Source organism: Microvirga sp. GN3 (assembly GCF_055792825.1).
In genome coordinates, this window is the sequence record NZ_JBVVAK010000070.1 from 1 (window position 1) to 43,409 (window position 43,409).

The following is a 43,409-nucleotide window of genomic DNA, read 5'->3' on the forward strand; positions in this document are numbered from 1 at the left end:
TGACTATTCTGTATTGCTCGACGGATTGCCTCTGTCGTCGTGGCGCTGCCGTGTAGAACCTGCCCCATAGTGCTTCCTTCCACTCATGCGAAAAGATTGCACCATCAAAGTCCGGGATTAAACAGCTAGCATCCCAGACGTGCCCACCACGAGCGAGGTCGGCCTGCCTGGCGTCGAATTCTCGGTTTGGCACGGGCTCTTTGTTCCAAAGGGAACACCACCGGCTGTCATTGACCGGCTAAATGACGCATTGCGCAAGAGCCTGGACGAGGAATCTGTCATTCAAAGCTTCAAACAACTGGGCGCCGATGTCGTTCCAGCCGCCGAACGTACACCTGAAGCATTGGGCCAGACCCTTGTAAGCGATATCGACCGCCTGAGTGAGATTGCCCGACGTGCAGGCATGAAGGCCGAGCCGCCGAAGTAAAGCAAACAGCTAACGAACCATTTACTTGGCCTGACGAGACGGGTTTCTACAGTCCACCTCATGTCCAAGGCGTTTGCCTTTGAATCGATTGGTCCTACGTTATGAACCGCCTCAAACGGCCAGGTTTTCCCTTAAACCGCACTACACTCCGCCCGTGAGGCAAGGTGAGCTCCAAGACCTGCCAACATAGAATGCAAGGAACGACCGCTCCGGATCAGGCCGACCTGGGTGTCGAGGCAGAGCGGTCGGTCGCCAGCGCTTCCAATCCCTTCGCTATAGACGCGAGAGTTTCTCGAAGCCACAGTATGGACTGGTTGCCCTCATGCCTCCTGTGCCAATAAATCGACCATTCGAACGGATCTGACGCGAATGGAAGTTCCCGGATTGTCAGCGTGCTGCGTGCGAGTGCGGTTGCCAAACGTCGTGGCATGACCGAAATGAGATCTGATCGCTTGAGGACATGGGGTACGAGCAACCAATGCGGCACGTTGAGGGCGACCCGACGCGCGAGCCCCTGCCGGGCTAGGACATCATCCACGAACCGAAGGTCCGTCGGCGACATCGACACCTTCAAATGCTTCGCTGCCAGAAATTCGGACAGTGATAAAGTTTCAGACCCTAACGGGTGCCCTTCTCTCATTACGCAGACCATCTGATCATCCATAAGTGCCTGCGACTTGATAGAATTTGCATGGGAAAGCCCCATGCTGACCGCAATGTCAACCTCGTCCTTCTCTATGGCCTCGACCGTACGGTTGGGAGGTAGGTGCACGATATCGAACTCGAGCCCAGGAGCCTCTCTCTTAATCCTGTCGAACAGGGGCGGAAGTAGGAGCAGCCCCAAAAGGTCGGACAACCTCAATGTGAATGTCCGGGACGACGTCGCTGGGTCGAAGACCGGCTCGCTATCCAGCACCCTCTCGATCTGACGAAGCACCTGTCGGACCGGCTCGGCTAGTTCCAGCGCGCGAGGGGTCGCCTGCATCCCGATCGCCGTGCGCACGAGCAGATCATCCTTGAAGATATGCCGGAGGCGGGCAAGAGCGTTACTCATTGCTGGTTGGCTGAGACCCACCTTATCGGCAGCACGAGTGACATGCAGTTCCGTCAAGAGCGCATTCAGCGCTACAAGGAGGTTGAGATCGACAGCCCTGAGATTCATGAACAGCTTACCGGATGATGGCCTAGCATACATTCACGCCACGAATGTGGACAGAACAATTATCCATTGGGCGATTAATGCTCAATCCGCTTTTATGGCGATCGAGCGGGCGCGTTTCCGCAGATGAGGACAATCAAAATGGCGGATCTCGAGAATCTTAAGAATAGAATCAAAGTCTGCATGTTCGACCAGTACGGCACGGTCGTCGACATGCAGGGAGGGCTAACGAAAATTGCCACGCCATATCTTGAGGGCAAGGGCTGGAAGGGCAATCCGAACTCCTTCGTGACTTGGTGGCGCCGCACTCACTTCGAGAATTCGATGATTGACGCCCTGCTTCACAAGGAGCACACGCCGTATCGCGAGATCGGCTTCCGGGCGGTCTCGTACGTGCTCGACCGCTGCAAGATTTCCTATACGGATGACGAAGTCCGCGGCCTTGTATCCGAAATTGAGAAGCTGGAATGCTTCCCCGAGGTGCCAGCAGCACTGGCGAAGCTGCAAACCAAGTATCAGCTCGTAGTACTCTCGAACGGCGACCCCGACATGCTCGAGACGGCGAAGGAATATCACAAGGTGCCGTTCGACCGCGTGATCTCAGTCAAGGAGGCCAACTCCTTCAAACCGCACGTCGCGACGTATACTAAGGCGGCGGAATTGCTCGGCCTCCGCATGGACGAGGTGCTCTTCGTCGCCAACCATGCCTTCGACGTGATCGGCGCAAAGGCCGCCGGCATGAGAACCGCCATGATCAACCGTCGCAATCGCCCGTTCGAGCGCACTCCGTACCAACCCGACATCACGGTGCCGACTATGACGGACCTCGCCAATGCAATGGTCTGATGGACTACCACTCGAAGGCGTGAAGGTCCTCGATCTTTGCCGTGTCGTCTCGGGGCCATTCGCGACGATGCAATTGGGAGACCTGGGCGCCGACGTGCTCAAGGTCGAGGAACCGGCGCAAGGAGACGAGGCACGGACCTATGGACCGCCCTTTGTCGGCGGCGAGAGCGCCTACTTCCTTTCTGTGAACCGGAATAAGCGCAGCTGCGCCGTGGATCTCAAGTCTGCGGCGGGCAAGGAACTTGTACTGCGGTTGGCGTCAGTCGCCGATGTCATCATCGAAAACTTCCGTCCCGGCACGATGGAACGCCTGGGGCTCGGGTTCGAGAAGCTTCGAGAAGTCAATGAACGCCTCCTGTACTGTGGCATCTCCGGTTTCGGCCGCTCTGGGCCGGAGGCCCCCCGACCAGGTTACGATCTCATCCTGCAGGGAGAGTCCGGGGTCATGGACATCACGGGCGAGGCAGACGGTCCGCCGACTAAGGTCGGCACCTCGATCGCTGATTTGGTGACCGGCTTGTACGCCACACAGGCCGTGTTGGCGGCCTTGGCCCAGCGGCAGCGCACGGGCAAGGGAGGTCGCGTCGATGTCTCCATGCTCGACTCCATGGCTTCGCTGCTTACGTTCAACGCGGGAATGTATTTCGCCTCTGGGAAGAGTCCGAAACGGCGAGGTAATGCGCACCCGACCATCAGCCCCTATGAGACATTCCGGTCGTCCGATGGCTGGTTTAACCTGGGCGTCGCCAATGATCGCTTCTGGGTGTCGTTCTGTAAAGTAATCGAGCGACCTGATCTCCTTGATGAACCCCGCTTCGCGCGTGCTTCTGATCGAGCGGCACTCAAAAGCGAACTCAAGGCGATTTTGGAGCCGATTTTCGTGGAGAAGCCGAGGGACCACTGGACGTCACTCTTTTCTGGCGCCGGGATTCCTTGCGGTGCGATCAAATCGGTCGGGGAAGTTTGCGAAGCTGAGCAGCTTGCACTGCGAGGCGTCTCCCGATCGACCGAGCATCCTTCCGCCGGAACGCTGCGTTACCTAGCGAGCGCGATCCGCTTCGACGATCGGCCGCCACCGGATGCAAGGCGCCCCCCACTCTTGGGCGAACACACCCAAGAGATCCTCGTTGAGTGGCTTTCTGCGAGCCAAGACGAAGTGGCCGAGCTCGCCGGGCGCGGAGCTTTCGGCCCGGCCCATGCCAGACCCACGGAGAGCGTGTGATGGAAGACCTGCACGCCCGAAGAGCCAGCTTAGGGGCGAAGATGCTCGACAGAGCGAGTGCCGAACAACGGCAGGAATTCAACTCATTCTTTCTGTCGCGCCTGCTCGGCTTCGAAGTATCTTACCCCGGCAACGAATGCATCGTTGAGTTCGAGGCGATCCCGACGCTTTTCAACCCGCAGGGAACCTTACACGGAGGCGTTTTGGCGACTGCTATGGATATCTCAATGGGCCACCTCCTTCACCATCGCGCGAGCGCAGGAGCCACACTGGAAATGAAAGTCCAGTACATCGCTCCGATCAAGGCGGGCAGGGTGGTCTGCCGAGCCTCGTTTCTGCGCCAGGGCCGCGGCATTTCCTATTTGCAATCGCATGCATACAGAGAGGACGGTGAACTCGCGGCCCACGCCACTGCGACATGGAAGCTTCTGAAGCCAGAGACATAGCTGCAGCTAGGAGAACGCACATGAAGGCCGTCTATTTCCTCGGCGACCGCAAGATTGACATCCGTGACGTCCCTGACCCGACACCTGGTCCAGGTGAGGTGATATTGGAGATCAAGGCCTCCGGCATGTGCGGAACCGATCTGAAATATTACCGAGCAAAGGACGGAGCGGGATCGATTGGCCTGGGGAAACAGGTGAACATGCCCATCATTGCTGGTCATGAGCCCTGTGGCATCGTTTGCGAAATCGGCGCCGGCGTGTCGGGACCACTGGCCCGCATCGGGCGCCGCGTCATGAATCATCACTACTCAGGCTGCGGATGCTGCCGGCAATGTCGTAGTGGCTGGACGCAAATGTGCGATGATGGCTCCACGACCTTCGGTGCCAACGGTGACGGCGCCCACGCCAAATACATGAAGGTCCCAGCCGACTCGTTGGTCGCCCTACCCGACAATCTCTCGTTTCAGGCCGGTGCGGCGATTTCATGCGGAACCGGAACAGCATGGGGAGGCTTAGAGCGTGTGAGCATCCGCGGCGATGACACCATTGCTATTTTCGGGCAAGGACCGGTCGGCCTCAGCGGAACACAGCTCGCCTCGGCCATGGGCGCACGTGTCATCGCGCTCGACGTCGATGAGAGTCGTTTACAACGCGCCAAGGAGTTCGGAGCAGATCTGGTCATCAATCCCAACGTCGAAGACGCCGGCAACGCGATTTTGGACGCAACGCACGGCCGAGGCGTCGAGTGTTCCATGGATTGCACGGGATCGCCTCAGGCGCGCTCGGCAGCTGTGCGCTGTGCGGGAAAGTGGGGGCGGGTTGTTTTCCTGGGCGAGGGCGGCGACGTTACCATTGATGTCAGCAATCACATGAACCGGAAGCAACTCTCCATATTCGGGAGCTGGACGTTCAGTAAAAATGGCCAAGAAGCTTGTGCGCGATTTGTATCTGAACGAAGAATCGACGTCGATCACTTGTTCACTCATTCTTGGGGTCTCGAAGAGGCAGAGGAGGCCTACAGATTGTTTGACACGCAAACCACGGGGAAGGGATATCTGATCCCAGGTTAGCATCGTAGATGGCAAAACTGGCGAAAAACGGCAGACGTAATATTCTCCTACATGTGCCTCGGCACGATAGCCTCGTGTCTTATCATCAGTGCTTTCTAGGGCGCTGGAACAAACTGGTCGGAGCAGCGAGGAACCAACCGGATGCGGCTCTCAGATCTTGAGTTCGCTGAAGCATGGAGCAATGCTCAAGTAAGTGCATTCCAGCATGCGATTCAATGGGCTGCCTGCAGAATCGTATACCGAGAGTGGAATCCCGATGGCCGAACGGCTCTGGTTCTGGTTCATGGTGGCTCAGGCAGCTGGCTCCATTGGCTGCCTGTTATTGCACCACTATCATCTCGATGCAGGGTTATCGCGGTCGATCTGCCTGGATTCGGTGATTCTCAGCCATCAGGCTGTTTGAGCTTTGAACATGTTGCAAAAGGGCTTGCAATTGTCCTAGAACATATCGCCGCTCCCAAAATTAATATCGTCGGGTTCTCCTTTGGAGCTGTCGTGGCAGCCACAACATTAGAGAACCTCAAACGTCCATACCGACTACATGTAATGGCGCCGGCAGGCTTTGGCCAATCGGAAATTGCTAAACACAAGTTCGTCCCATGGAAGAGCGAGCTGAGTCCGAGTGAACGGCTTTCTGCTCATAAGCGAAACCTGATTACAGGAATGCTTGCAGACGCTCGCCACGCCACGCCCCATGTAGTCCAAGCCTATGCTCAAGCAGTGGAAGCCACTGGTTTCGACAGTCGATCTGCCTCATTTTCGAAACGGTTTGAGAATGCGCTATCCAAAGTCAATCTTGGTTCCGTGCTTTGGAGCGGAACTGATGCATTCATGACGCAAGACCTAACTCGGCGCATCGATCTGGTGCGCAGAGCCCATCCCACGGTCCCCCAATTTGTAATCCCCAACTGCGGCCACTGGATACAGCTGGAGGCACCAGATTGTGCCGCGAGCTGGTTACTTTCACATGTATGAGGAACGGGTTCGGTCGATATCTGGGTGGCGATATCCAGCTGGCCGCCTCACTCCCGCCAACTCGTAGGCCTTCGATGCACACTTTCCGCACGATCACGTCGCTGAACCAATGCCTTCGCGGCTATCGCACCTCGAATCTTCGGGTCGACTCCGGGCATAATATGAGCTTTCTGCAGGAGGGCGGATTCCGCCACTCGCCGACCGCCCTATCCAAGCAGCCCGAGGCGCGTCGGCACCTGTCTGCTCCGCTTACTGATGATGGTGACTTGTTCACCTATTGCGAGCGACGAATCGGAATAACTGCATGACGATTCAGAATTCGGCACGTCGCCAATTTGGCCCTAAGATAGAGTAGGACCATTTAGCATGGGTCAAAGTCCATATAGGGGAGTACATCCATCCCATGAAGGCCGTTTATTTTCTCGGTGACCGTAAAATCGAAGTTCGAGACGTCCCGGATCCGACACCAGGCTATGGGGAAGTGGTGATCGAAATCATGGCTTCGGGGATGTGCGGCAGTGACATTAAGTACTATCGCGCGAAAGACGGCGCCGCCTCGATAGGTTTTGCATCGGCATCCAGCGACCCGATTATTGCGGGGCATGAGCCTTGCGGGGTCGTTTGTGAGGCTGGCCCAGGGGTAAGCTCTTCTCTTGCTCGCATCGGCCGTCGCGTCATGAATCATCACTACGCTGGCTGTGGTTGTTGCCAATCGTGCCGGACGGGTTGGACGCAGATGTGCGACGACGGCTCAATCACCTTTGGTGTTAACGGAAACGGTGCACATGCAAAATACATGAAAGTTCCGGTGGACACGCTGCTAGCGCTGCCCGACGATCTCTCGTTTCAAGCCGGCGCGGCGATATCCTGTGGAGTGGGAACGGCTTGGGCAGCCTTAAATCGCGTCGCGCTTCGAGGTGATGATACCGTTGCGATCTTCGGTCAGGGGCCTGTGGGGCTTAGTACCACACAGTTGGCAGTGGCTTTTGGGGCCCGCGTTATTGCGCTCGACATGGATGAGAACCGTCTACGGCAGGCCCGGGAACTGGGTGCCGACGCGACGATTAATGTTAAGTCGCAAGACGCGGTCTCGGCAATCATGGATGCAACAAACGGTCGTGGAGCTGAATGTGCAATCGAATGTGCCGCCACGGCAGCAGCACGATCAGCGGCCGTTCGCTCCGTCGGCAAGTGGGGCCGTGTCGTCTTCTTGGGCGAAGGGGGAGACGTGACTATCGACGTTAGCAATGAAATGAACCGAAAGCAGGTAACTCTGTACGGCAATTGGACTTTGAGTAAGAGCCAACAAGCGGATTGCGCAAGGTTTGTGTCCGAACGCAAGATTGACGTTGATCGGCTCTTTACTCACTCGTGGCCGCTTGAGGATGCGATCGCTGCGTACGAACTGTTCGATACCCAGACAACGGGGAAAGGTTTTCTTGTCCCTAGTTAAATCTTAGCGGATGCTGGAGTCTGCACTGGTCACCGGCCTGACTGCACAGGGTGCGTGGACCGTGTTGACCCTTGATCGAAAAGAAAGGCTTTGAGGCAGGAAGTCCTATGCTGCTCGACGCCGCGCGGTCTACTCTTCGCGGCTTACACAGTTCCTCATCCACCAATACTGGTTCTCGTATCGGGGTCAGAACAAGAGCTGTTCCTGTTGACGCGATTAGATAGAACGGGTCGACGACCTTTCCGATAAGGCCTGCGAATTGACCTCTCAACGCGAAGCAAGAGGATACCCACGTCAGTCGGGTACCCGTTTGAAACTATTGCATTAATCGTAAGCGTGGCGTCATGGCCGCCTACCGAAGCGGCGATCAGGATGAGATAAGTGTCCACGAAGATTGAAGCGGACACTTAGGCGGCCTGCATGTCAGAGACGGAGCCTCGTCGTCGACGCAGTTGGACAACGGAGGAGAAGGGGCGACTTGTTGAGGAGGCCAGGCTCCTGGGAAACGCTGTCGCGGAGGTCGCCCGTCGGCGCGGCGTCAACAACAATCAGCTTTTCGGTTGGATCCGGGCGGCTGAAGCGGGCGAACTGGGACCTCGTCCGGCTTCTCTGGTGCTTCTCCCGGAGGCTTCGTCACACAATGAATTCATCCCGATCGGGGTATTCGGGACGTGCGACGACGAAGGGCCCGCGATCACGATGCCAGTGGCTCACTCGCCAAGCGCCAATCTAGTGGAGAGTTCGGCACAGCCGAGAGCCGAGAGGCCGACCAGAACGCCGACGCTGGAGGAGCGGCCTGGCGTGATCGAAATCGACCTGCCAAACGGTGCGCGTGTTCGGGTGGACGCCTTTGTCAACGAGCGGGCGCTGCGGCGGGTTCTGGCGGCCCTCGGTGCGAAGTCGTGATCCAGATCGCTGCGGGAACGAAGGTGTATCTGGCCTGCCAGCCGGTCGACATGCGCCGTGGATTCGACGGCCTGTCCGCGGAGGTCGTCAACAGGATGAACGCCGATCCCTATTCCGGCCATCTGTTCCTCTTCCGCGGGAAAAGAGGCGACTATTTGAAAGCTCTCTACTGGGATGGAACCGGGATGTGCCTTTTTGCCAAGCGATTGGAACATGGCAAGTTCGTCTGGCCGTCGCTCGTCGATGGCGTGCTGCAAATGTCGGCGGCACAACTTGCTCTTCTCATCGAAGGGATGGATTGGCGACGGACGCTGATGCCCGAGCGCCTGCCGAAGCCGACAATGGCCTGATAACATACTGTTTTTGCAGATAAAAACGTAGCTGCATCGGGTCGCTTGTGCTAGAGAAACATATGTCTCTTGCTGCTCCCGATGTGCTGGCCGAACTGGAGGAGTTGCGCGCTTTGACCGCGCAGTTGCAGGCGGAGCTTTATGCCAAGAACCTCTATATCGAGAAGCTGAAGGCGCAGCTCGCGAGCCTGAAGCGCGCCCGCTTCGGCCGCTCCTCGGAGAAACTCGACCATCTCATCGAGCAACTGGAACTGGCGATTGCCGATCTGGAGGAGAGCGAGGCCCACACCGACATTGAGCGGACGGCAGCGCGGCCCATTGCATCCTCACCATCGGCTGGTGCAACGGCAAAACCGTCTCTGGGCCGCAAGCCATTACCGGCCCATCTGCCGTGTGAGACGATCGTGCACGAGCCGGATTGCACCTGCCCGAATTGCGGCGGGAGCGTCTTCAGCACGATCGGCACGGATGAACGTGAGGTGCTGGAATATGTGCCTTCGCACTTCAAGCGGGTCGTCCACCTTCGTCCGAAGTTGAGCTGCCGCGCGTGCGAGACGATCGTTCAGGCGCCGATGCCATCGCTGCCGATCGAGCGCGGCCGACCCGGTCCCAGCCTTCTGGCCCATGTTCTGGTCTCCAAGTATTGCGATCATCTTCCCCTGCATCGCCAGAGTGATATCTATGCTCGCGAAGGCGTCGATCTCGATCGCTCGACGCTAGCCGGCTGGGTCGGGGCCATGGCAGCGCTGCTTCAGGTCTTGAGTGACAGGATCGGAACCCATGCCCGTGCCGGCGAAACGGTGCATGCTGACGATACCCCCGTTCCGGTCCTCGACCCTGGACGCGGCAAGACCAAGACCGGCAGGCTTTGGACGGTTGTGCGCGATGAACGTCCATGGGGATCGGCCGTACCGCCCGCGGCGTTCTATGCCTACTCTCCGGATCGCAAAGGGGAGCGTGCCCAGCACCTGTTGTCGCAATGCCGGGGCTTCTTGCATGCCGATGCCTATGCCGGCTTCGACAAGCTCTATGCTGGCAATCCACTCACCGGCAAGACGCGCCTGATCCAGGTGGCCTGTTGGGCCCACGCCCGCCGCGATCTCTATAACGAGTTCCTGCGCAATCGCTCGCCTTCGGCGGAAAGGGCATTGGACCTCATCTCCGACCTGTTTGCGGTCGAAGCCGGGATCAACGGTTTGGACCCGGAAACGCGGCTCGCTGCACGCCTGGCCAGGTCGGTCCCTCTTCTGGAGATCCTGAAGAGCCATCTCGACACGACGCTCGCGCGCATCAGCGGCAAAAGCGAATTGGCCAAGGCGATCCGCTATATGACCTCCCGCTGGAGGGCGCTGACGGTTTACGCCACTGACGGGCGGCTTGAGATGAGCAACAATGCCGCTGAGCGGGCCATCAGACCTTTGGCCCTGGGCCGGAAAAATTATCTCTTCAGCGGTTCCGATGCCGGTGGCGATCGCGCAGCGGTCATCTACACCATCGTCGAAACCTGCAAAATGAACGGGATCAACCCACAAGCCTATCTCGCCGACGTCATCGAGCGCATCGCTGATCATCCGGCCAACAGGGTCGACGAACTGCTTCCATGGAATTGGACGCCACGGTCTTAGTGTCCACTTGACCACTGGTGGACACTATCCGGTCCCAGCCCGCGGCCATCACGCCACGCTTTCGGATCCTCCTGGACAATGCCGTCTTCAAGAAGTTCGGCGGGCGCGGCGCGCTCGAATGGGATCTGTTCCGGTGGGGCGGCACCGCGCTCGATACCAATGACCGCATCCTCTATGATCTCGCCACAGGCACGTTGTCGTACGATGCTGATGGGAGTGGTGCTGGCGCGGCGGTGAAGTTTGCTAGGATCGATCCGTGGCTATGGCTTACTCACGATAGCTTCAGGATCGTCTAAGATCCCGATTATTTAATGGTACGAGCAGCTGAACTGCGTCGTACGAGACCAAAGGGACGGTCGTTGGTAGTCCCTTCTTATTCTTTGCGCATTTGGGGTCAGAACAAGAGCTGTGCTCAATGACACGTTTAGTGCGAACGCATCGGCAACCTTCCTGACGCGGCTTAAGGATTGATCCGCAACGAGGCCGGAGATGATACTCGCGTCGATCTGGTACCGGCTTGAAACTGTTGCGCTTACTGCTTTGTCGAACCTATCCGGGCAGCGCCACTCTCTCACAGACGATATTTTGGAGAGCAGTCCCCTTCGCTATCAGTACTTCTGCCCTGGATAATGGCTCAGACCCCTAGATCCGACCTGTATTCAGCCATCGAGGAGGCCTCTCAGTCGACTGAGGAGCTCATGTTCTTGCTACGTACTACGTTACCGTGTCATTGGGAACTCTTCTTGCGCTGACCCCAGTCTTCGCTTGGCACGCCATGCCATGTGGCGTCGGAATGTGAGAATTAGCTGCATTGCGCCTCAAGCAATAAGGGGATTTCATAATTTCCATTCCACCCCCACTTTAGGCTTTTCCAATCAATTGCAACAAGAAATCGAAGAGCTCCGGCACCTTCGGCACTGACAAAACTAAGCCGATGACGAACCCGTATCGCCGACCAAACCGGAAAAGCTTTCTGCGGAAGCGCGTAATGTAAGATCCCTGAAGATGAAGCTTAAGGGCTTCTTCCATCGCATCAGCAAACTTATTGGTCCGCTTCATGCGGAAGCATGCATATACGCTTTGGGTAGGTTCCAGAACATTTCTAAGGATCTTCACAGGCGCAGTTCTCCATTAAGGGACGAATCAAACGCCGCGTGGGATTTCTTATGTGCCCCCTGGCCGGTGTACTAATCAAGAGCAAGGGCCTGTGGGATTCACCGACCTAGGCGACCACCCGCGCTATCCACAGAGGGCTGTGGACATCTTTCGCTGCTCAGCCTCCTCACCGGCGCATACAATTCCCAAACATGAACATGGAAGTCGTCGATACGGACTAGAGGAACTGCCTTACGAAAAAGACCCCAGCCGAGAGGGTAAGGGCTCTCTGCCGGGGTCTACTCCATGCATTGGGGGCTATGGAGATTGTTTGGGCTGATAGGCAACGCGCCCGTTGGATGCATCTTGAAACGGCCAAGCTTAACAATTCGTGCACGGATCACGGAGCCGAACTGGCCGCAGTAGGAAGGGTCAGGAGAGATGCTGAGCGAAATGCTTGTTCATCTCGAACATGCTGACCTTGCTCTTACCCCCGAATACGGCCTGAAGCTTCTCATCCGCCAGGATCTCGCGCTTGTTCTCAGGGTTCTGCAAATTGTTGGACTTGATATAATCCCACACCTTGCTCACCACCTCAGTGCGGGGCAGGGGGGACGAGCCAACGACCGCGGCCAGTTCATTCGAAGGCTGCAGCGGCTTCATCAGCGCCGGGTTCGGCTTTTTGTCTGCCATAATGAAACTCCTTTATTATGCCGGTCTGCCGTCTGCAGCGGCAAGGTGGCGGGACCATGGCGAACAAAGGCCTAACGGTCTCTTAATCCCAATATCGCCCTCCAAAAGCATCGTAAATCATGTTCCCTTTGAAGAGGGTACGGACCTGTCAGCCGAGATTGATCCTAATCGGATCGTCACCATCCCCGCCGTTTGCCCTGTGGCTTCGACATCATCTGCCGCATCGCTTCTTCGGCCCGTGCTCTTGCCTCTGCGTCATGGCTGAGATTGCGCACTTCTGACGGTTCTTCTTGCTGCTGCATCCCATTCTTGCGTGCCCGCCACTGCTTCGCCTGAGCGGCAGCGCTGGCCGCATTTGCTAGGGTCAAGACCTATAAACTGAGCGAAGAGTAAGATGATGGCTCGGAGCCTATCACAACACTTGTGACGGCAGTTTGCGTGTGCCAGCATAGCTTCATGACAAGGCTCAGCATCGACCGAATCAAAGAAGCCGTTCACAAAATCGACGGCGTTTTTCAGAACACGCCTCAGTATTGTTGCCCGCATCTCAGCAGAGCTTTGGGATGCCGCATCATATTGAAGGTCGAGACATTGAATCCTGTACGGAGTTTCAAAGGGCGCGGAACAGAAGCAGTGCTGGCCAATCTGGAAGAGACCGGTGGTCAAAAAATTGTGGTATGTGCAAGCGCCGGAAATCTTGGCCAAGCACTCGCGTACTGCGGAAACAACAGAGGCTTCGGAGTTACCGTAACAGCGTCATCCGCTGCCAATCCCTTAAAGATTGAACGTATGAAAGCACTGGGCGCAACAGTTGTTTTGGTAGAAGGGCAAATCGAAGAAGCACTTGAAGCCGCGATTGCACATTCCCAAAAAACCGGCGCATTCCTTGTCGAAGATAGTAAAAACATCGACACCTGCGAAGGCGCGGGGACAATTGGTCTGGAACTCGCCAAACTACCGTTTTCGTTGGATTCCGTTCTAATCTCACTTGGTGCTGGGGCGATGGCGACGGGTATTGGTTTTGCGTTGAAAGCTTATAGCCCGGACACCAAGGTTTTGTCTGTTCAGCCTGAAAATGCGCCCGCATTAACCCGGTCATACCTTGCCGGTGAAGTTGTCGAATCCGGGCCGCCCAACACAATCGCCGACGGCGTAGCTGGGAGGTACACCATCCCCGATGTTTTGGCAGATATGCTGGAAATTGTGGACGATGCCCTTTTGGTCGAGGAAGACAGTATCGTTGAGGGTATGAAGCTACTCTATAAGCACTCCGGCTTGATCGTTGAACCTGCCGCCGCGTTGGGTGTTGCCAGCATTCTTGAGAACCCGGACCGCTTTCGCGGGCAAACCGTCGCGACAGTTTTGTGCGGAAGCAATGTAGCACCTAAGGACTTCGAATATTGGGTGAGACTTTGAAACCATGAACGAAGAATCTGCAATTGGAAGGGAGGCCCCAGTTAAATTGGGCCGCTCTTAAAGCCAAGGTCGGCTTCGTCTGAGTAGCGGACTTGGCGAAGCTGGATTTCATTTGACGTAGCCCTGTGATTCAAATGCGGCAGGAGGACACCTGCTGATGTCTGATCAATTCTGGCTCACCAAGACTCAATTCGAGCGCATGGAACCCTATTTCCCGCTTTCACGCGGCGTTCCGCGCGTGGACGACCGACGTGTAGTCAGCCGCTTTGTTGCAGGGATGCGATTTGACAGCCAAACTGGAAGGCATAGGAGGGCTTCGCCCTCCTGATCTCGGATTTCTACCGTGCCCTTTAAGGCCAATGCCGCTCGCCGTCATCGCATCCCGAAGCAGCGGCACCGGGTGACGAACTGGGCCGAATACGACGCCGCATTGCGCCAGCGCGGAAGTCTCACCGTCTGGTTATCTGACGAGGCGATTGCCGCTTGGCGGGCCGAACCTCGTACAACGCGAGGCGGTCAATCCCACTATTCGGCTTTGGCAATCAGGACGGCGTTGACATTGCGGGCGGTGTTCCGGCTGGCTCTGCGTCAGACGGAGGGGCTGATCGGCTCAATCCTGAGGCTCCTCGGCCTGGATCTGGCGGTGCCGGATCACTCGACCCTGAGCCGACGCGCTGAAACCCTAGAGATCCCAAAGCCATATCCGAGCTCCAGAGGACCTGTTGACCTGCTGGTCGACAGTACCGGCCTGCGGCTTTGCGGTCCCGGCGAGTGGCTGGTCGAGAAGCACGGCACCCGGAGACGTCGGTCCTGGCGCAAGCTGCACATCGGTGTCGATGCCGAGACCGGACAGATCCTCGCCTCAGAGCTGACGACCAGCGATGTCGATGATGGCTCACAGGTTGAGCCGTTGCTCGACCAGATCACAGGTCCACTCGCCTCGTTCATCGGTGACGGGGCTTACGATCAGGCCGGCATCTACGATACCGTCGGCAAGTGCCATCCTGATGCTCATGTGATCGTGCCACCCCGATCAACGGCAGTGCTGAGCGAAATGGCAGAGAGCACTCCGACCCAGCGCGATCGGCATCTCCACAGCATTGCCGAGCATGGACGCATGGGCTGGCAGAAGCGGTCCGGGTACACTCGCCGGGCTCTGGTGGAGTCGTCCATCAGCCGCTTCAAACGAGTGATCGGTGACGCGCTGCGCTCGCGGACTGACCGGCGTCGTGCGACTGAGATTGCGATCGCTGTCAGGGCCTTGAACCGCATGCTCGAGCTTGGACGCCCGAAGTCTATCCGCACTGCTTAACCAAAGATACAGATGGGCTCAGTCCGTTCACCAGCCGATCCGTGCAACACGGCCAGGGAGCTCGTATGCGTAGGAACCTTGGCGTTCGGTCAGAACCGTTCGTGCGGCTCGATGATGAAAATGGCCTCCGGCATCTCGTGAGAGTGGGCCACGTCAACTCGCTGTCCGATACGGACCCGCTCCAGAACGAGACTTTCGTAAAGCTCGGGTCTCAGATCATCCGCGTTCCGGGGCCGCTCGACACAGTTGCCCTGCGAGTGCTGAGCGAGGGGGAGGACGACTGATGCCTCCGTTCCTTCGTCACTGCTGGGTGCGTCCTTGCGGAACGTTCGACCCGAATTCTGCGGATGAGCCAAGTGGATCGTCGCGAGAACGCAGGCACGCTTCTGGCTATTTTGTGGGTGCAAGGCGCAATGACGTATCAGATCGTGAGCGTCTGGTTTGACTATGGTGCCATCGATGCCTGCCTCTTCCGCAAAGCCCGCCGGAGCTGCACTGCGAACCTTCTTTCGCATCGCAGAGGCCTGGGACCTCACGTCCGAGGAACAGATCGCTATTCTTGGCATCCCTGAGCCTGCAATTTTCTTCCACTGGCGCAAGGAGCCGGACAAAGCCTCTCTCCCGGCAGATGTGCTTGAACGTCTTTCTCATGTTTTTGCGATCTACCGCAGTCTGCAGCTCCTCTTGCCTGACGAACGCGCAGCGGATGCGTGGATTAAGAAGCCGAATGCAGCATCCCTGTTTGGCGGGCGTTCGGCACTCGACATTGTGCTTTGTAGCGGTGCTGCAGATCTCACGTTGGTCCGAAGATATCTTGACGGGCAGCAAGGATTGGCCCTCGGGGGTGAGGACTGATGTTTCTACCAAAATGAAATGCGGGTGCAGAGGACGGCCGTCGAGATTTAGCGGGCACTGACCAGGTCACCAGTGCAATCGTCAGAGGATAGAAAATGGACATACCCACACGTCTCGAAGCCAATGCAATCATCGATCGTCTCGTCGCGGATGGTCAGACATTCTCTCGAGAAGACGCACGGCGCCTAATCGATTTGATTCCGGTCACAGCCAACTCACGCTTCTCGTTCAAGGGCTCGTTCAAAGGTCCTGGCTCCGGCATCAAAGGGCACGCGGCAGGTGTTGGAGACATAGAGATGAAAGGAGAGACGAGAGAAAAGCAGGTTTCGTTGAACACTCCGACCTCGCACAAGATCGGTGGCTACATAGTGATCCACACGCCCGGGCATATCGCGATTGATCTGATGTGGAGCGATACGAAAGGAGACAAGACCGGTCAGAGCTGCTCCCTGATATATGACCTAGGTACGAAGGAGCCTAAGGAGATGCATATCGCTCAGCAGAAGACCCTTGCAATATTCTTTCTCAGCTTCGCCTATATCTCGTATGTACCTTGGAAACGTCCTGCCGCAGGGTAGATCTGAATTGGTCTTCGTCAGTTCAGGGAAACACTAACGGGAAGTAGGCATGTAGGTATTATGACTGCGGTCCGTCTCATCGATCTACCTCTTGAGCCGCAATAATAGTACGCTCTCCTAAGAGCCATTGGATGGGCGCGGATCGCGTTGTGTATGCGATTCAAGGATCAGGCTGTAGCGCGTGCGCACCATTTACCAATCGATGGACGGACGGGCCGCGAATTGCTCAATCAAGCTTCTCGTGAGCGAACCATTCGTTTCTGCGTCACGACAACACTACCGATGGTGGGTAGCTATCCTATGCGAGCGTCCTCACTGACTGTAGACGCCGCCAAAGGATGCCTCACGCCTTCCGCTAACCGTTTGTCACATCTGCGCTTGCTGTTCGAGTTTGCCTCAGAGTTTTCCTGAAAGAACCCATTGGTCTGCCTCACCCTTAAAAGTGCGAATTCGTTGGTCCGGTTGGGAGGGCGAAGCGGACGTTTCGAGCAGCCCTGTTTTCTTCTGGAGTTGACCCGAAGCGGTCCTCTGCCTGTCGTCAAACTGATAGGCGCCATCCCTTGAGGGTTCGGCTGGCCAGCAGTGCCGGCCAGCGCTCTTGGTCAGCGCACCAATTCGATCTCGCCCGGACGCCAAGCCTTAGTGAAGAAGGGCTCAAGCGGGCTGTAGAGGCGCAGGATCGTGAACCAGCCCTTGCTAGGCATGGTCTGGATCCAGTTGCCCCGCGTCACCCCCTCAGGCTGCCGCGGACCGAAGTAGACTGTCGTCGAGCCGTCGGCATTCGGTTCGGCGGCGGGTGAGGGATAGCTCTGGCTGCCGGCGCGCGGATAGCGCTGCGGCGTGTCAAGCATCGACCGCGTCATGTTATCGTACACGGTGAACGACCAGAAGTTTGCCTCCGGAATGTCCTTGGGCAGGGTCACCTTGTAAGTCTTGGCACCATCGAAGTGGTTCTTGTCGGCGTCCAACATCGCCAACAGATATTGCGAGCCGATGCCGGGCAGGCGCATGGCCATAGCGGGCGTGATGCCGGTGACGCCGTAGAAGAAGTTCGTCCGCGCATCCATCGTCCGATAGCCGGTGGCCGGGTAGGGCTTGGCACCCGCAGGCGTGATCACTGGGATCGGAGTCTCGAACTCGTAGCCGGTCTCGAACAGGTAGTTGAACCACGCCGAATTTGGATAATAGAACCAGCCCGGATCGCGCGGACTCATGAACAGGCTGCGTGAGGTCGCGTTGGCCACGGCGAGCGCTTCGGTCATGATCTTCTTCATGCGCTCGTCGGGCGCAAAGGGCTTGCCCTTGACAATGCCGATCGCGGCGATCGACCCCATGAGCTCGGGGTCGAGCGAAGTGGCGGGCTCGCGTTGCACCACCTCGTTCAGCATCTCGAAGAAGGTCCAGTCATTCGGCGGAATGGTGTTCATCACCTTGCCGCTGCCTTCATGGAACACGGTCGGTGGCGGCGGCGTGACCCGTCCGAGTTTGGCATTGCCGGCCAGGAACTCGGCGATCGGCGTGCCGACCCCGCCAGGCTCATAAGGGTAGACCTTGGTGAACTTGCGGATGGTCTCGGCCACTGGCTTGGGATCACTATGGTTTTCCAGAAACGACCTACCAAACCACAGGATCGTGTTCGTCCTGGCGCGCGCGACGAAGAACCCGCCCTCGGGCAGCGGACCGCTGTAATCCGGCGGCACGATCAGATACTTGCCGCCCACGCCGCGGTCAGGGCCGGGCAGTCCGAGGTCGACGACCCAGCGGAACCAGGCGTCCTGCACGACGCCGAGGAATTCGGGTGGCGTTTCCAGCACCATCGGCCCCTTGGTCAGATCGAGGGCGCCCATGACGTAGATCGTGTCGGCATTGGCGGTCAGGAACAGCGACTTGGCGTCCATCAGCTCGGAGAAGACGAGGACCTCATTGTCCTTGACCCCGATGCTCTGCATGCCGTTGCGCAGGGCGTGGATGCTGACGCCCCGCATGTTGTCCATGAACGCGCGAAACGCGTACGTGAAGTCGAGGTTGTCGTAGAGCTTGTCCAGGGTTGCCTTGCTCGGCACGCCGTCCCTGAACTCAAGCGTGCCGAGGCGCGTCTCGACTTTGTCCGGTGTGGTGATCGCCGGAGGGATTGCGGGGGGCGTCTGGGCTGTGGCTTCAATCTTACCGACGAAGAGGCCGGCGGTCGCGAGGACCAGCGCCAGGCCGGAAATGCTGCGATGCTTCATGGTTCGTCCCTTGGTAGGTCTCGAAGACTTGATCGAGATGACGGCAATGCGCTTGCCTTTGGGACCCCCGCGCCCTGTCCCAGTCTAGCACGGCCCGGCCGAGTTAAGCTGGGCCTTATGAAGCGTCGGGTTGACCCTTTGGAACTATTCTGCTCAGCGACATCGGCTTCAGGCGGAGTATTCGTGTTGGTGACTTCCTGACCGTCCACTCCCGACGAAGGCGGTCCGGGGCACAAGACGCGAATGGCCGCTCCTGGCACGTTCCTGAAGTACGCCGAGTGTCCGCAATGGGCCTGAGACCGGACAAAGCTACATTGACCGACAAAAGAAAAGGCCGCCCGGATGGGCGGCCTCTTGTTTCAGTCAGGTCCCCGAGCGTTCGCTCCGATTGCAGAGGAACCTCGTCTCACATTTCAGTGGGTGAGGCAGGCTGATGCGAGCTTTGAGGAAGCACTTTGCCGAATTGTGGCTATCCTATGCGAGCGTCCACATGTAGACGCAGCCAAAGGATGCCGCAGGTCCTCCGGTAAGGGTTTGTACGGCCGGCGCTCTATTTTCGAGTTTGCCTCAGCCTCTCGCCGAAATACGCCATCAGTCTGCCCCACCGTCGAGAGTGCTCAGTCAGCTCGAATTTTGTGGAGGGCTGATTATGAGACGAGGCTAGGAGCTAGAATAAGCGAGGCCCGGAGCGCCAGCTCTTGAGGAAGGCGCGGCGATGGTGAGGTTTCACTATCGCACTCAGGGCTGACATCACGCGCAAATAAGCCGCGATGATCTTCGGGTCAGACACGTGGCCGGACATCCACCCCGCTAGTCACGACATAGCGCGCCATCGGTTGACGCAGGAAATCGTGGGGGAAGCCAAGCTCGATGGCACTGACGGCATTCAGGCGCTCGATTTGGGCCTCGTTGAAGCTGACCTCAAGGCTTCCGAGGTTGTCCTCCAACTGGGCAATGGTGCGCACTCCCAGAATCGGCGCGGTCACCGCGGGATTGAGCAGTGTCCAGGCCAGCGCGACCTGGGCTCGCGTGCGGTCCATCTGCTCTGCGATCTCGCCGACCACATCGGCGATGTTCAAGGCCCGCTCCGTGAGCGAACCATTCGCCGCGGCGACGTTGCGTCGGGTGCCGACCGGGTCGCTGGAGACCGCAGCCCCGAGATCCGCACGGCTGTACTTGCCGGTGAGGACCCCGCTGGCGAGAGGCGACCACGGGAGCACCCCCAGTCCGAGTTCCACGGCCATTGGAATCAGGTCACGCTCACCGGTGCGTTCGACGAGGCTGTATTCGATCTGCAGGGCAGCGAGCGGCGACCAGCCGCGAAGGTCCGCCATGGTCTGCAACCGAGCTGCCTGCCAAGCCGGAATATCCGAGACACCCAGATAGAGCACCTTGCCCTGCCGCACGAGATCGTCCATCGCCCGGAGCACTTCCTCGACGGAAGTCGTGAAATCCCAGGCATGCAGGTAAAGCAGATCAAGGTAGTCAGTCTTGAGCCGCTTCAGACTGGTCTCAACGGATTGCACCATGCTCTTGCGGTGATTGCCGCCCGAGTTCGGGTCGCCTGGCCGGGTCGCTGCCGTGTATTTGGTGGCCAGCACCAGGCTGTCCCGCTTTCCGGCCGCGAACCGCCCCAGCAGCTGTTCGGAAGAACCGTTGGTGTACTGGTTGGCGGTGTCGATGAAGTTGCCGCCCCGGTCGACATACATGTCGAAGATGCGGCGAGCTTCGGTCTCATCGGCGCCCCAGCCCCAGTCGGTTCCAAAGGTCATCGTGCCGAGAGCTAACGGTGAGACACGCAGGCCCGAGCGGCCGAGCAGGCGATAGGATTGGAGGGTCAGAGGCTGGTTCATGCGGAACTCCATTCAGCAAAGCCCGCGATGGCGGCGGGTCTGCCCTGTAAGATGCCCTCTGGCAGAATTTAGATAATCCGGCATTATCTACGCAGGTTATTAAGCCAAAGAGGGATAATGCGGGCGTCCGACTTTGCTAGCCTCAATGCCTTTGCGGCCGTCGTGGAGCACAAGAGCTTTGTGCGGGCAGCGGCACATCTGGGGATTACCCCATCGGCTTTGAGCCAAACCATCCGTCAGCTGGAGGAGCGCATGGGGGTGCGTCTCCTGAACCGGACCACCCGCAGTGTGGCTCCGACAGCAGCAGGGGCGCGGCTCCACTCCCGCCTGGCACCGGCCATGGAAGAGCTCGATGATGCGGTGGCTGAGGCAGTCGCAACCAGCAACCGCCCTGCTGGGGTGCTGCGCATCAATGTGCCACGCGTGGCAGCCGTGAGCCTGATCGCGCCGCGCCTCGGCCGGTTTCACCGCAAGAATCCGGAGATCGTGCTGGACCTGGTGGTTCAGGATTCCCTGGCTGACATCGTGAGCGGTCGCTTCGACGCGGGTATCCGCATTGGCGAGTACCTCGAGAAGGACATGATCGCCGTGCGTCTCACGCCTGACATGGAGATGCTGGCGGTGGCCTCGCCTGACTATCTTGCCCGCCACGGCATTCCGCAGACACCAGCCGATCTTCATCGTCACAGCTGCCTCAACTGGCGCTGGCCGACCGATGGCAGCCTGTATCGCTGGGAGTTCGAGCATAAGGGCACGGAGTTCGAAGTCGCCGTTGAGGGGCCCCTGATTGCTACGGACCCGGAACTGGTGCTTCAGGGTGCCCTCCAAGGCATGGGCATCGCCTATGTGTTCGATGAGCGCATGTATGACTGGATTGCCGAAGGGCGACTGGTTCGGGTGCTCCAGCCCTATTCCCCGACTTTCCCAGGTTTACGCCTCTACTACCCGAACCGCCGCCATGTCTCACCGGCGCTGCGGGCGTTCATTGATTGTCTGCTGGGTCGCGACTGAGAGGCTGCGTTCAACCAGCGACTGAATACAGGTGATTATACCCCTTGTCTTTGGCTCGCACCTCCAGTGGCCGCCCTCAGAACGTCCAGGCGGTTGTGCCTTGACCGCATATGGGCTGCTAGCGGTTTACAGAACTTGTCCAGCCTCTCGCTTTATTGCAGGGAAGTTGGCCCACCGGTGACAGAGCCAATGTTGGCCATCTGCACCCGAAAGCAAAAGCCCGCCTCCGGGGGTGAGGCAGGCTGATGCGAGCTTTGAGGAAGCACTTTGCCGAATTAGGGCTATCCTATGCGAGCGTCCTCACCACAGCAGCTGTAGACGCCGCCAAAGGATGCCTCACGGCTTCCGCTAACCGCTTGTCGCGTATGCACTTGTTTTTCGAGTTTGCCTCAGACTTTTCCTGAAACGACCCACTGGTCCGCCTCACCCTCAAAAGTGCGGATTTGTTAGTCTGGTTGGGAAAGAAGAGCGGACGTTCACATGCTTCCCCTCTACGTCGCTAGTTGACCCCAGTGCAGACTTTCGGGGCGAACGTCCGGTGGCTCTAGGCGTTGCAACACCAAACACAGAAAGCCAATCAGGCCAGCTCCGACAATCAGCAAAGGTGATCAGTCACATTCCGTTGCTGAATTAGTTTTCAGCCGGCTTGGCTGGTAGGAAATGGTTGAATCCGCTCCGTCTTTGGAACCTGCCATGCCCCGCTTTCCGTATGAGACTGTAGACGTCTTCACCGATCGCCCCTTCGGTGGAAATCCGCTGGCTGTCTTTACCGATGCGCGCGGGCTTTCCGACGCACAGATGCAGGCGCTCGCGGCGGAGATGAACTACAGCGAGACAACGTTCGTCCTGCCAGCAGACGATCTGGCCAATGACGCCCGCGTGCGCATCTTCCATCGCACGGCCGAGATGCCCTTTGCCGGCCATCCCAATGTCGGCACGGCTTGTGTGCTGGCGCGCCATGGCCGGGACCGCGACGGTGTGCTGCGGTTCGAGCAGAAGGCTGGCCTCGTCGAGATCGCTGTGGAGCGCGATGCGATCGGAGCGGTGACAGGGGCAGTTATTGCGGCGCCGCAGGCCTTGTCCCTCGGTATGGAGTTGCCGATCGACGGGATCGCCGCCTGCGCTGGGCTTTCCGTCCCTGATATTGTCACAGCAGCCCACAAGCCGGTGCAAGCCTCGGTCGGCGTCCAGTTCGTGCTGACGCAGGTCGAGCCGGAAGCTCTTGCCAGAGCGACGCCCGATCTCACCGCTTTTCGTAAGCTCGTGCGGCTGCATGGCGAATTGGCTGGACGCTTGTCGCTGTTCCTCTATGCGCGTGACGGCGACACAATCCGAGCACGGATGTTCGCACCGCTCGCAGGCACCTGGGAAGACCCGGCGACGGGTAGCGCCAGCGCCACGCTCGGCGCTCTGCTGCTCTCGCTCGATGGTGGAGACAAGGCCGCCTTCACCATCACACAGGGCGTCGAGATGGGCCGGCCGAGCTTGCTCAACGTGACGTCGTGGTGCACCGAGGATGGCTATCACTCGCGTGTCGGCGGCAGTTGCAGCCCGATGTTCCGGGGTGAAGCGCTGCTTTAGACGACCGAGTGCGCGAGGAGCGTCTTTCCGGGACATAAAATGGAACCCGGGAAGAGCCTCTCCTGGCGTGGGGCTGACCTTAGTCTTACTTCCGCACTGCTTGGATGAGCGGACTTTCGTTCGAACCCGTGCTCCTACCGAGTTTGACCCATTGCAGACTCTAGGAAGTCGGACATTGGGTGCTCAGGTCATAGGCATTCGTGGTATGATGCGCTCGGCTGCGGGGTGATCTCGAACGGGAGGCTCTCATGTACGCCGTAATCCGCAAGTTCAACAAAATGCGCTCGGTCGAGGAGGTCGCCCGGCGAGCCGAGGCCGGCCTCGCGCCGATCCTGCGGCAATCGCCCGGGTTCCGGGGCTACTACGTCATCAACGGCGGCAACGACGTCGGCGTGTCGATCACCCTGTTTGACACGCAGGATGCGGTGCGGGAGGCGCATCAGCGCGCCATGGCCTGGATCAAGGACAATCTCAGCGACTCATATGAAGGTGAGCCGGAAGTAACCATGGGCGAGGTCGTCGTGAGCGTTCCGGGCCAAGGGGCAATGGCCGCCTGACACCTTACATCAGGCCTTCCTCAACCAGCGGGCCGGTCGTCCGGCTCGCTTTCCCGCAGGAGACCCCGCCAGGAGCGCCAGTGGCCAGCAACAGTTGCAATACCGTCGTCATCGGGGGCGGCCAGGCCGGGCTCGCCGTGAGCTATCACCTGGGCCAACACGGTTGCGAGCACATCATCCTTGAACGACACCGGGTCGCGGAACGATGGCGGAGCCAAAGGTGGGACACCTTGGCCTTCCAGTTCCCGAACTGGACCCTGCGACTGCCAGGCTATGTCTACCAAGGACCGGACCCGGACGGGTTTGCGCCCCGCGATGAGGTTGTTCGCTTCATCGAGGACTATGCCGCCTTTATCCAGGCGCCCTTGCGCTGCGGGACCTCTGTGACTGCCCTCGGACAGCGACCGGGATCGGCTCGCTTCCTGATCAAGACAGAGGATGGAACCATCGAGGCCTCCAACGTGGTGGTCGCGACCGGTCCCTATCAGTGTCCCGCATCCCAAAGGCGCTTGCAGCCGCCATAGAGATCGTCTTCCAGCTCCACTCCAGCCGATACCGCAATCCAGCCGACCTGCCGCCGGAAGCAGTCCTCATTGTTGGTTCCGGGGCATCAGGATGCCAGATCGCGGAAGATCTCCTGCCGAGTGGCCGCCGGGTCTACCTCGCCGCTGGCGCTCATCGCCCGGTGCCGCGCTGCTACCGCGGCCGCGACTTTGCGTACTGGGAATTCGCGCTCGGGGAGTTCGACCGCACCGTCGAGCATCGCCCGCCCGAGCGGGTCTCACCGCTCTTGACTGGGGTTAATGGAGGCCATGACCTGAACCTGCGCCGCCTGGCCCAAGCTGGGGTAGTTCTCCTCGGCCATGTGATCAACGGCGAGGACGGCAAGCTGTGCTTGGCCGCGGATCTTGGTGCAACCCTGCTGCGTGGCGACAAGTGGTACACCCAGTTCACGAATGCCGTGGATGAGCATGTCCGGCAGAACGGGCTCGATGCGCCCGAGGACGAGGACACGCAGGTGAGGCTGCCGGATCCACGGGAGGTCTCCGCTCCGATCCTGGAACTGGACCTGAGGGCTGCCGGGATCACATCGGTGATTTGGGCCAGCGGCTTTCGGTATGACTTCGGCTGGGTTCAGTTGCCGGTCTTTTCAACAGGGGGCGCCGGGCAAGCCTCGGCACCAACCCACGAGCGAGGGATCACGCAGGTCCCGGGGCTTTACTTCGTTGGCTTGCCGTGGCTGTCGAAACGCAAGTCGTCCCTGCTGGCCGGGGTCGGCGAGGACGCTGCATTCCTTGCAGGTCATATCCAGTCCAGAGGTTAGCCTTTGGTCAGGCAAAAATCTCTGATCCACACTGCTCCGGTGTCTAAAGCGGCAACGGCCGCTGCTGGCACTAGGCGGAAGGAGGCCGGGTACCCGCTCGTCTGAGGTGAGCCGGTGGTTACACAGTCGCGCTTAGGGCAGTCGATGAGCCCATTGCAAACCACCCGGTGGTTCGCCAGGTGCGAGGATGACGCCGAATGCGGCTGGCCCTGCGTTCCGTTGTGTCGGGTCCTGCGAAAATGAAGGCTTTGCTTTCCGCGTTCGTGGTCGCTGCTCGCGTGGTAGTTTACCTTTAGGAGCTGCCAAAATGCGCTTCGGAAGAATTGCAGCGAATGTGATGGCCTTGTTGTTCTGCTTGGCCGTGTGCGCGTTCTTGGCCGTGCTGACGGTCGCTGTCGGCTCCCTCGCGGTTCTTATCACTGGTCTGGTCGTCTTAGTGATCTCCTATACCGTCGAGATGGAGGACGGCTCGGCAATTGGGCACCCCCAGACGCCCGAGCTCTTTGCGATGCAGCAGCAGCGACGGGATCAGCCCAGGAGCCCGGAAGAACGGGCTGCTCGTCGAGCCGAACGCGGTGAGAGACTAAGAATACTCAAAGTCACCAAGTGGATCGGTGCCGCACTTGTCACCATAGGCGCACTCGGCTTTTTCCTGGTCCAACTGTGACCACACCAGCTCACTCACCGGCGCGAACTTGGCTTGTCATGTCCGCTGTTCAAGACGGGGGACTTGGTGATCCGCCCCCAAATCCCATGATCGGCAAGAGCTGACCGCCCTTGAACCGATCTGCGCGCTCGCGTTCCTTCGCCTCGATCTGTTGGGCCGTCGGCTCGCAGACGCCCTCGCACTCCTTGAACGTGACCGCCACCTTATCCAGCGCCACCTTGTCCGGACTCTCCGGTGGGCCAAGCACAGGCTCGTGACCCCGGAAGATGCTTAAGAACGGCAAACCGGAGATGCGGTGCCAGAGCCTCTGGATCGGTGCGCCCATGGCAATCTCCTCTCATCCAAGAGCATGCTCTCAGTTACATGATAGCACGATTTCACTGAATTCCATAAAGGGACTCCCGCACAATTCGCGGATGATTGGCTCAAGCGCCCGAAACCTGCGGCGGCTGCACTTGCTTGACTCCTAACGAAACTTTGACGGTCAGCACCCACTAAGCTGCTCTCTTGTTGTGGGACCTTGAGTTCCTTTGCGGGGCTCGCCCCATCCTGCTGGAGATCTCGCATGATTACGTTCTACTACAACCTGGCCCCGAACCCGATGAAGGTTGCCCTCTGCCTGGAGGAGATGGGCTTGCCGTACGAGCTGAAGCCGGTGGACACCCGTAAGGGCGAGCAACATCACCCAGACTACCTGACGGTCAACCCCAACGCGAAAGTGCCGGCCATCGTTGACCAAGACACTGGTGCAACCGTCTTCGACTCGAATGCTATTCTGCTCTACCTTACTGAGAAGACCGGACGGTTCCTGCCTCCCAAGGATCCGGTTGAGCGTGGTGAACTCCTGTCATGGCTCATGTTCGTGGCAACAGGCGTCGGCCCTTTCTCAGGGCAGGCTGTTCACTTCAAGCGAGATGCACCAGAACCAAAAGAGTATGCTGTCAATCGGTATCTGTTCGAGGCACGACGCCACTACGGCATTCTCGATGCCCGCCTTGCGGAGCGCCCCTACATGCTCGGCGGGATCTACACGATTGTCGATATGGCTGTCTGGGGCTGGGTGCGGATGGTGCCATTCATCCTAGGTGAGGACGCTTGGACGATGCTCCCGAACCTGAAGCGGCTCCTTGACGAAATCAGCGCCCGCCCGGCGGCTCAGGCCGCAATTGCGCTCAAGAATCAGCATGCTTTCAAGACTGAAATGGATGAGGAAGCTCGCAGGCACCTGTTCCGGCATGTCCCTCCCCAGTGGAACTGACATCTCGCCCGGGGTAAGCAAGGGGCTATTCACTTCTGTCTTCCACCTCAATAGCGGGCTAGGTCATCCGAACGCGGGCTCTCCTGTGGCATGGGCAGATGCTGGATTGAAAGCGCTTGAGTTGCTGGGCAATGGCCCAACCTGAGTTCGTCCCCATCTTGGGCGACCCAACCGCCGACCATATCGGCGCGGTCTGACCGTCATCCTTACCTGCCGCATGAAGGGCTGCGTTCGTCCCCGCCCGAGCACGATCTGCAGTGGCGCCGCTCCAGTATGGTCGATGCGTTCCTGCCCGTTCTTGGCCGTTGACGAGGGCGCCTGCGACAAGCTTCTGCCTTGTGTCTCTCCGGCAGGAAGGACAGCTCCTGGCACGAGGCGGACCTTGTCCGGATTTCCGCATTGGCGGCGTGAGCCGACCTTCATAGGCATGAGCTCAATAGGTTTCAGTCCTCGATCCATAATGGATTGGACTTGCCCCTCACCGCCGCGGGCGGCCTTGCAGTCTGACGCTCTCAAGTACAGCAACGCGCCCGGCCGCGCCGCAGTAGAAGGCTCGGAGGACAACCTGGTTACCTTCCTTCAGGAGGGATTGGAGGCCCTGTAGGATCACACCTTGCGCGCTCGGGATGGCTTTGTTGATCTGTTCTTCATCGATGTTAATGAGCTCGCGAGACCCGTCGTTCGTCTCTATGATGACGTTCAAGAGGGCCATGCCGTTCGACGCGAAGTTCCGCTTGACGACGCGTCCTTGGGTGTTGCCCGGGAGGCATCCCTCACCGTCGCTAAGTCGCGAGAGGCTGACCACTCTGTCACCCTGCTGTTGGATGCGCGGGCCAGGTCCGGCATACTGAGCTGGGGCGGCCGTCGCGGCAAGGGAAAGGAGGCCTGCGACCGGGAGGCGGAAACTGCGGATCATGGAGGTTCCTTGCCATTGTGGGGACTTCCCTCCTACCGCCAGATCCGGAGGATGAGCAACAAGTCTTCTGGTAAGGTCAGCCCCGCAGTTCGCCCAACCAGCGGCTCTCATTGCTGGCCGACGGCTTTTTAGGACTTTGCCTTGCCGCGTGTCGTCGTCTTCCTTGGCGTGGTTACTCGCCGTGACGCGTGGATTGCCAGAACGCTCGTGACGAATCGGATCCCGTTATTCCGGCTGCTCACGGCGCATGCAAGGAACTGCGCTGCGAAGACCGCTCCCCCGCACAGGGCCGTGATCTTGTTTGCGCCGAAGGCCCACAGAAGGGGAGGCGTGAAGACGGTGAGCAGCAGAGACATCGCCGCCGCGTCGCGGAATAACAGGAACTGTTTCTGGACCTCGACGATCTTCCCCTCGTTCTCGACCATCTTATAAAGCCGATACCACTTCGCATTTTGCTCGGCCGGGTCTGTTGGGAACGCACCAACGTTCTTCTTCAACGTTGCCATGTCGACCCGTGGGTCCGCCGGACCATGTCTGGTGAAGGCTTCAGATCCGGGCAGGGGATTCTCGAGCTTCCAGAACACCAGGATCGCCTTAAGGTTCACGGGGATCACGTTCGAGAGTAGCAGAACGACGAAAGGTAGGACTGGGGCTATCGCCAAACGCAGGGCGGCCATCCTAGAAAGCGTCAGATCTTGGAGAAGCTCTGGGACGACCACAGTCAGCACGAGGCCCATATCAAGCAGGGCCAGCATGACAAGCCACGTCAAGTTACGGCTTTTCATCAGATCTGCCGTGAGTGGTTTCATGCGGCATACTCGGTATCGATGGCAAAGTCCCCGTTATCAAAAACGTCGAACGAAATTGTTCCGTCGCGGCGCGTCGTGAGGACATGCCGGATCTTTCCCGTTGTCCTGACGATGACCCCGTTTCCAGCAATCACGTCGCGGTAGTCCGGAACCGTCAGCTGGGTCTGGTGCTCGATGGGCTTATCCGAGATGACGACACATTGCGGTTGGCAGTAGTCGAAGACCTCGGGGCAGAAGCCATTCTCGCGCCCATGGTGGGAGGCCACCAGCACGTTCACCCCGATGAGCTCCGCTTGAAAATCCGGTCTCCGAAGCAGGGCCCGCCAGCCGTCCTTCTCCAAGTCGCCTGGGAAGAGGATGCAGAAACCGCAATACTTCACGAAAACGACTTGGGACAGGTTGTTCGTATCGGTGAACCAGGGATAGCTGTTCCAGAAGCATTTCACCGTGATGCCGTTCATGTACTGGTCAAACGGCTCGGTGGCTGGTTGGTCGAAGGTGTCGCAGGCGTCGGCATACCACGCAGCATCCTGGCTGAGCGGCCCTCCCAGCATCTTGATCGCGCGAAGCTGGTTTCCCGTATAACTTGGGTTCCTACTCAGGACCCTTATCCCGATCCCGGCATCCTCAAGGCCCTTGAGGTCGCTCATGTGGTCCTGATCGGCATTGGTGATGAAGAGGTAGTCTACGATCGTCCGGCGAAGTCTGTTCCGGAGGTAGAAACTCGGGTTCCAATCACTAGCACTTCCGGAATCGATCATGGCTAGTCGGCCGCCGACTTCCCCCTGTGGGGTGTGGGTGACGTGTTGGATCATCGCGCACGCGCCGTGTTCTACGTCCCATAGGACGACACGCATAAGTCCCGACACCGTCAGCTCCCGCCATCCCCGACGCCGAATATAGGTAGCAAACAACCCTGCTGCCAGACCGGATCGGGCAAAAGGGCGGGAAGGTCGTTTTATGGCACGTTCCTGAAGTACGCCGAGTGTCCGCAACGGGCCTGAGACCCGACAAAGCTCCATGGACCGACACAAGAAAAGGCCGCCCGGTTGGGCGGCCTCTCGGTTCGATCAGATTGGCGAGCTTCCTATAGGATTGCAGACGAGCTTCCTCTCACGTTTCAGAGGGTGAGGCGGACCGATGCGCGCACTGAGTAAGCACTTTGCCGAATTAGGGCTATCCTATGCGAGCGTCCACATCCACACACATGTAGACGCCGCCAAAGGATGCCTCACGCCTTTCGCTAACTGCTTGCAACATATGCCTTTGCTTTTCGAGTTTGCCTCAGCTTTTTGCTGAAAGGGACCATTAATCCGCCTCACCCTCAAAAGTGCGGATTTGTTAGCCTGGTTGGGAGGTTAGAGCGGATGTTCGGAGCAGCCCTGTTTTCTTCTGTGATTGAGCCTCAACGGACCTTTAGCACTGGCAGGCTGAGGGCGCCTCTTTCGTCGAGGGCTCCCGGTAGGCTCGGTCAGTTGCGCATCTATTCTTGAATCCAGATTACCGTGTGCTAAGGCCGGAAACAGTGCTCGAGAGAATGACGGTAATGCTCGACAAGCGCCACCCCTGGCGCCCACTGCGCGTTTGGTCTGCAGCCAATCCGTAGTTCAGTCAGCGATTTTGCGAGAAATCATACGGCTGTGGCGGCGGCGGTTGGGGGCTGGGCATTAACTCGACCGTGACCTTAGCGGCTCCGCCGTTATTTCGATAAAAACATGTGACGAGCGGCCCGAATGGCACCGCCGTCATGGCGTCATTCAGGTAGAGAAAGAGCTCACCGCTCGCAGTCGCTTGGAACTGAGACACAAAGCTCTTTCGTATGCCCTTGCGGGCTTGAATCTCCTGGACTTGGGCGCCGTCCAAACCGGATGGTCCTCCGCAGATTGAGAACGCGCCCTCCTGTGAGATTTCAGCGTCGTCGGCCAGTTCCGGGGCCGTTGCGCCATCGCTCGCCTGCAGCGCCCACTCCACATTGCCCCTGTGACCGATCCGGGCAATGGGCTGGAACCAGTCGGCCGTCCACCAGCGGCGGAGCGGCAGCCCGAGAAGATAGAGCGGGGAGGTATCGCGGAAGCCCATGATATCTACGACCTTCCGACCGTCGAGATACGGTTCGGACATCTCGACCCAGACCGTGTAGAGGCGTCCTTTGTCGACGTAGATGCCGGTGCCCCAGCAAGGATTGCTGGTGTGGAAACCCTCCGCCAAGTTCGCGACGCCGTCCTTGGGCTGGCGCAGCAGGTTCTTCTCCGCGGTTTCCTTGCACACGCCGCCTGCGCCGGATCGATAATTGAGCACGGCCCGGCCCACGAGGGCCGCGGCCAATCCCACGATGACGACGAGCGTGGCTCCTGGCAGAACGTAGCGCGACGCCATCGTGTACAGGAAAGCGGCCACGCGCGATTGCCTCAGGCGTCGCGCCACAGTGACGAGAAAACCCGGCTCTTCCGGCTTGGGCTCGCGGGCCTGCAGGGACGCCTTTCCATCGGGGCGTTTTTCGAAGAACCAGACGCAACGTGCATTGTCGGCGATGCGATCGCGCAGGCGGCCGTTCACGCGATAAAGGCCGAGCACCGCAATGATGATCGCAAGCGATATCACCGGTTGGGTCACAAGGGCTCCAACCCAGCCTTTCGCGTAGCTCGGAACCAGGCCGCCGAACGTCGTGGACAGATCGGTCAGGTTCGAACTGAGACCATCGCGGGCATCGTCCAGTCTTCTCTGCGCCCATGCCGCGAGGTCCTCACGCCCGACTGCCGATGCGAGGCTGCGCACAACGGCATCGAGAGCATCGCTTAACAACGACGCGGTGACCGGAAGACCGATGAGGACGAGTGTTGCGGCGAGCAGAGCAAAATAGGCGACCCTGCGCCACCAGATCATGTCGCGCGTTAGGGCGACGAAGGCTTCATTCGGTTCGTTCAGTCGCTGAACGGCGTCGATCGCCGGCATCGCATCAGCCGGATGCTGGAGCGCCAAGGAGGAGTGCTTTCGATAGTCTTCGGCGTCGAACCCCGAAATCTGGTGCCGGATGCCATCCGGCATCAGGACATAGGCGCTCTTGGGGAGAGTCAAGGGCGCATAATGCTCGGTGCCGTACACCATCTTTTCGGCGACCGAGTGGTGGATCACCGGCGGGCCGCCGCTTTCTGCCCCCGATGCGATCGGCCTTGGATCATAGCGGTAGAGGACGGCAAGTCCTTGCCGCGAGTCATGGATCGGCGCGAGCGGCGAGGCCTGTTTGCGGAAGGCGTCGAGGGCACCGGGCAGAAGACGCAAACCGCCTTCCGGTCCCGGGGCAGTCGCGGCGATCTCTTCGATCATCCACGTCAGCGGCACATACGACAGCGCATCCTCAGGGTATCCGCCGCCGATATCCGAGTGAACGCCCGCAAACCAGACCTCCTTGATGCGGGCGTTGGCTGCCCAAGGGCCCTCATGCGTCGTATCGAAACGCAGCGGATGAAACGTCGTGCGCTCGTCATCGAGGGCGAGAGCGTGCCGCGCGAAATCCACCTTGTCGCTGAGGACACGATTGCGGAACGATATCGGCCAGATGGCCTTGTCGATCGCCGTCCTCATCTCCTCGATCGGGACGCCATAGGCTTCGACCGTATCAAAGAGGCCGGCGAACCTGATGCGTACGTTCCGTCTCAAAGGGTCTATGGCGGCGCGAACGGCTGCATAGCTCCGCTGCCGGAGAAGGCGACGATAGATCGCCAGAACGGCGTCGCGGATGGCGCGGGTGATCGGGATGGTCGGGAAACTGTTGCGCCAGGTCACCTTTTCGGCGCGATACGCTCGCCAGGCCGCCTTGGCATTGCGCCTCATCTCGGCGCGCGAGACCTGAGCGCCGTCGATTTCGGTTGGGAGGAGACCTTGGCTCGCAATCAGGCCGATCAGCGTGCGGATCGTGAAAGCCCCACGGCTGAATCCGAACATGTAGATGTCGACGCCTGGCCGCCAGTTCCAACACAGGAAGCGATACAGCTTGCGAACGTTGGAGGGCACACCAATACCGGTTGCGGCATCGAACATGGCAAAGGGTCTGAAGCCGGCCGTCCCCACCCCCTGGATGTACACTGCGACTTGGTCCGGACCCTTGAGATCGAGCGCGGTGTAGAGCCGCCAGATGTTCGATTCCCGGTTCCTGAAGGCGTTGCCCGTGCCGTCCGCGAAGATGGCGATCTTCCTAATCTGATCACGCCTGTCCATGAGCAATCTCAGCGCAGCTTCTCAAGGCAATCCAGGGGCGGCGGTTCAGGAATGGCTAATCATAGCTGGTCCATCGCAAGGAAAGACTTCCAGATTGCCCTCGCAGCGTCAATCATACCGTTGAGCTGTCAAGGATCCTGGGATTGCGAATGTCTCATCCTGGCACTTCCCGGACCAAAGAGCTTGGTCCGCTTTGGCGGTTAAGAGCTGACGTTCATGGAGAGGCCGGTGGAGTGCGCCCCTTGAGGTGGACAGATCTGGACTGAGGAGTTGACCGGGTCTGCCGGGCTTTCGGAGACTGAAGCCCATGGTGAAAAACCGCACCCACAGCATCGACTTCAAACGGCAGGTTGCGCAGAATTACCTCGCCGGCGAGCCCCTGCACAGCCTGGCCAAGCGCCATGACCTGTCGCGCAACCTGATCCGGATCTGGGTCCGGAAGTACGAGGCCGGCGCCCTCGACGAGGACACGGCCGCAGCCGCATTGCTCCAGGAGTACGAGGCGCGGATTGCCGCCCTCGAGCGGCTGGTTGGCAAACAGGCTCTCGAACTCGAGTTTCTAAAGGGGGCTCTGAAGCACGCACCCCGGCAGAGAAGCGCGCCTACATCCGCCATCATCGGCCCGGTGGTCTCTCCGTCTCAGAAGGATGCCGACTGATGGGCCTGCCCCGCTCCACCTATTACGATGAGCCGACGGCTCCTGCCGACGACACCGCCATTGTCGAGGCGATCGCCGCCATCTGCGACGAGTTCGAAAGTTATGGCTACCGGCGCGTGGGCGCGGCCCTGCGGCAGGCCGGTATGGTTGTGAACCACAAGAAGATCCGCCGCCTGATGCGCGAGCATGATCTGCAGCCGCGCATGCGCCGCCGCTTCGTTGCCACGACGGACAGCAATCATGACGGCCCGATCTTCCCGAACCGGGCAGCCGATCGGGTGGTAGACGGCCCCAATCAGCTCTGGGTGGCGGACATCACCTATGTCGCCATCACGGCAGGTTTTGTCTATGTGGCGATCATTCTCGATGCCTGGTCGCGCCGGGTCGTGGGCTATGCGCTCAGCCGGTCGATCGACGCCCGCCTCACGGTGGCAGCGCTCAAAGCCGCCATCGCCGAGCGACACCCTCCGCCTGGATGCATCCATCACTCCGACAGGGGCTCGCAATATGCGGCCGAGATCTATCGCGAGATCCTGGATGGCGCCGGTCTGGTCGGCTCGATGGGCCGGCGCGGCAATCCGTACGACAACGCCAAGGCGGAGAGCTTCATGAAGACGCTCAAGGTGGAGGCGGTCTACCCAATGGCCTACGAGACCCTTGAGGATGTCGCCGAGGACCTTCCGCACTTTATCGAGGAGATCTATAACAGCCGCAGGCTCCACTCGGCCCTCGGCTATCTGAGCCCGAAGCAGTTTGAGGATCAACTCGCCCGGCAGACGGTCAATCCCGCGGCATGATCACTGCCCACTCCGAAGGGCGCACTCCACGGAATGTGAAAGTTTGACCCGATGCGGACCTTCGTTGACTGAGCTGCTCGTCCGTGCGGAGCGGTCTGCCCACTCCATATTTCCCACTCTGCAAATTTTCTGGTCGCTTTTCACGGGCGCATAGGCTCAGGGCTTCTCAGCAGCAGCCACAACGGCCGGCATCATCAACTCAAACGCGCCGTCCCGTGCGTAAGCGGCGACGCCCTGGCGCACGGCTTCGCGGATAGCCGCCAGGGCTACCGGTGTCTGCGCCCGGAGCAGGGCGGCAGCCCGAACAGTGCCTTTCAGGATCACGTCGAGGGGCGTATCCGGCGACGTCACCCGCCAGACCTGCGGGATTTTGGTGACGGTCACGGACCCGAAGCCCGCCGCCTGGAGGCTGCGTTCACACTGGGCTGGATCGTCGAAGAGGAAGAAGTTGGGGCCGGGCGGCAGGGGAACATCCATCCGCCCGTGGGCTTGCACGGCGCTGTAGATCAACCCAAAGCCGACGCATTCCTGTGCGGAGGCCCAGGCACTGAAGGCCACTCGGCCGGTGCTGCGCAGGACGCGGTATGCTTCGCGTAGGAAGGCGTCGGGATCAGGGAAATGCGGCATGCCAAAGTTGCTGATTACGGCATCGAAGCTGTCGTCGGGCAGCGGGAGGGCGCCCGCATCGCCCTGGCGGAACTCGATGTCGGGATAGAGCTGCCGCGCCAGGGCGAGTTGTGTTGAGGAGAAGTCAATGCCCACGACCTCGGCCCCGCGCTCGGCCGCCGCTGCTGCGGCATAGCCAGGACCCGTAGCGACATCCACGACCCACATCCCAGGTCTGACCCCGGTGGCATCGAGAAGCGCCCCGATAACTTGCGCTGTAAGGGGTGAGAAGTGGTCATGGTAGTTAGCTGCAACTTCCTGGTCCGACCAGCCCTGATGCTCGAAGTCGCGAAACGACGTCTTCGGCTCCGTCATCGCAGCCTCCATCAGCTCAGGCCATTCGAAGGTCTACCTTACTCCAGTACTGGCAGGTATGACGAGGACGTCCCGTAAACCGTCTTCTCGGAATTACGCGCCTTACCCGAGCGTCAAACCGGATCACTGCATCGGCACCGAAATCGGTAGAATACTCGATACCTTCCAGCCCTCGGGTGTCTTGACCAAGATCTGGTTCATGAGGAAGCGGGTGGGTTGGGCGGTCTGGCCGGCGGGCGCGATCATGAAGGTGATGGGGACGTAGAGCTGGGCCACGCCCGGTTGGATCTCGAACACCTTGAGTTCGTCCGTCTTGGGATCGAGAGACCATGTGCCCTGATACAGCGCCTCGAACCGCTTGAGAGCCGCCTCGCGGCCCCACACCGGCGCGCCTCGCGTGATCCAGAGGAACTGCGGGGAATCGAGCAGCGTGTCGCTCACAGCCTTCAGATCATGAGCATTCTGGGCTGCAACGAACTTGCTGAACTGCGCCTTCACCTCGTCCTCGGTTTCAGCCTGAAGGGAAGCAGCGCAAAGCATCAGAACCGCCACCAGGGCAATGCGTGAGCCTGTCCGCATGGGAGTCTCCTCCGGTGCCAGCCCCACAACACACTTTACACCCGCTTGAAGGCAACACCCAGACTATGATGGGCTGCAACTCAGTACCATCCGCCGGTGATCCCTGACATGGATCAGTTGGTTCCCACAAACGGCCTGCACTGCCCCCTTCCGAGTCTGTGAGCCCTTGCGGGTCCAGCGTGAGGGTTGATACCAGCCTGAAAGTCTCTTCTTGGCACTCCTGAGAAGTTAGGCGGAGGGCGGCTAACTTAGAGCCTGTTTGAGAAGGGGACTGCTTCAGAGGTTAAGAGAAGCGATGAGGGTTTGCTGCGCTGATCGGCAAGGCAGCTTGAAGCCCCAGCAGCGAACTTATGGGACCATACGTTTCCCATGCGGCCAGTTTATGAGGAGAGCTGAAGGAAGCTGCTCGGTGAAAGCAGAGCCTGCTGATCGAATTCTCTCCGCATGGCAGCAAATCGCGAGTAGTCTCTAGTTGTGGCCAGCGCACGATCTGGGCACAGCCCGGCCGCGCAGCCCGAACTGGACGAGCACCGATTTGCGCACCGGAGGAAGTCATTATGGAACGGAAAATTATCAATCCATGGCAATGGCAGGACCAGTACGGATTCGTTCAGGCGAATGATGTCAGCGGCGCGCAGCGCGTCCTCTATTGCGCAGGGCAGGTGTCGGTGGACGCTGAGGGGAACCCGGTCAATGCGGGGGACATGCGCGCCCAGATCACCCAGGCCCTGGACAATGTGGATGCCGTCCTGGGCGCTGCCGGGTTCAAGATGTCCGATGTGGTCCGTCTGAACTTCTACACCACCGACGTCGATCGAACCATGGAGGCGTGGCCCCTGATTATGGAGCGACTGGCGCAGGCGGGTTGCCGTCAGGCAAGCACGTTGCTCGGCGTCGCACGGCTGTATCATCCCGACATTCTGATCGAGATCGAAGCCACGGCGGTTCAATAGCCCGCGAGCGGCGTACTCCAGCGTGCAGCGGCCCCGCCGGGACCCGATCATGGCCGGGACCGGCATCCAGCGCTTTGCAGGCCGCTGCATAGCCACTCCTACACCCGCTCCGGCTCGCGCAGCGGCCCCGACGGCGCGCCAGTTCGCCTCGGTCTCACTGCCCATTTTGAAAGTCAGGGAGGAGGCAAACGCTTTCGATTTGGATGAGCCAAGCGGTGGACCATGAGGCGGATGGCGGCCAAGGTGACCATCGCCTCGGAGACCTCCGGCAGTTCTTCATAGTCCTTGGACAGGCGCCGCCATCGACCGAACCAACCGAGCGTTCTTTCGACCACCCATCTGCGGGGCAGGATGATCAAGCCGGTTCCGGCGATCCGGCGCACCACAATCAGGGTCAGGTCGAGCAGAAAGCAGGCAAGCAGGACCGGGAGCCGGTTGTAGATGCTGTCGGCGAACACGGCCTGCAGCCAGCAATACAGGCGCTTGAGGCGCCTCAGCAGGTCCCCAGCGCTGTCGGCGTCCTGGATATTGGCGGCATGGACGAGCACGCCCAGCAGCAAGCCGGAGGTATCCACCGCAACGTGACGCTTGCGGCCCTTCACCCTCTTGGCGGCGTCGTACCCGCGCCGTCCCCCCTTTTCGGTCGTCTTGACGCTCTGGGTATCGAGAATGACTGCCGTCGGACTTGGATCACGGCCTTCCTGCTCGCGCAGCAGGACGAGCAGGTGGTGGCGCATGGCTTCCCAAACACCTGCCCGCAGAAACGCTCGAAAATAGCCGTACACGGTGGGCCAGGGCGGGAATGCCGGAGGCGGCGGCAAGTGACGCCACTGGCAGCCGGTTCGGAGGACGTAGAAGAGGCCGTCCAGCAGGCGCCGCATGTCGGTCGTGCGCGGCCGCCCGCCCGGTTTGGCGGGAGGGATGAGCGGTTCAAGCAGGCGGTACTGATCCTCGCTGAGGGCCTGTCCGGCTCCGAAATCACCGACCAAAGCCCGGGCGTCAGGCGTCCACATCGCAGCCTCCGGAAGGGAATTCTCTTCCGAACAGCCGCCGCCCCAACCAATCACCGGGACGTGCTCACCCTTTCAAAACGGGCTGTTAGTCGAAGCTGACGTTCGCGAACGGTAGAGGATGGGCAGAGATTGACCCAGAGCTGACTCTAGCTGGTCGGGGATCATTTGCCTTGTGCGCAACACGATCGCTTGGACGGCTCTGGCGTCAGCGGTTCTCCAAGTGCACTTCAGTATCCGTACCCCTCTCAGGCCAGGCAAAACGGCGGCTTAGACTGGTTCGTTACTGTCTCACGTTAGGATGTGCCGACGGAGTCTTCTGAATGCGCTCGAATGCAACTTTATCCGGTTCCGTAAAGGGTACTTATCGGAAATTGAGTGCCATTCTCACGCGCGGGAAGAGGAGGCCTCTGCTAAAGCCCTTTCGATGAAGTCGGCACGCTCCGATACACTGACTTTGGGCAAAATAGAAACTTTGTATCCAAGTGCTGGGTAGGCTTCGAGCAGCCGAGAATATTCAGCTTCCGCTGCCTCAATGCCGTGGCGCCTTTCTGGGTCATTCACATAAATTTCCGGCCAGGGCGGCGTTAGAAACACAGTTTGGTGGTAGCGATGCGACTGAGCGAGTGCAGCCAGAACGGGCTCATTTGTCAGGTGCTGTAGGAAAGCCGCAGCATCGACCAAGCCCCTGTCGAAAAACACCCACCCATTCAGAGCGGTGGCTGATGCTCGATCTTCCAGGGCCATAGCTATTGCACGATGTGCAAATGCTTGTCCGTCGTTCCAGGGAAGCGCCGTCCCTCCTTGTTGGAGCTCCTGTTGGACGATCCGGCGACCAGGTTCCTCCACGATGGCGTGACCGCGCCTATCAAGCTCGGCGAGCAACGTGGATTTGCCACCGCCCGAGCAGCCAGAAATGACGATAAACCGCTCCATTCACCCTCTCCGGCCTGTTGGGATCCTACCAGTTTCATAAAGGCGCTTACGCGAAATTGCGTACGCGCTTCCAGAGCCAAATAACTGCATCGCAGGAAACGGGTGTTACTCCCCGAGTTCCATCTCTAAGCATCCTTACTCCACGAACCGGAGCCGGTGTTTCCGGCCTATAGGCGAGGATGACGATGAACGAAAATACCCACATCCGACTGACCGCCATGCAGCTTCTTGAGCGCATGTTTGAGGTCGAGATGAAGTTCATCCGATCAGGGTCGGATGATGTGGACGCCCTGGCTGAAGCCTTCCATCCCAATGTGGTGGTCCATGAGCCGGCATCTCTGCCTTATCCAGGCGACTGGAAGGGCCTGGAAGGCGTTGGAGCCCTCTTCCATAAAATGTGGGAGGTCTGGAGCGATATGAGGGTCGAAGGCCTCACCGCAGCGCGGGAAGGCGACACGGTCTTTATGGCCTGTACCCTCCACCTGACGGGCCGCACCAGCGGGGTGGCCATCAAGCAGCCGTTTGCGGAGGTCTTGCGGTTTCAAGGTGAGCGCCTGATTGAGGGGACACCCTTCTACTACGATACCAGTGAGATCGTATCAGCTCTCAGGTGAGAGAAACCGATAGAGTCACGAAGCCAGCGACACAGACGCTTCCTTGGGGCGCTGCTGTGTCGCTCAGCAGTACCATAAATGGGCTTCTCAGAAATTGGTGCTTGTCTGAGGGCGTACATACCTCTCAATTGAGGCAGATAACGGCGGGGAAGGCACATGCACGAGCTGAAGAGGGTGGAGACAGCAGAAGATTGGAGACAACTCCACGCGATTAGACGTGCCGTTCTGTTTTCCCCTGGACGACATAAGTTCGAATACAATGAGAACCATCCGGATGATCGTGTGGAGGGTAATGTGCCCTATCTCCTGCTCCTGGATGGCGCTCCCATTGGGGTTGTGCGGCTCGATAAGCGCGGTTCTCTAGGGGTGGTACGATTGGTTGCCATCAGATCAGAGCGGCAGCGGGAAGGGCATGGCCGGATCATGAGTGGTCTTATTGATGCGGAGGCGTTGCGCCTTGGGATCATCGAGTTGCGCGTGAATGCGGTAGCCGATGCCGTAGGGTATTACGAGAAAACAGGGTGGACGCGGGGTAGTTGGGATCCAACAGAATTGACCGGTGTGGCTGAAAACTGTGTGCAGATGACCAAGTCGCTATCAAGCATTCCATGAAGGGTGTTCTGCGAAATTCGGCGCCTCGAATTTATGCGAATAGCGCGGCCACAAGCCATGCAATCCCGACCCAGATTACTCCGCCGAGGACAAACACGGCTCCGGCCGAAATGCCAGCATTCCTGTCCATCCAAAGTGCATCCATGACCCTGCTCGGCTGATCCGCCGCACTAGCAGCCATTCCCTCAGATCCGCCCCTGCTAGAGCCCGCGAACATGATCGCACCCAGGGCTCCCATCCCAAGCCCCACATAGGTGGCGGTATCGAGGAGCTCGGTGGCAGACCTCTGATCGAAGAGCCAAGCCGCAGCAGCCGTTAAGACGAAGGCTGCGATGTTGAGGACTGCCAGCCCCTTGGCGATGCTCTTCAGGTTCATGGACATTCGCCCCAGTGCGATACTTAGGAATAGGTGCCTGTAAGCTACATCCTAAACGCTCATTCTATAAACGGCCTTCTCGGAAATTGGCCGCACAGGATTAGCTGTTCTCTAGGCTAAGCAATTCGCTTGAAGAGATCGTCTGAACCAAGGCCCGCAACTCTCCATTGAGAGCTCTCAAGCTACCTAAGGCGGCTGCGAACTCGGATTTACCTATGGCCTCCCAAACGGCATCGGCCCGGTCAGCAAGTCTGTCTATGGTGTAGAAAAACCCAGCTACCTCAATCAGGGCTCCCTTCTCATTGATCAAATAACGCCGGTTGAGCGCGAACAAGACCTGCCCAATACAACACAAGGCCCGATAGACACATCCGGCTATATGAGTCTTCTCACGGCGTGGGATCGCGATCTCTGCGTTCTGAATGCTGAAGAGCACCTCCCACAGAAAGGTCCTTACCAACGCGGCGCGGAGTTCGTCTGGATACGGAGAGGTGGCGGTTTGCAGCTCGGCGAGCACACCCGTTGGATCATGGAGCGGCAGGCACATGGCAACCTCGCCCATCCAGATCGTCGAGCAAAAGCCATGGGGATGGCCAGGTTGGTAACCCATTGAGATCTGCCCTGCTCGGCAGTCTGCAATCACAGCACGAACATCTTCAGTGCCACGGTACAGTAGGTCGACCTTCCGCTCTTGGATCGACAGCCATCCCCCACCGACGATACGGGGTCCCCACCCCCCGACAGGTGTCACGGCCGCCGAGGCTGGGTCGTCGACCAATCCTCTTACGACGGCAAGAAGCTGCTCGGTGTCCAGCGCCTTGTCGGGACCATAGTAGAGCCCGAGATCGTAGTCGGATGCCTCGGTCGCCGTACCCCTAGCTCGGGAGCCGCCAAGCACAATCCCAACAACCCCCGGCACCTCAGCCAGGCGCGGAACGATGCTCATCAACAAAGGATCAAAGTGAGACATTCCAAAATGGCCTTCTCGGAAATTGCGTTGATGTTCTGATATGACTCACTGCGATTGGTTGGCCAGTTAGAGAGCCCTTTTGCATGAACGGCGTAACAATAACTCTTTTTGCCCTCGGAACAGCGTTGGTGCTTGTGCAGGTCATTCTTGATGACGCCATCATCCGCCATGCCTGCCGAAGGGAAGGCAGAAGCTACTCTCTCCTTTGGCTGTTCAGCCCCTATTGGCAGCACCGGATCTTCCGGTGGGAGTGTGGCAAGAAGCTCGGGCGGCTGGCCTCTACCCCTTGAGAATGGCTGTCTTCAGTGCCTTCGTGGGATGTCTGGCCGTTACGTTTATCGGCGTCCTGATGAGCCAGTCTGCCTAACCAAGCAGGCCTAAGCTGCTCATTCCATAAAGGGGCTGCTGCGACATTATCCGCGTGCAGCTCAGTGAAATCGCTCGCCACGTTCAAGCTGCGCGAGGATCTGAGTCATTCTCTTCGCTCGTGTCTCGGGCCGTTTCGCCGTTTGGAGCCGATAGTAGATCGGATAGAGGTTCTTGCGGTCGAGCGTCTCGAAGAACGCCTTCGCGCCCGGCATCGTCTCCAGCATGTCAAGGAAGTCCTGAGGTATCACCATCGCCGCCGGTCCTGCATAGGCGGCTTCCCAGCGCCCATCCGCCATTGCCGCATCGACATGTGCCAGCCCAGCAGGCGTCATCCGCCCTTCCGCGATGAGTCGAGTTGCATGCTCGCGGTTCTTGGCTGACCAGTTTGACCTCGGCTTCCGCGGTGTGAGACGCTGGAGGAAAGACCTGTCATCGAACGATTGCTTCTGGCCATCGATCCAGCCGAACCGAATCGCCTCTACGACGCAGTCAGTCCAGGTTACAGACGGACGGCCAGAACCGGCCTTGAAGATCTGGACCCAAAGTTCGCTACTGCTGTGGTAATGCTCGGCCAGCCAATCACCGAGCTCTCGCGCGTCTCGAAACGCCATTGATGTGCGCAATTTCTCAGCCATGCCTTAGGATAGCTGCTAAGCTATATTTTTGAAAGAAGCGAGGCTGCCGTCAGAGTTGGGCGCTCCGACGATCAACTCTGAGCCGAGGTCCAATTCAGCTCGGTCGAGGAAGCAGCACGTGTACCAGTTCCGAAAGTATCCAAATTCTGAGCGTTTGAACCAACATCCCGGGAGGTCGGCACCTGGCACGTTCCGGAAGTACGCCGAGCGTCCGCAATGGGGCTGAGAGCGGACAAAGCTTCATCGACCGACACCAGGAAAGGCCGCCCGATTGGGCGGCCATTCGGTTCGATCAGTTCGCCGAGGTTTCGCTCCGATTACAGACGAACCTCGTCTCACGCTTCATTGGGTGAGGCGGGCTGATGCGCGCATTGAGGAAGCACTTTCCGGAATTATGCCTATCCTATGCGCGCGTCCACAACAGGTGTAGAGGGCAGCAAAGGATGGCTCAGCCCTTCCGCTAAGTAGCTGTAAGCGCCGTGATTTTTCTCGACTCTGCCTCGCCGTAGGATTGATGCATATGGCAAAGCAGCCTCACCCTCATAAGCGAGGGACCACGAACCCGTCTTGAGGCAGACGGGAGCACCTTGATCAGCATCCCTGTTCGAGGCATAAATGGCTGCACGATAGAAGGATTGATATGTACCACCTCCGCCTTGCCGCACGAATGCGCAGGCCCGACCAGCAGGAGACTGGCCGGAGGGGGTAGCGTGCGCCTGATCGCCCGCGCGTAAGCGTCGGAACCCGAGCCCTCCCGCTGCTGCTGGAGGGCTTTTTTGTGTCCCGGGACCCGACGCATCCACCGCGAACATGCCCTAGTACTACAGCCGGGTTTGACGTCGGCGACGGGTGCGCTCGCGCCAGTGACAGTCATGAGCGCGCTGCTGATGGCGCCGGCGCCACACCGACCAGTGCTCAACCGCTTCAACCGAAGGCGGCCGCTCCCACACCAGGTGCCAGAGAAGCCGCCGTACCTCCGGCACGGTGAGCGGCAACAACCCCGCGGCTTGCACGACGGGGGCTTCTCCCCCCGATGGCGTGCTGGCGCACGACGGTCAGATAGGCATGCGCC

At 59.3% G+C, this 43,409-nt stretch carries 44 protein-coding genes; 28 read left to right on the forward strand and 16 right to left on the reverse strand.

All coding sequences use genetic code 11. The features are described 5' to 3' along the window. The first annotated feature begins 130 nt into the window (after positions 1–130). On the forward strand, positions 131–427 hold the full coding sequence (locus ACS5Q1_RS27405) for a Bug family tripartite tricarboxylate transporter substrate binding protein (RefSeq protein WP_473101183.1): 297 nt from the start codon (positions 131–133) through the stop codon (positions 425–427). Between the two features lie 214 nt (positions 428–641). On the opposite strand, the gene ACS5Q1_RS27410 is transcribed toward ACS5Q1_RS27405, so the two are convergent. Continuing rightward, positions 642–1,589: a LysR family transcriptional regulator gene (locus ACS5Q1_RS27410; protein ID WP_473101142.1), complete on the reverse strand. Its 948-nt coding sequence runs from the start codon at positions 1,587–1,589 to the stop codon at positions 642–644. 138 nt (positions 1,590–1,727) lie between these two features. Between ACS5Q1_RS27410 and ACS5Q1_RS27415 the strand changes: the two genes are divergently transcribed. The 10 genes from ACS5Q1_RS27415 (at position 1,728) to ACS5Q1_RS27460 (ending at position 10,775) form a co-directional block, all read left to right on the forward strand. Further along, entirely contained in the window at positions 1,728–2,432 is a 705-nt protein-coding gene (locus ACS5Q1_RS27415; RefSeq protein ID WP_473101143.1) for a haloacid dehalogenase type II, read from the forward strand. Beyond that, positions 2,419–3,654, forward strand: coding sequence for a CaiB/BaiF CoA transferase family protein (locus tag ACS5Q1_RS27420; protein ID WP_473101144.1), 1,236 nt, complete (start codon positions 2,419–2,421; stop codon positions 3,652–3,654). Before ACS5Q1_RS27415 ends, ACS5Q1_RS27420 begins: the two co-directional genes overlap by 14 nt. Then, on the forward strand, positions 3,654–4,100 hold the full coding sequence (locus ACS5Q1_RS27425; RefSeq protein ID WP_473101145.1) for a PaaI family thioesterase: 447 nt from the start codon (positions 3,654–3,656) through the stop codon (positions 4,098–4,100). The genes ACS5Q1_RS27420 and ACS5Q1_RS27425 overlap by 1 nt, the downstream gene beginning before the upstream one ends. A 20-nt stretch (positions 4,101–4,120) precedes the next feature. Next, positions 4,121–5,170: a zinc-dependent alcohol dehydrogenase family protein gene (locus ACS5Q1_RS27430; RefSeq protein ID WP_473101146.1), complete on the forward strand. Its 1,050-nt coding sequence runs from the start codon at positions 4,121–4,123 to the stop codon at positions 5,168–5,170. Between the two features lie 141 nt (positions 5,171–5,311). Continuing rightward, positions 5,312–6,145: an alpha/beta fold hydrolase gene (locus ACS5Q1_RS27435; protein WP_473101147.1), complete on the forward strand. Its 834-nt coding sequence runs from the start codon at positions 5,312–5,314 to the stop codon at positions 6,143–6,145. Between the two features lie 403 nt (positions 6,146–6,548). After that, on the forward strand, positions 6,549–7,598 hold the full coding sequence (locus tag ACS5Q1_RS27440) for a zinc-dependent alcohol dehydrogenase family protein (RefSeq protein ID WP_473101148.1): 1,050 nt from the start codon (positions 6,549–6,551) through the stop codon (positions 7,596–7,598). A gap of 420 nt (positions 7,599–8,018) precedes the next feature. Then, complete coding sequence (gene tnpA, locus ACS5Q1_RS27445) at positions 8,019–8,504, forward strand: IS66-like element accessory protein TnpA (RefSeq protein WP_473101149.1); 486 nt, start codon at positions 8,019–8,021, stop codon at positions 8,502–8,504. Then, entirely contained in the window at positions 8,501–8,854 is a 354-nt protein-coding gene (tnpB, locus tag ACS5Q1_RS27450; RefSeq protein ID WP_473101150.1) for an IS66 family insertion sequence element accessory protein TnpB, read from the forward strand. Before tnpA ends, tnpB begins: the two co-directional genes overlap by 4 nt. A gap of 62 nt (positions 8,855–8,916) precedes the next feature. Then, positions 8,917–10,479, forward strand: coding sequence for an IS66 family transposase (gene tnpC / locus ACS5Q1_RS27455; RefSeq protein WP_473101151.1), 1,563 nt, complete (start codon positions 8,917–8,919; stop codon positions 10,477–10,479). Positions 10,480–10,496: 17 nt separating this feature from the next. Next, positions 10,497–10,775 (forward strand): hypothetical protein, encoded by a 279-nt coding sequence (locus tag ACS5Q1_RS27460; RefSeq protein WP_473101152.1) that lies wholly within the window; start codon positions 10,497–10,499, stop codon positions 10,773–10,775. Between the two features lie 1,231 nt (positions 10,776–12,006). Here ACS5Q1_RS27460 and ACS5Q1_RS27465 read toward each other — a convergent pair. Continuing rightward, the gene (locus ACS5Q1_RS27465) at positions 12,007–12,267 is read right to left on the reverse strand and encodes an SWIB/MDM2 domain-containing protein (RefSeq protein ID WP_262265905.1); all 261 of its coding nucleotides are present in this window, start codon (positions 12,265–12,267) and stop codon (positions 12,007–12,009) included. Between the two features lie 456 nt (positions 12,268–12,723). On the opposite strand from ACS5Q1_RS27465, the gene ACS5Q1_RS27470 reads away from it, so the two are divergent. The 5 genes from ACS5Q1_RS27470 (at position 12,724) to ACS5Q1_RS27490 (ending at position 16,428) form a co-directional block, all read left to right on the forward strand. Continuing rightward, positions 12,724–13,683 (forward strand): threonine ammonia-lyase, encoded by a 960-nt coding sequence (locus tag ACS5Q1_RS27470; protein WP_473101153.1) that lies wholly within the window; start codon positions 12,724–12,726, stop codon positions 13,681–13,683. Between the two features lie 343 nt (positions 13,684–14,026). Continuing rightward, on the forward strand, positions 14,027–14,995 hold the full coding sequence (locus ACS5Q1_RS27475) for an IS5 family transposase (protein ID WP_473101154.1): 969 nt from the start codon (positions 14,027–14,029) through the stop codon (positions 14,993–14,995). 65 nt (positions 14,996–15,060) lie between these two features. Next, entirely contained in the window at positions 15,061–15,279 is a 219-nt protein-coding gene (locus tag ACS5Q1_RS27480) for a hypothetical protein (protein ID WP_473101155.1), read from the forward strand. A 163-nt stretch (positions 15,280–15,442) separates the two neighbouring features. Beyond that, on the forward strand, positions 15,443–15,850 hold the full coding sequence (locus ACS5Q1_RS27485; protein WP_473101156.1) for an MbcA/ParS/Xre antitoxin family protein: 408 nt from the start codon (positions 15,443–15,445) through the stop codon (positions 15,848–15,850). Between the two features lie 95 nt (positions 15,851–15,945). After that, positions 15,946–16,428, forward strand: a complete 483-nt coding sequence (locus ACS5Q1_RS27490; RefSeq protein ID WP_473101157.1) for a hypothetical protein — start codon at positions 15,946–15,948, stop codon at positions 16,426–16,428. A gap of 602 nt (positions 16,429–17,030) precedes the next feature. Here the strand turns inward: ACS5Q1_RS27490 and ACS5Q1_RS27495 are convergent. Beyond that, on the reverse strand, positions 17,031–18,656 hold the full coding sequence (locus ACS5Q1_RS27495) for a DUF1254 domain-containing protein (protein WP_473101158.1): 1,626 nt from the start codon (positions 18,654–18,656) through the stop codon (positions 17,031–17,033). A gap of 782 nt (positions 18,657–19,438) precedes the next feature. Then, positions 19,439–20,509 (reverse strand): aldo/keto reductase, encoded by a 1,071-nt coding sequence (locus ACS5Q1_RS27500; RefSeq protein WP_473101159.1) that lies wholly within the window; start codon positions 20,507–20,509, stop codon positions 19,439–19,441. 117 nt (positions 20,510–20,626) lie between these two features. Between ACS5Q1_RS27500 and ACS5Q1_RS27505 the strand changes: the two genes are divergently transcribed. The 6 genes from ACS5Q1_RS27505 (at position 20,627) to ACS5Q1_RS27530 (ending at position 25,649) form a co-directional block, all read left to right on the forward strand. Then, positions 20,627–21,520, forward strand: a complete 894-nt coding sequence (locus tag ACS5Q1_RS27505; protein ID WP_473101160.1) for a LysR family transcriptional regulator — start codon at positions 20,627–20,629, stop codon at positions 21,518–21,520. Between the two features lie 693 nt (positions 21,521–22,213). Beyond that, the gene (locus ACS5Q1_RS27510) at positions 22,214–23,101 is read left to right on the forward strand and encodes a PhzF family phenazine biosynthesis protein (RefSeq protein ID WP_473101161.1); all 888 of its coding nucleotides are present in this window, start codon (positions 22,214–22,216) and stop codon (positions 23,099–23,101) included. 248 nt (positions 23,102–23,349) lie between these two features. Further along, positions 23,350–23,658: an antibiotic biosynthesis monooxygenase family protein gene (locus ACS5Q1_RS27515; RefSeq protein WP_473101162.1), complete on the forward strand. Its 309-nt coding sequence runs from the start codon at positions 23,350–23,352 to the stop codon at positions 23,656–23,658. An 80-nt stretch (positions 23,659–23,738) separates the two neighbouring features. Further along, positions 23,739–24,182, forward strand: a complete 444-nt coding sequence (locus ACS5Q1_RS27520; RefSeq protein WP_473101163.1) for an NAD(P)-binding domain-containing protein — start codon at positions 23,739–23,741, stop codon at positions 24,180–24,182. Then, positions 24,146–24,982, forward strand: a complete 837-nt coding sequence (locus ACS5Q1_RS27525) for an NAD(P)/FAD-dependent oxidoreductase (RefSeq protein WP_473101164.1) — start codon at positions 24,146–24,148, stop codon at positions 24,980–24,982. The genes ACS5Q1_RS27520 and ACS5Q1_RS27525 overlap by 37 nt, the downstream gene beginning before the upstream one ends. Before the next feature lie 307 nt (positions 24,983–25,289). Beyond that, entirely contained in the window at positions 25,290–25,649 is a 360-nt protein-coding gene (locus ACS5Q1_RS27530; RefSeq protein WP_473101165.1) for a hypothetical protein, read from the forward strand. Positions 25,650–25,698: 49 nt separating this feature from the next. On the opposite strand, the gene ACS5Q1_RS27535 is transcribed toward ACS5Q1_RS27530, so the two are convergent. Continuing rightward, positions 25,699–25,974: a hypothetical protein gene (locus tag ACS5Q1_RS27535; protein ID WP_473101166.1), complete on the reverse strand. Its 276-nt coding sequence runs from the start codon at positions 25,972–25,974 to the stop codon at positions 25,699–25,701. 240 nt (positions 25,975–26,214) lie between these two features. Between ACS5Q1_RS27535 and ACS5Q1_RS27540 the strand changes: the two genes are divergently transcribed. After that, positions 26,215–26,907: a glutathione S-transferase family protein gene (locus ACS5Q1_RS27540; protein ID WP_473101167.1), complete on the forward strand. Its 693-nt coding sequence runs from the start codon at positions 26,215–26,217 to the stop codon at positions 26,905–26,907. A 478-nt stretch (positions 26,908–27,385) separates the two neighbouring features. Here ACS5Q1_RS27540 and ACS5Q1_RS27545 read toward each other — a convergent pair whose 3' ends face one another. From ACS5Q1_RS27545 to ACS5Q1_RS27560, 4 genes are all read right to left on the reverse strand, one after another. Further along, positions 27,386–27,823, reverse strand: coding sequence for a hypothetical protein (locus ACS5Q1_RS27545; RefSeq protein WP_473101168.1), 438 nt, complete (start codon positions 27,821–27,823; stop codon positions 27,386–27,388). Positions 27,824–27,951: 128 nt separating this feature from the next. Further along, the gene (locus ACS5Q1_RS27550) at positions 27,952–28,593 is read right to left on the reverse strand and encodes a hypothetical protein (protein ID WP_473101169.1); all 642 of its coding nucleotides are present in this window, start codon (positions 28,591–28,593) and stop codon (positions 27,952–27,954) included. Positions 28,594–28,628: 35 nt separating this feature from the next. After that, entirely contained in the window at positions 28,629–29,447 is an 819-nt protein-coding gene (locus ACS5Q1_RS27555; RefSeq protein ID WP_473101170.1) for a ComEC/Rec2 family competence protein, read from the reverse strand. Positions 29,448–30,243: 796 nt separating this feature from the next. Further along, positions 30,244–32,847, reverse strand: a complete 2,604-nt coding sequence (locus ACS5Q1_RS27560) for a DUF2235 domain-containing protein (RefSeq protein WP_473101171.1) — start codon at positions 32,845–32,847, stop codon at positions 30,244–30,246. Positions 32,848–33,154: 307 nt separating this feature from the next. Here ACS5Q1_RS27560 and ACS5Q1_RS27565 point away from each other — a divergent pair, with 307 nt between their 5' ends. Together ACS5Q1_RS27565 and ACS5Q1_RS27570 are read left to right on the forward strand one after the other, a co-directional pair. After that, positions 33,155–33,505, forward strand: a complete 351-nt coding sequence (locus ACS5Q1_RS27565; RefSeq protein WP_473101172.1) for a transposase — start codon at positions 33,155–33,157, stop codon at positions 33,503–33,505. Next, positions 33,454–34,302, forward strand: a complete 849-nt coding sequence (locus ACS5Q1_RS27570; protein WP_473101184.1) for an IS3 family transposase — start codon at positions 33,454–33,456, stop codon at positions 34,300–34,302. The genes ACS5Q1_RS27565 and ACS5Q1_RS27570 overlap by 52 nt, the downstream gene beginning before the upstream one ends. 156 nt (positions 34,303–34,458) lie before the next feature. Here the strand turns inward: ACS5Q1_RS27570 and ACS5Q1_RS27575 are convergent, their stop codons facing one another. Both ACS5Q1_RS27575 and ACS5Q1_RS27580 read right to left on the reverse strand, forming a co-directional pair. Then, entirely contained in the window at positions 34,459–35,283 is an 825-nt protein-coding gene (locus tag ACS5Q1_RS27575; protein ID WP_473101173.1) for a class I SAM-dependent methyltransferase, read from the reverse strand. A gap of 123 nt (positions 35,284–35,406) precedes the next feature. Next, positions 35,407–35,862 carry a nuclear transport factor 2 family protein gene (locus ACS5Q1_RS27580; RefSeq protein WP_473101174.1) on the reverse strand — a complete coding sequence of 152 codons (456 nt, stop codon included), beginning with the start codon at positions 35,860–35,862 and terminating at the stop codon, positions 35,407–35,409. A 557-nt stretch (positions 35,863–36,419) separates the two neighbouring features. Between ACS5Q1_RS27580 and ACS5Q1_RS27585 the strand changes: the two genes are divergently transcribed. Continuing rightward, a complete protein-coding gene (locus ACS5Q1_RS27585) occupies positions 36,420–36,815 on the forward strand; it encodes a RidA family protein (protein ID WP_473101175.1) in 396 nt (131 codons plus the stop codon). A gap of 173 nt (positions 36,816–36,988) precedes the next feature. On the opposite strand, the gene ACS5Q1_RS27590 is transcribed toward ACS5Q1_RS27585, so the two are convergent. Both ACS5Q1_RS27590 and ACS5Q1_RS27595 read right to left on the reverse strand, forming a co-directional pair. Next, the gene (locus ACS5Q1_RS27590) at positions 36,989–37,828 is read right to left on the reverse strand and encodes an IS5 family transposase (protein WP_473101176.1); all 840 of its coding nucleotides are present in this window, start codon (positions 37,826–37,828) and stop codon (positions 36,989–36,991) included. A gap of 384 nt (positions 37,829–38,212) precedes the next feature. Beyond that, on the reverse strand, positions 38,213–38,761 hold the full coding sequence (locus ACS5Q1_RS27595; protein WP_473101177.1) for an AAA family ATPase: 549 nt from the start codon (positions 38,759–38,761) through the stop codon (positions 38,213–38,215). Positions 38,762–38,946: 185 nt separating this feature from the next. Here ACS5Q1_RS27595 and ACS5Q1_RS27600 point away from each other — a divergent pair, with 185 nt between their 5' ends. Further along, a complete protein-coding gene (locus ACS5Q1_RS27600) occupies positions 38,947–39,375 on the forward strand; it encodes a nuclear transport factor 2 family protein (RefSeq protein ID WP_473101178.1) in 429 nt (142 codons plus the stop codon). A gap of 156 nt (positions 39,376–39,531) precedes the next feature. Then, on the forward strand, positions 39,532–39,987 hold the full coding sequence (locus ACS5Q1_RS27605) for a GNAT family N-acetyltransferase (protein ID WP_473101179.1): 456 nt from the start codon (positions 39,532–39,534) through the stop codon (positions 39,985–39,987). Positions 39,988–40,018: 31 nt separating this feature from the next. On the opposite strand, the gene ACS5Q1_RS27610 is transcribed toward ACS5Q1_RS27605, so the two are convergent. From ACS5Q1_RS27610 to ACS5Q1_RS27620, 3 genes are all read right to left on the reverse strand, one after another. Further along, entirely contained in the window at positions 40,019–40,363 is a 345-nt protein-coding gene (locus ACS5Q1_RS27610; protein WP_473101180.1) for a hypothetical protein, read from the reverse strand. Between the two features lie 100 nt (positions 40,364–40,463). Next, positions 40,464–41,333 carry a nucleotidyltransferase domain-containing protein gene (locus ACS5Q1_RS27615; protein ID WP_473101181.1) on the reverse strand — a complete coding sequence of 290 codons (870 nt, stop codon included), beginning with the start codon at positions 41,331–41,333 and terminating at the stop codon, positions 40,464–40,466. 428 nt (positions 41,334–41,761) lie between these two features. Then, positions 41,762–42,034, reverse strand: coding sequence for a YdeI/OmpD-associated family protein (locus ACS5Q1_RS27620; RefSeq protein WP_473101182.1), 273 nt, complete (start codon positions 42,032–42,034; stop codon positions 41,762–41,764). Between the last annotated feature and the right edge of the window lie 1,375 nt (positions 42,035–43,409).

Excerpts from the sequence above, each read along its gene's own strand:
- ACS5Q1_RS27410 (WP_473101142.1), bottom strand. The coding sequence starts at position 1,589 with ATGAATCTCAGGGCTGTCGATCTCAACCTCCTTGTAGCGCTGAATGCG.
- ACS5Q1_RS27415 (WP_473101143.1), top strand. The coding sequence starts at position 1,728 with ATGGCGGATCTCGAGAATCTTAAGAATAGAATCAAAGTCTGCATGTTC.
- ACS5Q1_RS27420 (WP_473101144.1), top strand. The coding sequence starts at position 2,419 with ATGCAATGGTCTGATGGACTACCACTCGAAGGCGTGAAGGTCCTCGAT.
- ACS5Q1_RS27425 (WP_473101145.1), top strand. The coding sequence starts at position 3,654 with ATGGAAGACCTGCACGCCCGAAGAGCCAGCTTAGGGGCGAAGATGCTC.
- ACS5Q1_RS27430 (WP_473101146.1), top strand. The coding sequence starts at position 4,121 with ATGAAGGCCGTCTATTTCCTCGGCGACCGCAAGATTGACATCCGTGAC.
- ACS5Q1_RS27435 (WP_473101147.1), top strand. The coding sequence starts at position 5,312 with ATGCGGCTCTCAGATCTTGAGTTCGCTGAAGCATGGAGCAATGCTCAA.
- ACS5Q1_RS27440 (WP_473101148.1), top strand. The coding sequence starts at position 6,549 with ATGAAGGCCGTTTATTTTCTCGGTGACCGTAAAATCGAAGTTCGAGAC.
- tnpA (WP_473101149.1), top strand. The coding sequence starts at position 8,019 with ATGTCAGAGACGGAGCCTCGTCGTCGACGCAGTTGGACAACGGAGGAG.
- tnpC (WP_473101151.1), top strand. The coding sequence starts at position 8,917 with ATGTCTCTTGCTGCTCCCGATGTGCTGGCCGAACTGGAGGAGTTGCGC.
- ACS5Q1_RS27465 (WP_262265905.1), bottom strand. The coding sequence starts at position 12,267 with ATGGCAGACAAAAAGCCGAACCCGGCGCTGATGAAGCCGCTGCAGCCT.
- ACS5Q1_RS27470 (WP_473101153.1), top strand. The coding sequence starts at position 12,724 with ATGACAAGGCTCAGCATCGACCGAATCAAAGAAGCCGTTCACAAAATC.
- ACS5Q1_RS27480 (WP_473101155.1), top strand. The coding sequence starts at position 15,061 with ATGCGTAGGAACCTTGGCGTTCGGTCAGAACCGTTCGTGCGGCTCGAT.
- ACS5Q1_RS27485 (WP_473101156.1), top strand. The coding sequence starts at position 15,443 with ATGGTGCCATCGATGCCTGCCTCTTCCGCAAAGCCCGCCGGAGCTGCA.
- ACS5Q1_RS27490 (WP_473101157.1), top strand. The coding sequence starts at position 15,946 with ATGGACATACCCACACGTCTCGAAGCCAATGCAATCATCGATCGTCTC.
- ACS5Q1_RS27495 (WP_473101158.1), bottom strand. The coding sequence starts at position 18,656 with ATGAAGCATCGCAGCATTTCCGGCCTGGCGCTGGTCCTCGCGACCGCC.
- ACS5Q1_RS27500 (WP_473101159.1), bottom strand. The coding sequence starts at position 20,509 with ATGAACCAGCCTCTGACCCTCCAATCCTATCGCCTGCTCGGCCGCTCG.
- ACS5Q1_RS27505 (WP_473101160.1), top strand. The coding sequence starts at position 20,627 with ATGCGGGCGTCCGACTTTGCTAGCCTCAATGCCTTTGCGGCCGTCGTG.
- ACS5Q1_RS27510 (WP_473101161.1), top strand. The coding sequence starts at position 22,214 with ATGCCCCGCTTTCCGTATGAGACTGTAGACGTCTTCACCGATCGCCCC.
- ACS5Q1_RS27515 (WP_473101162.1), top strand. The coding sequence starts at position 23,350 with ATGTACGCCGTAATCCGCAAGTTCAACAAAATGCGCTCGGTCGAGGAG.
- ACS5Q1_RS27530 (WP_473101165.1), top strand. The coding sequence starts at position 25,290 with ATGCGCTTCGGAAGAATTGCAGCGAATGTGATGGCCTTGTTGTTCTGC.
- ACS5Q1_RS27535 (WP_473101166.1), bottom strand. The coding sequence starts at position 25,974 with ATGGGCGCACCGATCCAGAGGCTCTGGCACCGCATCTCCGGTTTGCCG.
- ACS5Q1_RS27540 (WP_473101167.1), top strand. The coding sequence starts at position 26,215 with ATGATTACGTTCTACTACAACCTGGCCCCGAACCCGATGAAGGTTGCC.
- ACS5Q1_RS27545 (WP_473101168.1), bottom strand. The coding sequence starts at position 27,823 with ATGATCCGCAGTTTCCGCCTCCCGGTCGCAGGCCTCCTTTCCCTTGCC.
- ACS5Q1_RS27555 (WP_473101170.1), bottom strand. The coding sequence starts at position 29,447 with ATGATCCAACACGTCACCCACACCCCACAGGGGGAAGTCGGCGGCCGA.
- ACS5Q1_RS27560 (WP_473101171.1), bottom strand. The coding sequence starts at position 32,847 with ATGGACAGGCGTGATCAGATTAGGAAGATCGCCATCTTCGCGGACGGC.
- ACS5Q1_RS27565 (WP_473101172.1), top strand. The coding sequence starts at position 33,155 with ATGGTGAAAAACCGCACCCACAGCATCGACTTCAAACGGCAGGTTGCG.
- ACS5Q1_RS27575 (WP_473101173.1), bottom strand. The coding sequence starts at position 35,283 with ATGACGGAGCCGAAGACGTCGTTTCGCGACTTCGAGCATCAGGGCTGG.
- ACS5Q1_RS27580 (WP_473101174.1), bottom strand. The coding sequence starts at position 35,862 with ATGCGGACAGGCTCACGCATTGCCCTGGTGGCGGTTCTGATGCTTTGC.
- ACS5Q1_RS27585 (WP_473101175.1), top strand. The coding sequence starts at position 36,420 with ATGGAACGGAAAATTATCAATCCATGGCAATGGCAGGACCAGTACGGA.
- ACS5Q1_RS27590 (WP_473101176.1), bottom strand. The coding sequence starts at position 37,828 with ATGTGGACGCCTGACGCCCGGGCTTTGGTCGGTGATTTCGGAGCCGGA.
- ACS5Q1_RS27595 (WP_473101177.1), bottom strand. The coding sequence starts at position 38,761 with ATGGAGCGGTTTATCGTCATTTCTGGCTGCTCGGGCGGTGGCAAATCC.
- ACS5Q1_RS27600 (WP_473101178.1), top strand. The coding sequence starts at position 38,947 with ATGAACGAAAATACCCACATCCGACTGACCGCCATGCAGCTTCTTGAG.
- ACS5Q1_RS27605 (WP_473101179.1), top strand. The coding sequence starts at position 39,532 with ATGCACGAGCTGAAGAGGGTGGAGACAGCAGAAGATTGGAGACAACTC.
- ACS5Q1_RS27610 (WP_473101180.1), bottom strand. The coding sequence starts at position 40,363 with ATGAACCTGAAGAGCATCGCCAAGGGGCTGGCAGTCCTCAACATCGCA.
- ACS5Q1_RS27615 (WP_473101181.1), bottom strand. The coding sequence starts at position 41,333 with ATGTCTCACTTTGATCCTTTGTTGATGAGCATCGTTCCGCGCCTGGCT.
- ACS5Q1_RS27620 (WP_473101182.1), bottom strand. The coding sequence starts at position 42,034 with ATGACGCCTGCTGGGCTGGCACATGTCGATGCGGCAATGGCGGATGGG.